Annotated in this window: 59 protein-coding genes and 1 tRNA gene (1 of these 60 cut by a window edge); 31 read left to right on the top strand and 29 right to left on the bottom strand. The window is 61.5% G+C overall.

All coding sequences use genetic code 11. The annotated features are described in order from the left end of the window. From OS035_RS29920 to OS035_RS29895, 6 genes are all read left to right on the top strand, one after another. Nucleotides 1–709, top strand: the 3' portion of a protein-coding gene (locus OS035_RS29920) for a LacI family DNA-binding transcriptional regulator (protein ID WP_183778554.1). It extends 284 nt beyond the left edge of the window; only the last 709 of its 993 coding nucleotides appear in the window; its start codon lies beyond the left edge, outside the window; it ends in the stop codon at nt 707–709. Between the two features lie 47 nt (nt 710–756). Further along, nucleotides 757–1,995, top strand: a complete 1,239-nt coding sequence (locus tag OS035_RS29915) for an ABC transporter substrate-binding protein (RefSeq protein WP_097629612.1) — start codon at nt 757–759, stop codon at nt 1,993–1,995. A gap of 74 nt (nt 1,996–2,069) precedes the next feature. Beyond that, nucleotides 2,070–2,987 carry a carbohydrate ABC transporter permease gene (locus tag OS035_RS29910; RefSeq protein WP_183778361.1) on the top strand — a complete coding sequence of 306 codons (918 nt, stop codon included), beginning with the start codon at nt 2,070–2,072 and terminating at the stop codon, nt 2,985–2,987. Beyond that, on the top strand, nt 2,984–3,847 hold the full coding sequence (locus OS035_RS29905; RefSeq protein WP_183778359.1) for a carbohydrate ABC transporter permease: 864 nt from the start codon (nt 2,984–2,986) through the stop codon (nt 3,845–3,847). Before OS035_RS29910 ends, OS035_RS29905 begins: the two co-directional genes overlap by 4 nt. 20 nt (nt 3,848–3,867) lie before the next feature. Further along, nucleotides 3,868–5,790 (top strand): glycoside hydrolase family 127 protein, encoded by a 1,923-nt coding sequence (locus OS035_RS29900; RefSeq protein ID WP_331814604.1) that lies wholly within the window; start codon nt 3,868–3,870, stop codon nt 5,788–5,790. A gap of 11 nt (nt 5,791–5,801) precedes the next feature. Next, entirely contained in the window at nt 5,802–6,887 is a 1,086-nt protein-coding gene (locus OS035_RS29895) for an ABC transporter ATP-binding protein (protein WP_183778356.1), read from the top strand. 3 nt (nt 6,888–6,890) lie between these two features. Here the strand turns inward: OS035_RS29895 and dxr are convergent, their stop codons facing one another. Further along, complete coding sequence (gene dxr / locus OS035_RS29890) at nt 6,891–8,081, bottom strand: 1-deoxy-D-xylulose-5-phosphate reductoisomerase (RefSeq protein WP_183778552.1); 1,191 nt, start codon at nt 8,079–8,081, stop codon at nt 6,891–6,893. A gap of 352 nt (nt 8,082–8,433) precedes the next feature. Here dxr and OS035_RS29885 point away from each other — a divergent pair, with 352 nt between their 5' ends. Further along, a complete protein-coding gene (locus OS035_RS29885) occupies nt 8,434–9,084 on the top strand; it encodes a hypothetical protein (RefSeq protein ID WP_331814602.1) in 651 nt (216 codons plus the stop codon). Nucleotides 9,085–9,160: 76 nt separating this feature from the next. Beyond that, nucleotides 9,161–9,451, top strand: coding sequence for a BON domain-containing protein (locus tag OS035_RS29880; RefSeq protein ID WP_183778353.1), 291 nt, complete (start codon nt 9,161–9,163; stop codon nt 9,449–9,451). Between the two features lie 33 nt (nt 9,452–9,484). On the opposite strand, the gene OS035_RS29875 is transcribed toward OS035_RS29880, so the two are convergent. Both OS035_RS29875 and OS035_RS29870 read right to left on the bottom strand, forming a co-directional pair. Continuing rightward, entirely contained in the window at nt 9,485–9,637 is a 153-nt protein-coding gene (locus OS035_RS29875) for a hypothetical protein (protein WP_165503973.1), read from the bottom strand. Between the two features lie 105 nt (nt 9,638–9,742). Further along, entirely contained in the window at nt 9,743–10,003 is a 261-nt protein-coding gene (locus tag OS035_RS29870; protein ID WP_003589897.1) for a hypothetical protein, read from the bottom strand. Nucleotides 10,004–10,147: 144 nt separating this feature from the next. Between OS035_RS29870 and OS035_RS29865 the strand changes: the two genes are divergently transcribed. Continuing rightward, nucleotides 10,148–10,666 (top strand): DUF2937 family protein, encoded by a 519-nt coding sequence (locus OS035_RS29865; protein ID WP_183778352.1) that lies wholly within the window; start codon nt 10,148–10,150, stop codon nt 10,664–10,666. A 294-nt stretch (nt 10,667–10,960) separates the two neighbouring features. Here the strand turns inward: OS035_RS29865 and OS035_RS29860 are convergent, their stop codons facing one another. The 5 genes from OS035_RS29860 to OS035_RS29840 all read right to left on the bottom strand — a co-directional run bounded on the left by OS035_RS29860 (nt 10,961) and on the right by OS035_RS29840 (nt 16,820). Then, nucleotides 10,961–12,640, bottom strand: coding sequence for an RNA-directed DNA polymerase (locus OS035_RS29860; protein WP_183778351.1), 1,680 nt, complete (start codon nt 12,638–12,640; stop codon nt 10,961–10,963). A gap of 339 nt (nt 12,641–12,979) precedes the next feature. After that, entirely contained in the window at nt 12,980–14,293 is a 1,314-nt protein-coding gene (locus OS035_RS29855; protein WP_331814597.1) for an RNA-directed DNA polymerase, read from the bottom strand. Then, on the bottom strand, nt 14,293–15,036 hold the full coding sequence (locus OS035_RS29850) for an SLATT domain-containing protein (RefSeq protein WP_331814595.1): 744 nt from the start codon (nt 15,034–15,036) through the stop codon (nt 14,293–14,295). The genes OS035_RS29855 and OS035_RS29850 overlap by 1 nt, the downstream gene beginning before the upstream one ends. 490 nt (nt 15,037–15,526) lie before the next feature. After that, nucleotides 15,527–15,603: transfer RNA gene (locus tag OS035_RS29845), tRNA-Arg, on the bottom strand. 53 nt (nt 15,604–15,656) lie between these two features. Beyond that, complete coding sequence (locus OS035_RS29840) at nt 15,657–16,820, bottom strand: M20 aminoacylase family protein (protein ID WP_183778349.1); 1,164 nt, start codon at nt 16,818–16,820, stop codon at nt 15,657–15,659. A gap of 187 nt (nt 16,821–17,007) precedes the next feature. On the opposite strand from OS035_RS29840, the gene OS035_RS29835 reads away from it, so the two are divergent. Both OS035_RS29835 and OS035_RS29830 read left to right on the top strand, forming a co-directional pair. After that, the gene (locus tag OS035_RS29835) at nt 17,008–18,141 is read left to right on the top strand and encodes a D-alanyl-D-alanine carboxypeptidase family protein (protein ID WP_183778347.1); all 1,134 of its coding nucleotides are present in this window, start codon (nt 17,008–17,010) and stop codon (nt 18,139–18,141) included. Between the two features lie 23 nt (nt 18,142–18,164). Further along, nucleotides 18,165–19,331 (top strand): CobW family GTP-binding protein, encoded by a 1,167-nt coding sequence (locus tag OS035_RS29830; RefSeq protein ID WP_331814592.1) that lies wholly within the window; start codon nt 18,165–18,167, stop codon nt 19,329–19,331. Here OS035_RS29830 and OS035_RS29825 read toward each other — a convergent pair. The 5 genes from OS035_RS29825 to OS035_RS29805 form a co-directional block, all read right to left on the bottom strand. Continuing rightward, nucleotides 19,328–19,552, bottom strand: coding sequence for a sulfurtransferase TusA family protein (locus tag OS035_RS29825; RefSeq protein WP_003589912.1), 225 nt, complete (start codon nt 19,550–19,552; stop codon nt 19,328–19,330). The genes OS035_RS29830 and OS035_RS29825 overlap by 4 nt on opposite strands. A gap of 5 nt (nt 19,553–19,557) precedes the next feature. Beyond that, nucleotides 19,558–20,790, bottom strand: a complete 1,233-nt coding sequence (locus OS035_RS29820; protein ID WP_183778343.1) for a L,D-transpeptidase family protein — start codon at nt 20,788–20,790, stop codon at nt 19,558–19,560. A 332-nt stretch (nt 20,791–21,122) separates the two neighbouring features. Continuing rightward, nucleotides 21,123–22,076 carry an acetyl-CoA carboxylase carboxyltransferase subunit alpha gene (locus OS035_RS29815; protein ID WP_097629628.1) on the bottom strand — a complete coding sequence of 318 codons (954 nt, stop codon included), beginning with the start codon at nt 22,074–22,076 and terminating at the stop codon, nt 21,123–21,125. Nucleotides 22,077–22,138: 62 nt separating this feature from the next. Then, nucleotides 22,139–23,092 (bottom strand): site-specific tyrosine recombinase XerD, encoded by a 954-nt coding sequence (gene xerD / locus OS035_RS29810; RefSeq protein ID WP_131711803.1) that lies wholly within the window; start codon nt 23,090–23,092, stop codon nt 22,139–22,141. A gap of 7 nt (nt 23,093–23,099) precedes the next feature. Beyond that, nucleotides 23,100–23,276: a hypothetical protein gene (locus OS035_RS29805; protein WP_003589926.1), complete on the bottom strand. Its 177-nt coding sequence runs from the start codon at nt 23,274–23,276 to the stop codon at nt 23,100–23,102. 148 nt (nt 23,277–23,424) lie between these two features. On the opposite strand from OS035_RS29805, the gene OS035_RS29800 reads away from it, so the two are divergent. Genes OS035_RS29800 through OS035_RS29790 form a run of 3 tightly spaced genes read left to right on the top strand, consistent with a single transcriptional unit; the run spans nt 23,425 to nt 26,452 of the window. Continuing rightward, complete coding sequence (locus OS035_RS29800; protein ID WP_183778341.1) at nt 23,425–24,015, top strand: shikimate kinase; 591 nt, start codon at nt 23,425–23,427, stop codon at nt 24,013–24,015. Next, complete coding sequence (gene aroB, locus OS035_RS29795) at nt 24,012–25,142, top strand: 3-dehydroquinate synthase (protein WP_183778339.1); 1,131 nt, start codon at nt 24,012–24,014, stop codon at nt 25,140–25,142. Before OS035_RS29800 ends, aroB begins: the two co-directional genes overlap by 4 nt. Beyond that, on the top strand, nt 25,142–26,452 hold the full coding sequence (locus OS035_RS29790; protein WP_097629632.1) for an HlyC/CorC family transporter: 1,311 nt from the start codon (nt 25,142–25,144) through the stop codon (nt 26,450–26,452). Before aroB ends, OS035_RS29790 begins: the two co-directional genes overlap by 1 nt. Nucleotides 26,453–26,494: 42 nt before the next feature. On the opposite strand, the gene OS035_RS29785 is transcribed toward OS035_RS29790, so the two are convergent. Next, complete coding sequence (locus tag OS035_RS29785) at nt 26,495–26,776, bottom strand: BolA family protein (RefSeq protein ID WP_097629633.1); 282 nt, start codon at nt 26,774–26,776, stop codon at nt 26,495–26,497. 102 nt (nt 26,777–26,878) lie between these two features. Between OS035_RS29785 and OS035_RS29780 the strand changes: the two genes are divergently transcribed. The 5 genes from OS035_RS29780 (at nt 26,879) to OS035_RS29760 (ending at nt 32,383) form a co-directional block, all read left to right on the top strand. After that, nucleotides 26,879–27,496 (top strand): J domain-containing protein, encoded by a 618-nt coding sequence (locus tag OS035_RS29780; protein ID WP_097629634.1) that lies wholly within the window; start codon nt 26,879–26,881, stop codon nt 27,494–27,496. 309 nt (nt 27,497–27,805) lie between these two features. Further along, nucleotides 27,806–28,798, top strand: a complete 993-nt coding sequence (gene cobS / locus OS035_RS29775) for a cobaltochelatase subunit CobS (RefSeq protein WP_003589933.1) — start codon at nt 27,806–27,808, stop codon at nt 28,796–28,798. A 12-nt stretch (nt 28,799–28,810) separates the two neighbouring features. After that, nucleotides 28,811–30,712: a cobaltochelatase subunit CobT gene (gene cobT / locus OS035_RS29770; RefSeq protein WP_183778337.1), complete on the top strand. Its 1,902-nt coding sequence runs from the start codon at nt 28,811–28,813 to the stop codon at nt 30,710–30,712. A 24-nt stretch (nt 30,713–30,736) separates the two neighbouring features. After that, nucleotides 30,737–31,759 carry an esterase-like activity of phytase family protein gene (locus OS035_RS29765; protein ID WP_183778330.1) on the top strand — a complete coding sequence of 341 codons (1,023 nt, stop codon included), beginning with the start codon at nt 30,737–30,739 and terminating at the stop codon, nt 31,757–31,759. Between the two features lie 57 nt (nt 31,760–31,816). Continuing rightward, entirely contained in the window at nt 31,817–32,383 is a 567-nt protein-coding gene (locus tag OS035_RS29760; protein ID WP_097629637.1) for an ATP-binding protein, read from the top strand. A gap of 6 nt (nt 32,384–32,389) precedes the next feature. Here OS035_RS29760 and OS035_RS29755 read toward each other — a convergent pair whose 3' ends face one another. From OS035_RS29755 to OS035_RS29745, 3 genes are all read right to left on the bottom strand, one after another. Beyond that, nucleotides 32,390–33,025, bottom strand: a complete 636-nt coding sequence (locus OS035_RS29755) for a VUT family protein (protein ID WP_012559138.1) — start codon at nt 33,023–33,025, stop codon at nt 32,390–32,392. A gap of 112 nt (nt 33,026–33,137) precedes the next feature. Continuing rightward, entirely contained in the window at nt 33,138–33,437 is a 300-nt protein-coding gene (gene rpmB, locus OS035_RS29750) for a 50S ribosomal protein L28 (protein WP_003589938.1), read from the bottom strand. Nucleotides 33,438–33,444: 7 nt separating this feature from the next. Beyond that, the gene (locus tag OS035_RS29745) at nt 33,445–33,681 is read right to left on the bottom strand and encodes a hypothetical protein (RefSeq protein ID WP_131711804.1); all 237 of its coding nucleotides are present in this window, start codon (nt 33,679–33,681) and stop codon (nt 33,445–33,447) included. Here OS035_RS29745 and OS035_RS29740 point away from each other — a divergent pair. Beyond that, nucleotides 33,680–34,456, top strand: coding sequence for a DUF3108 domain-containing protein (locus OS035_RS29740; protein WP_097629638.1), 777 nt, complete (start codon nt 33,680–33,682; stop codon nt 34,454–34,456). The genes OS035_RS29745 and OS035_RS29740 overlap by 2 nt on opposite strands. A gap of 31 nt (nt 34,457–34,487) precedes the next feature. Further along, nucleotides 34,488–35,378 carry an aromatic amino acid exporter YddG gene (yddG, locus tag OS035_RS29735; RefSeq protein ID WP_183778328.1) on the top strand — a complete coding sequence of 297 codons (891 nt, stop codon included), beginning with the start codon at nt 34,488–34,490 and terminating at the stop codon, nt 35,376–35,378. A 2-nt stretch (nt 35,379–35,380) separates the two neighbouring features. On the opposite strand, the gene OS035_RS29730 is transcribed toward yddG, so the two are convergent. Both OS035_RS29730 and gloB read right to left on the bottom strand, forming a co-directional pair. Continuing rightward, nucleotides 35,381–35,803: a cupin domain-containing protein gene (locus OS035_RS29730; RefSeq protein ID WP_097629640.1), complete on the bottom strand. Its 423-nt coding sequence runs from the start codon at nt 35,801–35,803 to the stop codon at nt 35,381–35,383. After that, a complete protein-coding gene (gloB, locus tag OS035_RS29725; RefSeq protein ID WP_097629655.1) occupies nt 35,803–36,573 on the bottom strand; it encodes a hydroxyacylglutathione hydrolase in 771 nt (256 codons plus the stop codon). Before gloB ends, OS035_RS29730 begins: the two co-directional genes overlap by 1 nt. 53 nt (nt 36,574–36,626) lie before the next feature. Between gloB and OS035_RS29720 the strand changes: the two genes are divergently transcribed. From OS035_RS29720 to OS035_RS29705, 4 genes are all read left to right on the top strand, one after another. Next, nucleotides 36,627–37,403 carry a class I SAM-dependent methyltransferase gene (locus tag OS035_RS29720; RefSeq protein ID WP_003589943.1) on the top strand — a complete coding sequence of 259 codons (777 nt, stop codon included), beginning with the start codon at nt 36,627–36,629 and terminating at the stop codon, nt 37,401–37,403. Nucleotides 37,404–37,493: 90 nt separating this feature from the next. After that, nucleotides 37,494–38,591 (top strand): histidinol-phosphate transaminase, encoded by a 1,098-nt coding sequence (gene hisC, locus OS035_RS29715; protein ID WP_179867196.1) that lies wholly within the window; start codon nt 37,494–37,496, stop codon nt 38,589–38,591. Then, nucleotides 38,588–39,514, top strand: coding sequence for a prephenate/arogenate dehydrogenase family protein (locus OS035_RS29710; RefSeq protein WP_097629642.1), 927 nt, complete (start codon nt 38,588–38,590; stop codon nt 39,512–39,514). Before hisC ends, OS035_RS29710 begins: the two co-directional genes overlap by 4 nt. Nucleotides 39,515–39,516: 2 nt before the next feature. After that, a complete protein-coding gene (locus tag OS035_RS29705; protein WP_097629643.1) occupies nt 39,517–39,936 on the top strand; it encodes a GNAT family N-acetyltransferase in 420 nt (139 codons plus the stop codon). A gap of 96 nt (nt 39,937–40,032) precedes the next feature. On the opposite strand, the gene OS035_RS29700 is transcribed toward OS035_RS29705, so the two are convergent. Further along, a complete protein-coding gene (locus tag OS035_RS29700; protein WP_097629644.1) occupies nt 40,033–41,049 on the bottom strand; it encodes a DUF2125 domain-containing protein in 1,017 nt (338 codons plus the stop codon). Between the two features lie 50 nt (nt 41,050–41,099). On the opposite strand from OS035_RS29700, the gene OS035_RS29695 reads away from it, so the two are divergent. Continuing rightward, nucleotides 41,100–41,630 carry a gamma-glutamylcyclotransferase gene (locus OS035_RS29695; protein WP_097629645.1) on the top strand — a complete coding sequence of 177 codons (531 nt, stop codon included), beginning with the start codon at nt 41,100–41,102 and terminating at the stop codon, nt 41,628–41,630. Nucleotides 41,631–41,632: 2 nt separating this feature from the next. On the opposite strand, the gene OS035_RS29690 is transcribed toward OS035_RS29695, so the two are convergent. The 4 genes from OS035_RS29690 to ftsE form a co-directional block, all read right to left on the bottom strand. Further along, nucleotides 41,633–42,430, bottom strand: a complete 798-nt coding sequence (locus OS035_RS29690) for a lysophospholipid acyltransferase family protein (protein ID WP_097629646.1) — start codon at nt 42,428–42,430, stop codon at nt 41,633–41,635. 111 nt (nt 42,431–42,541) lie between these two features. Beyond that, on the bottom strand, nt 42,542–43,258 hold the full coding sequence (locus tag OS035_RS29685) for a YdcF family protein (RefSeq protein WP_097629647.1): 717 nt from the start codon (nt 43,256–43,258) through the stop codon (nt 42,542–42,544). A 67-nt stretch (nt 43,259–43,325) separates the two neighbouring features. Then, nucleotides 43,326–44,339: a cell division protein FtsX gene (locus OS035_RS29680; protein ID WP_097629648.1), complete on the bottom strand. Its 1,014-nt coding sequence runs from the start codon at nt 44,337–44,339 to the stop codon at nt 43,326–43,328. Beyond that, entirely contained in the window at nt 44,332–44,991 is a 660-nt protein-coding gene (gene ftsE, locus OS035_RS29675) for a cell division ATP-binding protein FtsE (protein ID WP_003567051.1), read from the bottom strand. The genes OS035_RS29680 and ftsE overlap by 8 nt, the downstream gene beginning before the upstream one ends. 206 nt (nt 44,992–45,197) lie before the next feature. Between ftsE and OS035_RS29670 the strand changes: the two genes are divergently transcribed. The 3 genes from OS035_RS29670 (at nt 45,198) to OS035_RS29660 (ending at nt 47,001) form a co-directional block, all read left to right on the top strand. Next, nucleotides 45,198–45,848 carry a hypothetical protein gene (locus OS035_RS29670; RefSeq protein ID WP_131711806.1) on the top strand — a complete coding sequence of 217 codons (651 nt, stop codon included), beginning with the start codon at nt 45,198–45,200 and terminating at the stop codon, nt 45,846–45,848. A gap of 134 nt (nt 45,849–45,982) precedes the next feature. Further along, entirely contained in the window at nt 45,983–46,525 is a 543-nt protein-coding gene (gene hpt / locus OS035_RS29665; RefSeq protein WP_003567049.1) for a hypoxanthine phosphoribosyltransferase, read from the top strand. A gap of 116 nt (nt 46,526–46,641) precedes the next feature. Beyond that, nucleotides 46,642–47,001: a response regulator gene (locus tag OS035_RS29660; RefSeq protein ID WP_003567048.1), complete on the top strand. Its 360-nt coding sequence runs from the start codon at nt 46,642–46,644 to the stop codon at nt 46,999–47,001. A 107-nt stretch (nt 47,002–47,108) separates the two neighbouring features. Here the strand turns inward: OS035_RS29660 and OS035_RS29655 are convergent, their stop codons facing one another. The 4 genes from OS035_RS29655 to argH form a co-directional block, all read right to left on the bottom strand. Beyond that, a complete protein-coding gene (locus tag OS035_RS29655; RefSeq protein WP_097629649.1) occupies nt 47,109–49,772 on the bottom strand; it encodes a TIGR02302 family protein in 2,664 nt (887 codons plus the stop codon). Between the two features lie 166 nt (nt 49,773–49,938). Beyond that, nucleotides 49,939–51,207 (bottom strand): diaminopimelate decarboxylase, encoded by a 1,269-nt coding sequence (gene lysA, locus OS035_RS29650; RefSeq protein ID WP_097629650.1) that lies wholly within the window; start codon nt 51,205–51,207, stop codon nt 49,939–49,941. An 11-nt stretch (nt 51,208–51,218) separates the two neighbouring features. Next, on the bottom strand, nt 51,219–51,413 hold the full coding sequence (gene lptM, locus OS035_RS29645) for an LPS translocon maturation chaperone LptM (RefSeq protein WP_003582619.1): 195 nt from the start codon (nt 51,411–51,413) through the stop codon (nt 51,219–51,221). Between the two features lie 131 nt (nt 51,414–51,544). Continuing rightward, nucleotides 51,545–52,945 (bottom strand): argininosuccinate lyase, encoded by a 1,401-nt coding sequence (gene argH, locus OS035_RS29640; protein WP_097629651.1) that lies wholly within the window; start codon nt 52,943–52,945, stop codon nt 51,545–51,547. A gap of 38 nt (nt 52,946–52,983) precedes the next feature. Between argH and tlpA the strand changes: the two genes are divergently transcribed. Further along, nucleotides 52,984–53,646, top strand: a complete 663-nt coding sequence (tlpA, locus tag OS035_RS29635) for a thiol:disulfide interchange protein TlpA (protein WP_097629652.1) — start codon at nt 52,984–52,986, stop codon at nt 53,644–53,646. Between the two features lie 182 nt (nt 53,647–53,828). Here tlpA and OS035_RS29630 read toward each other — a convergent pair whose 3' ends face one another. Next, nucleotides 53,829–54,710 carry a 3-hydroxybutyryl-CoA dehydrogenase gene (locus OS035_RS29630; RefSeq protein ID WP_003589968.1) on the bottom strand — a complete coding sequence of 294 codons (882 nt, stop codon included), beginning with the start codon at nt 54,708–54,710 and terminating at the stop codon, nt 53,829–53,831. Between the two features lie 50 nt (nt 54,711–54,760). Here OS035_RS29630 and OS035_RS29625 point away from each other — a divergent pair. Then, nucleotides 54,761–54,988, top strand: a 228-nt coding sequence (locus OS035_RS29625) for a hypothetical protein (RefSeq protein WP_331814564.1), incomplete at its 3' end; no start/stop codon positions are given.

The following is a 54,988-nucleotide window of genomic DNA, read 5'->3' as shown; positions in this document are numbered from 1 at the left end:
GGCGCTCGCCCAGATCCATGTCGATGCGATGCTCGACAAGCAGGTCGACGGCATCATCGCCACGGGAAAGCGGCTGGACCGGCGCCTGCCCGTCGATCTGTCGAATTTGCATGTGCCTGTCGTCTACGCCTTCACCGAGGGGACGCAGAACAGCGTTACCTTCCGTTCGGACGACGAGCAGGGTGCGAGGCTGGCGGTGGAGTGGCTCGCCAAGATCGGACGGCGGCGGATTGCCCATATCACCGGGCCGGAGGATTTCTTCTCGGTGCGGGAACGCGCCGGCGCCTATCACGAGGTGGCAGGTCATCGCGAGCCGGTGCTTTACGGCGTCTGGTCGGAAAGCTGGGGCCATGAGGCGGTCGAGAAGCTTTGGAAGAGGCCGGGAGAAAAGCCCGACGCGCTGTTCTGCGGCAACGACCAGATCGCCCGCGGTGCCGCCGATGCCTTGCGCGAGCGCGGCGTCAAGGTGCCGCAGGATGTCTCGGTGATTGGCTTCGATAATTGGGAGATTGTCGCGGCCCAGACGCGGCCGCCGCTGACGACGGTGGATATGGAGTTGAAGGAGCTCGGGCGGCAGGCCGGATTGACGGTGCTGGCGCTTGCGGAAGGACGGCCCGTCGAGCCGGGAGTGAGGAAATTGCCGTGCCGGCTGATCGTCCGGCAGTCATGCGGGGGCAGAACCTCGGATGATCAAGGGAATGAGATCTAGGGAATGAGCAAAGGCGCAGGGAGATGCGCCATATCGGGAGGAGTGTCATGATCAAGCGTCTTTTGGCGGCGACCAGCATCGCTACCTTATGCCTGTTTTCGGCTGCGTCGGCGGCTGAAAATGTCGAAATGTGGGTTCGCTCGGGCATCGGCGACGCCTTCAAGAAGGTCGTCGAAGCCTATAATGCCGGCCATGAGAACAAGGTCGTGATGACCGAGGTGCCGTTCTCCGAGCTGGTGCAGAAATATGCAACGGCGATCGCCGGCGGACAGGCGCCCGACGCCTTGTCGATGGATCTGATCTATAACCCCGCCTTTGCCGCGGCCGGCCAGCTTGAGGATCTGACGGACTGGGCGAAATCGCTGCCCTATTTCAACTCGCTGTCGCCTTCGCATGTCCGTCTCGGCACCTATCAGGACAAGATTTACGGCCTGCCGCTGTCGGTGGAGACATCGGTCTTCGCCTGGAACAAGGATCTCTACAAGAAGGCCGGGCTCGACCCGGAAAAGGCACCGGCGAATTGGGACGAAATTACTGCCAATGCCGAGAAGATCCGGGCGCTGGGTGACGATACCTACGGCTTTTATTTCTCCGGCGGCGGCTGTGGCGGCTGCATGATCTTCACCTTCACGCCGCTCACCTGGGGTGCCGGCGCCGATATCCTGTCGGCCGACAGCAAAAAGGCGACGCTCGATACGCCTGAGATGCGCAAGGCCGTCGACATCTACCGCAACATGGTCAAGAAGGACCTGGTGCCGGCGGGTGCGGCCAGCGATACCGGCGCCAACTTCCTGACCTTCACCAATGGCAAGATCGGCCAGCAGAGCCTCGGCGCCTTTGCCATCGGCACGCTGGTGACCGAGCATCCCGACATCAATTTCGGCGTGACCCTCATTCCGGGCGTCGACGGCAAGCCGTCGTCCTTTGCCGGCGGCGATAATTTTGTCATCACCAAGGGCACGAAGAAGATCGACGCGGTGAAGGGCTTCCTCGAATATGTCTATTCGGAAGACGGCCAGAAGATCATGGCGAAATACGGCAGCCTGCCGACGCGCGGCGATATTGCCGACAAGGTGCTGGAAGGTCTCGACCCGCGCATGCAGGTCGGCCTCAAGGCGATCAGTGTCGCCAAGACGCCCTATACGCTGCAGTTCAACGACCTGATCAACAGCGCCAACGGCCCGTGGGCAAGCTTTACCAACGCCGCGATCTTCGGCGACGATGTCGACGGCGCGTTTTCGAGCGCCCAGTCGGAAATGCAGTCGATTATCGATAGCGGCCAGTAACTCTCCCCCGGCCGCGGCCGGGGAGCGGTGGCAGCTTCCCGGCCAATCCCAACCGACAGATGCGGAGCGTTTCGATGACCGGTTCCGGTTCAGAGACCCTATTGCCTCGGCGCAGGCGACGGCGCCAATCGAATTGGCGCGGCCTTGCCTATATCGCCCCGGCCATGGCGCTGGTCATCGTCTTCTTCATCATGCCGGTGCTGTTCACCGGATGGATGAGCCTGCACAACTGGCCGCTGATGGGGGCGTCGCGCTGGATCGGCCTCAACAATTATTATCGCATGGTCAACGACACGCGCTTCGTGACGGCGCTGAATTTCACCGCCTATTATACGGTGATCGTCACCATCGCGATCTTCGCCGTCGCCTTTCCGCTCGCCATCTTCGTCGAGAAGGAACGGCAGTTCGTCAGCGCCTATCGCACCGTCATCTTTCTGCCCGTCGTCGTCGGCCTCGCCACCGCCTCGCTGCTCTGGGTCTGGCTTGCGAATGTCGATAGCGGCTTCATCGGCCCGGCCCTGAAGGCGCTCGGTCTTGTCGAAAAGAGCCCCAATCTGCTGGCGACTTTCGACACCGCCTTCCTGACTGTTGTGGTGATGGTCGTCTGGAAGATCGCCGGTTTCACGATGATCATTCTTCTCACCGGCCTGCAGGCCATTCCCTCCGAACTGACGGAGGCGGCCCGCATCGATGGCGCCGGCCGCTGGCAGCGTTTCCGGCATCTGACGCTGCCGCTGATGCGCAAGACGATCGCGCTGGCACTGATCGTCTCGGTCACCGGCTCGATCCTTGCCTTCGACCAGTTCTACATCATGACCTCGGGCGGGCCGCAGAACAAGATGATCTCGGTCGTCTACTACATCTTCAACCAGTCCTTCGTGTCGTTCAATCTCGGTTATGGCGCGGCACTGTCGATCGTGCTTCTCGCCATCCTGGTGGCGATCAGCATCGTGCAGCTCTGGCTGCTGCGGGTCGGGGAGGAGCGTCCATGAGCACCTCGAGGGAACGCCGTGCCCGCAAGGCCTTCCGCGTGAAATCGGCCTATCATCTCACCGGCATCGCCATCTCGATCTTCTTCCTGGCGCCGTTTGCGATCACGCTGCTCGCCTCCTTCCGCCAGGGGACCGAAGCCAGCCTGCCGCCGCTGCCGCCATGGCCGACCTCGGGCGTCAGCTTCGATGCCTATGCGCTGCTCGATACGTTCGGCGCCGGCATCTGGCGGCACATGATCAATTCGCTGTTCGTCTCGGTCGCCACCGTGGTGCTGACCGTCGCCGTCAGCCTGCTCGCCGGCTACGGCTTCTCGCGCTATCGCTTCCCGATGAAGAATGCGCTCTTCGTGCTGATCATCGCCACGCTGATGATCCCGTTCCAGTCGATCCTGACGCCGCTCTTCATCATCCTGGCAAAGCTCGGCCTCAACAATTCGCTCATCGGGCTGACGCTCGTCTATGTGACGCTGCAGTTGCCCTTCTCCGTCTTCATGATGCGCAATGCCTTCGATGCGGTGCCGAAGGAAATCGAAGAGGCCGCCCGCATCGACGGCGCCCGCGATCTCAGGCTTCTCGCCCGCGTTCTGCTGCCGCTGGTGCTGCCGGGCGTGGCGACGGTCGCGATCTTTGCCTTCCTCAATGCCTGGAACGAGTTTCTCGCCGCCCTGGTACTGCTCTCCAGCAATGAGAAATACACCCTGCCGGTGCTGATGACGGCGGTTCGCGCCGGTCGGCTCGGCGCCATCAACTGGGGAGCGGTGCAGGCCGGTGTTGTCGTCATGACGATCCCTTGCCTGATCGTCTTCCTGCTCCTGCAACGCTACTACATGCGCGGGCTGATGGCCGGCGCGGTGAAATAACCACAGGGAAAGTCGAACCCATGACCAAATCAAGCAACGACCGCCAGTTTCGTCCCGTCGCCGTTCCCGATGTGGAGCTCGGCGGCTTCTGGGGCAAATGGCAGGACGCCGTCTGCAATTCCACCGCCGAGACCCTGCTCGACCGCTGCGTCGAGGCCGGCATGCTGAAGGCGATCGATGTTTCCCAGCCGAGCCCCGGCGTCGTCATTCCCATTCAGCCATGGGGCGGGACGACGCAGATGTTCTGGGATTCCGATCTCGGCAAATCGATCGAGACCATCGCCTATTCGCTCTATCGCCGGCCGAACCCGAAGCTGGAGGCGCGCGCCGATGAGATCATCGACATGTATGAGAGGCTGCAGGATAAGGACGGCTATCTCAACGCCTGGTTCCAGCGCGTCGAGCCCGCCCGCCGCTGGACCAACCTGCGCGACCATCACGAGCTCTATTGCGCCGGCCATCTGATGGAAGCCGCGGTCGCCTATTACCAGGCGACCGGCAAGCGCAAGCTGCTCGATATCATGTGCCGTTTTGCCGATTACATGATCACCATGTTCGGCCATGGCGAAGGCCAGCTCCCCGGCTATTGCGGCCATGAGGAGGTCGAGCTGGCGCTGGTCAAGCTCGCCCGCGTCACCGGCGAAAAGAAATATCTCGAACTGTCGAAATTCTTCATCGACGAGCGCGGCACCGAGCCGCACTTCTTCACGGCGGAAGCCGCTCGCGACGGCCGGAGCGCCGCTGACTTCCATCAGAAGACCTATGAGTATGGCCAGGCACATCAGCCGGTGCGCGAGCAGACCAAGGTCGTCGGCCATGCCGTGCGCGCCATGTATCTCTATTCCGGCATGGCCGATATCGCTACCGAATATAAGGACGACAGCCTGACGGCGGCGCTGGAAACGCTATGGGACGATCTGACCACCAAGCAGATGTACATCACCGGCGGCATCGGCCCGGCCGCCTCCAACGAGGGCTTCACCGATTATTACGACCTGCCCAATGCCACGGCCTACGCCGAGACCTGCGCCTCGGTCGGCCTGGTCTTCTGGGCAAGCCGCATGCTCGGGCGCGGCCCGGACCGGCGTTATGCCGACGTCATGGAGCAGGCGCTTTATAACGGCGCGCTGCCCGGCCTTTCCACCGACGGCAAGACCTTCTTCTACGACAATCCGCTCGAAAGTGCGGGCAAGCATCATCGCTGGAAATGGCATCATTGCCCCTGCTGCCCGCCCAACATCGCCCGGCTGGTGACCTCGATCGGCTCCTATATGTATGCCGTTGCCGACGATGAGATCGCCGTGCATCTCTACGGCGAAAGCACCGCCCGGCTGAAGCTCGCCAACGGCGCCGAAGTCGAACTCGAGCAGACCACCAACTACCCGTGGGATGGCGCGGTCGCCTTTACCACCAGGCTGAAGACGCCGGCCAAATTCGCGCTGTCGCTGCGCATTCCCGATTGGGCCGAGGGGGCCACCCTCAGCGTCAATGGGGAAATGCTCGATCTCGCTGCCAATATCCGCGATGGATATGCCAGGATCGATCGTGAGTGGACCGATGGCGATCGTGTCGCCCTCCACCTGCCGCTGGCATTGCGGCCGCAATATGCCAATCCGAAGGTGCGCCAGGATGCCGGCCGCGTCGCACTGATGCGCGGGCCCCTGGTCTATTGCGTCGAGACGACCGACAATGGCGAGGATCTCAACGCCATCGTCCTGCCCCGTAAACTTCCGGCCGCCGAAACCGTCGTGCTGAAGGATCTCAACGATGCCGTCGCCCTCGATCTCAAGGTCGAGCGCGAGGAGACGTCGAACTGGGGAACACCGCTCTACCGCAATGCGCCGGCCGAAAGGCAGGTCGCCACCGCGCGTTTCGTGCCCTATCATCTCTGGGACAACCGCGCGCCCGGAGAGATGCTCGTCTGGGTCCAGTCGGACAAGTAGGTCGTTTGGGGATGACGAACGGTATGGTTAACAAGAGCGTCGTGCTCCAGGACGTGCGCAAAAGCTATGGCAATCTGCAGGTGGTCCACGGGATCGACCTGACGATCGAAGAGGGTGAATTCGTCGTCTTCGTCGGCCCGTCCGGCTGCGGAAAATCGACGCTGCTTCGCATGATTGCCGGCCTCGAGGATGTGACCGACGGCGAGGTCGAGATCAAGGGACGCATGGTCACCGATCTCGATCCCTCCGAGCGCGGCATCGCCATGGTCTTCCAGTCCTATGCGCTCTATCCGCATATGAGCGTGCGTGACAATCTGGCCTTCGGGCTGAAGATGGCGCGCACCCATGCCGCCGAGATCGAGACGCGGGTGAAGGCCGCCTCCGCCATCCTGAAGATCGATCATCTTCTCGACCGGCGGCCGGGGCAGCTTTCGGGCGGCCAGCGCCAGCGTGTGGCGATCGGCCGGGCGATCGTGCGCAAGCCCGATGTCTTCCTGTTCGACGAGCCGCTGTCCAATCTCGATGCGGAACTCAGGGTGTCGATGCGCATCGAGATCGCCCGCCTGCACCGCGAACTCGGCAATACGATGATCTACGTCACCCACGACCAGACCGAGGCGATGACGCTCGCCGACAAGATCGTCGTGCTGCGCGACGGCCGTGTCGAGCAGGCCGGAACGCCAAGGCAGATCTACGAAGACCCCGCCAATACCTTCGTGGCGGGCTTTATCGGCTCGCCGAGGATGAACCTCTTGATTGCCCGCTGGGGCGAGGCGGGACTGGTCGAAGTCGCCGGCTCCCGCATCGAAACCGCCTTGGTCGGCACGGGCCGGCCGGCCGGAGGCGCGGTGACGCTCGGTCTGCGGCCGGAGCATTTGAAGGTGGCGCCCGATCGGTCGGGCAAGCTGACGGCCACCGTCGATTTCTCGGAATATCTCGGGGGAACGCAATATCTCTACTGCCAGCTTGCCGACGGCCAGTCGCTGACCGTCGAGCACCGCTCACCGATCAGCATCGCGGCAGGCGAGCAGGTCGGCCTGCTGTTCGAACCGTCGGATTGCCGCTTGTTCGACGAGGCAGGCAACCGGCTGCGGTAAGCTTCAGCCGGCGATCTCCAGTTTCATAAGGTCTGCAGCCCTCTGCCGGGCCTGCCGGTCGGCGGCGAAGACATCGTCCATCTCGGCGGCTGGCGGCAGGCCGGCCAGATCGTCCATGACCCTCTCGGTGATCTCGGCCATGGCGAGGAAGGGCAGCCGCCCTTCGATGAAGGCTTCTAGCGCCACTTCCTTGGCGCCGTTCAGCACTGCGCCCTGCACACCGCCGCGCGTCATCGCCAGACGCGCCAGCCGCAAGGCCGGAAACCGCAGCTCGTCCGGCGCCTCGAAATCCAGCCGGGCGAGTTTGGCGAAATCCAGCCGCTCGATCGGCAGGTTCGGCCGGAGCGGAAAAGACAGCGCATAACCGATGGCGGTGCGCATATCGGGGGCGCCGAGCTGGGCCAGCACCGAACCGTCGGTATAGCCGACCATCGAATGGATGATCGATTGCGGATGGATGATGACCTCGATCTGTTCGGGCGTCAGGCCGAACAGATGGCGGGCTTCGATCATTTCAAGCGCCTTGTTGAACATCGAGGCGCTGTCGATCGAGATCTTCAGGCCCATCGACCAGTTCGGGTGGGCGCGCGCGGTTTCCGCCGTCACACCGGCCATCTCCTTCAGCGAGGCGGTGCGGAAGGGGCCGCCCGAAGCCGTCAGCACGACCCGTTCGATGGCATGGCGCTGGTTTTCCTCAAGCACCTGGAAAATCGCATTGTGCTCGCTGTCGACGGGAAGCAGCCTGCCGCCGCCCTTGCGGATGGCGCCGATGAACAGATCGCCGGCCGAGACCAGGCATTCCTTGTTGGCAAGGGCGATATCGGCGCCGCGCCATGCTGCGGCCAGCGTCGGCGCCAGGCCCGCGGTGCCGACGATTGCCGCCATCACCCAGTCGGCCTCGCGGTCGGCCGCTTCCATCAGGCCGGATTTTCCGGATGCGACTTCGATGCCGCTGCCGGAAAGCGCGCTTTTCAGCGCTTCGTAATGCCGGTCGCTTGCCGTCACCGCCATCCCAGCGCCTGAGGCTTTCGCCTGCCGGGCCAGCAATTCGACATTACCGTTGCCGGTCAGCACGGAGATTTCGAAATTCTCCCGTCCGCCCAGGTGATCGACGACATTGAGGGTGTTCTGGCCGATCGAGCCGGTCGAGCCGAAGATGCTGAGGCGCCGCGGCGCGGTTTTGCCGGTCATTATCTGCAATTTCGCGAAAATTTCTCTCGTAGGCTCAGGCTCTACTAGGCTTTGCAGGGGGCGGCAAGTGTGCGGTGCAGCAGATTTCGACCTTGAAGGGGTTTACAGTGCGACGGTTGGATGTGATCCTTGCACCGTTGCTGGCGGATTCGAAATTCGTCGCGCCGTTCACGGTCGCATGGCAATTCAGGACGCCGCGGCGTCCTTCGGAAACGGGCACTGAAGTGTCGTTAGCTTTCCGGCAAACAAATCGAGGATGAACCGGGATGGGCGGCTTGGCCGCAATCCCTCATCGCGTCGCTGCGGGCGCATTGACAGGCGCCGCAGCCCTGTGTCCGTGGAAATGTTGGATTTCATGACGATATTCAAAACAGCCTGCCTTCTCTTCGCCATCCTCTTCTCGCTCGCCTCGGCGGCGAGGGCCGATGACCTGCTGATCTGGGCGCCGGCCAAACTCTCCGACCGGTCCTACAAGGCGACGATGGGTTTCCGCCTGCCGGCGGAATGGGAAACCAGCGCCGGCGCCGATATCGCGCTCGCCTCGACCAAAGGCGGGGCGCCGCTGCCCAATTCCGAGCAGGCAATGCTCTGGGGCAGGATCGTCAGGACAAACGTCACGCCATCAGGCCAATCGCAGCGGGGCGCAAGGATCAGTGTCGATACGCTGCGCGGCAGCGGCGCGCTGACGCTCAGCCGCTCCCGCAGCTGGATCCTGTCGGATTCGCTCGATATGCAGTCGAGCCGGTCCATCAGCGTCCAATACGACGCGGTCGATATCAAACAGGCCTCGGTGACGGCGTCGCAGGCGCTGAAGCTGATCCATCCCTGGACAGGCACTTCCCTTTCGGCAGGCGCCGGCATCAGCAATGCCAGCGGCGATTTTTCGAGTTCGGTTGCCGTCAACCAGGCAATCCTGCCCAACCTCAATCTCGATGCATCGGTCAGCAATCCGTTTTCGGCAGATGAGGCCGGCAGCGTCAATCTGCGCTATCGCCTCAACTGGTAGCCGCCCTGCAACCAAAACCGGCCGACGGGCGTTTCCTCCGCAGGTTTGACGCTCGGATATTGAGGAGAAACGGATCATGGTTTTCAAGGAGCAGACATTCCACGGGCTCGAGCCCGAGATGGAAGCGGAAATTGCCAATCGCGCATCGGTCGAAGCGGCCGTCGCCAACGCGCTGGCGATTGCCGGCGGCATCGATGCATCAGATGTCGAAGTGACGATGGAAAACGAGCACATCGTGCTGACCGGTACGGTCGGCACCGTCGGCGAGATCGAACGGGCGACCGCGGTTGCCAGGGCCGTCGAAGGCGTACATTCGGTGCAGAACCGGATCCTGCTCGGCGGGCCTCCGATCAATGAGCGGCATTGATGCGTCGTCGTCTCTCACTCAGCGCTCAGCCGATCAACCGGCGAAGCGCTCGACGAGGAAGGACGAACCGGCCATGCGATCCGTCTTCTGCAGGGCCACCGGCCCGTGCGGCTGATAGGCGATGGCAAGCAGCACGGCGCTGACGGCGACATAAGCGATTGCCAGAAGAGTCATCTTGATACGCATGACGCTTACTCCTTTCGCGAATAACGCGGCCGATATGGCGAAGTTCCGCGTGACGAAATCGGATGAAAAGCCCGGCCGATCAGCCGGGCTTCGTGCGTGGATCGCCTATCGGCAGACCCTGGTTTCCTTGATGACCGTATGGCCGTGGCGGCGGATTTTTTCCGTCTTGGTAAAGCAGTCGCGGGAAACGTAACGCCGCATATCGTGGCGGTAATAGGGGCTGTGATGCCGGTAATAGGGACGTTCCGAATCACGGTAATACGGGCGCTCATCACCCGTGGTGATCGTCACACTGGCCGCCTGGGACGGCATTGCGGAAAAGATCGATGCGGCAGCAAGCGTGCAGGCAAGAATAATCTGTTTCATGACAAGGCTCTCTTTCTCAGTTGGTCAGGGGAGCAACTCGCTGGAAGCGTTGTCGGTTCAATCACATAGCGTTACCGATTGTGTCGAAGAGAAACCTTTGCGGCCGCGGATCGTTACCGCAGAGAAGCGCCGGAGGCATCGAGAATGGGACCGATTGCAAGGATCATCGCCATCGTTGCCGGGCTTGCCGGCGGCACGGTTTTTTCGCAGGCGCCGGAATTTGCCCAGCAATACCGCCAGCGGATCGGCGGCGCGATCGACGAATTGCGCGCCATCGTCGAGGATTTCAACAGACAGGCCGCCGACCACCACCTCGATCGCCAGCAGGCGCTGAACACCTACGCGCAATCCTCCGACGATTTCCTCCGCGACCGCGGCGTCTCGATGCAAAGCACGATCACGCGCTACGAAACCCTGCAGTCGCAGCAACTGAAACTCGCCACTGCGGACCCGGTCGCCAAGCCTTTCGTGTTGATGGGGGAGCCGGATGATGTGGTTTTTGCCAATACTTGGCGGGACTTTGTCCCGGGTGTGCCCGTCAGTTTTGCGGGTCTTGTCTGGGGTGCGATTGGTTTTGTCGGTGGGTGGGTGGTGGCGGCGCTCGCGGGGTTGGGAGCACGGCGGGTTGCGCGGAGACGAAAAGGTGTTCGTCCGGCGATTTGACCGCACGGCGAAGGCTGCTGCGTTCGCATAGGCTCGCCCATCACGGCACAGTCACTTGTTCAGTCGGGTCTTATGGCCGGCTAGCGAGCAGGGTGACCGAGAACTAGATCATGGAAGAACTGATCGAGTCGATAACCTGGCTCGCTCTTTGCGGATCAAAAGCCGTGCCGCCGTGAACTCACGCCTTTATTCCGGCGATCACGAGCTCAGTCAGGTGCCGGTGACACTCGAGCGTTTTGGTAGCGGGCATGGGCGCGTTTGAAATGGTATTTGATGGATAATTCATCGTCTGTACTAGTAAGAATCGACGTCAGTTTGCAACGCGTCGAGGTCACCAAAATCGATGTCGTCAAAGTCGTTGTCTGGGCCCGGGGTAAAGTCGTCCTGTGCTGCTATCAATTTCGATACGCGATTTTCTCTTTGCCGCTCCTTCAGAACTTGTGACAAATCTCTCTTGGCGCTCGTCATGTTAAAGAAGCTCATTTTCTCGTGAAGGAACAGACCATAGAAAGGATCGCTCTCGCAATATGAGACGTCGTTCTGCCATTCATTTCTTGCAGCCTCGTATGCGAATAGGAACATGTTGGAGCGGAGCCCCTCGGAATTCGCATAGGACTGCCAGTATGACGTATCAATCGCCCCATTTATCAGCCCTTGAGCCTCGGCGAAGGTGGCGAGCATAGCGATCATTGGATTCGGAATCCGCACGCACATTGACAATGCCTCTCCATCGATCTTGATATCCAGCGCGCAGGCCAGATAAAGGAGCCAGATGATCTCCCCGGTGCGCTGATTTGCGCCCAGCACCGGCAGGCGTGCCGCGATGAAATCCGACAATGCTGACATGTCGAGATCATTTCGGGCTGCCTGGCGCAAGAGAAGCGCTTCGACAAGCGTGTCGATCAGCGTGGAATTCTTACGGTAGGATGAGACTAAGTGTTCCTGAAGAAAACTCCAGTCGGCGCTCTCCACGAACGCCTTTCGACAAATTGACATCGCGAATTTCTCGACGTTCAGGTTCATGTGACGTTTTGACATGTCGTGAACAATGTAAAAGAAGCGCTCGAATGCAGCTTTGTCCGGCTTTTCCGGAAGATAAGACCTCATATAGTCTTGCCATCCTACATAGGCCAAATGGTTTGTAGGCTCGATGTTGGTTTTGTCTTTGCCGATGTCGAGTTCGAATTCGGATGCGGCGCGTCTGACTTCTGCGATTATCCTATGGCCGTCTTCGATGGAGTTGCAGCCGAACGTGAAGTCGTCGACGAACCTCGAAGCGTCACCTTTGTTCATTCGCAGGATGTCATCGATCTTTGCGTCTATTTTGGAAGCGATCACTTCCGCAAGGATACGCGAAGTGTCAGGGCCAACCGGCAGCCCGGTCGTTTGACCCCCTTGAGCATTTCGAACTAGCAAACTGAGTTCATTTCCATAAAGCAAAGGGCTGACACCCGTCTTCGTGCCTTTTCCATGTATCGCCCATGGAATCGAGCCGGTGTACACCGAATGATAAAAGGCACGCACGTCCGTAGTGACTGTGTACTCAAATCGCGGTGACAACTGGGAAGTAAACTCATCTCGCTTGGTAAACGCGGGCCTTCGCAGCGCCCTTTGTCCTCCCCAGTCGAAGGTCGACGCCGACAGCGAATAGTGGGATTGCCGTTCGACCAGTCGGAGTTTCGAATAATGTTTGGCGATCAGTGCCGAGGTGACCAGATGAGAAATCGGATTAACTACGGAGTGGAGGCGATCCGTATTGTTGAACCGCGGATGATAGAAGGTCGCCTTTTCCGAAACGAAGCTCTGATAGGCTGGCTTGCCCTTGAGTTTTGGTAGTGCCTTTATTTGTTTGAAAAGCAAGGCTCCCTTTGCACCGAAGCCGCGTGATGAAAAACATGGCGGAAGTTCCGGCGCGAAGTAGCCGTAGTCGAGAAACTTTTGATGCCGCGCCGCTTTGGACCAAATTTTTACCACAACCGGTTTCCTGAACATAAGTTACGACTAGGGGACACTTCTAAAGCCACTTCAGGTTGATGAAGCAAGGGCAATTTTAGGACGGCCACCACTGCCACAGGCCTGCCTGCAAAGTCCTGTCATGCTAATTATCTCGGCGGTAACCTGGGATTCAATGAGAAGCGAGATATTTGGCAGCGAGGCGAATCGTACATAGGCCAATCTGCCACTGACGGTGTGGGCTCCGAGGCGCAGCCTTGCGTAAAGGTCGATGACAGGCTGACATCGTATTCGAAAGGGGGTGCGATATTGCCAGATGGCCGTGCGCACTTTCAGGTCGGCACCCTTTGTGCCCAACCGTCAACTAACGGGCGTGATGTCCTTTTCCAGCTCGGTGACCTCTTTTTTGATCAGCCGCTTGAAAGTCTTCGTAATCTCATCCTGGGTCCAGTTCTGAACGGCGAGAGGGTCGATATTCAGGATGTCGCCGATGAACTGCATTTTCTGCTCCATCGTGTAGTCATCAAATTTTGGAATGTATTTGGTGGCCGCCACATTAAATTTTATTTCGTGATAGGCTTTGACAAATGTCTTCGGCTTTCCGTATTTTTCCATGCCGTACTTCTTCCAGAGAAGGGTGACGAAACGATCCAACCGGCTGAGTTGCTTGATGTCCTCCGACATGGAAAAGAAGAACATCCATCCGTATCTTTTGCCATTTACAATGCAGCCGGTGATCTTCAAATTGAGTTTTAGGAGTGCTTTTCGATTGGTGGGCTTGTGTTTGGCAGACGTCATCACAGCCATGATCTTTTCCATCATCCTGTGATACGAACTCCGCCGGACCGAAATCATGCTCGGCGTGATATGGTAGCCAAGGTACTCGACCCCATATGAGAGGGGCGCAATTTTCGTCTTGCCGCCCGGCACATTAGGATGGACTTTCAGTCCAATCCGCGCCAGCTTGCGGCTCATTTTGACTAGGTTTTTCCCCGCGTTCGCAGTCTTGCAGATGATAAGAATGTCATCGACATAACGAAAATATCCGAACTGGTCTTGCGCTTCGGAATCGATCTTACTCATGTAGATCGACGAGAGCACGTTTGATATGCTGAGGCCTTGCGGTACGCCACGTTCATTTATAGTCGCGCCGCCGGTGGGCGTGCGAACCGCGCCAAGGACAAGCGCGAGAAAGTCCTTATCCCGTATGCGCACCCTCAGGCGCGTTAGAAGTTCGTCGTGAACAAGGCTTGGGTAAAAATCCTGGACATCCAGTTGCACGAAAGAATAGTCGTCCCCAAGTGATCCGATGTAGTCCTTGATTTTGGAGATAAATTGATGTGGGAGCGGTTGTTTCGCCTGGACGAATACGGCGGACAGGCAGTTGTTCAACGCCCGCAACGTCACTCGATCTCGGACGCCCGCGATCGAGATTTCTCTTGGGGGCTTTCCCGCGCCCTTCAAGATCAACCGTTGCTTAAACGATGTGAACTTGTAGCTTCGCGAGAAGACATTTTTCCGGATGAGGGCAAGCTCGGTATCGATATTCTGCTGAAACGCGTACGGATGGATCCCATCCTTCCCTACCGTATGGCTCTGGGAAATTCGCTCGTCGAAGATTGATTTGAGGTTGCCAAGCGAGAAGTGCTCAGCGAACAAATCCTTGGTTGACATTACTGGGCCCGGAGCGTCAGGAACGGCCACAATAGGAAGACGATCGGGCTTACGAACAGTACGATCAGTAATCCATAATAAAATGCTCCCCTTGCTAGCCAGGAACACATCATAGGGTAGGTGTGGGTGAGATCTTTTCCATCAATGCTGAGGCTTTTTCCCTCGAGGACAGTATGATTGACAATCAAGTCCTTGTAATCGTGTGGAGAATGGTTGGGGAAGTCCATAAGGATGTCGCGATACTTCAGCTTTTTTTCGTCATCCGCAAGTACCTCGTCGTACAAACGTTGGAGCTTCAGATAGCATTCGCGAAATGAGGCAGCTCGAGCTTCCAGACGGAAGCCTGCGGCAACCAACGACGCCACGAGCACTATGACAGATGCGGCGAGGTTAATTTGGTCCAGTGCAGGGTATGGGGCTTTGTAGTAGTTCGCAAAGATAGACAGGATCACGGTGAATAGCGAATAGTAAGTGACGGCAAGGTACGAAACATTTTGGTTTCGTATTGCCTTTCTTTCAGCAATCATTCGCACGCGTGAGGTAATCCAAATCGTATCGTTAATGTGACTCACTATCGTTATACCATTCCAATTGAGGCGAAGGTGGTGCGGGCGCAAAACCTCATAATCATAACACTCGCGATATGCGAATGCAGCCAAAGCCGAGGCATAGCCCCATTGTATAACCGTGACCCAACGAAAGCTGAGCCAGCGAACTAACGCTCCGCCCGCACCGCGTTGCACTTAACTTTAAATAGAATAAAATTCAACTGTGTCGTGCGTAATTTAAAGAGTCATGGAGGGTGGCACACGGTGGATGGCATAAAAGGATGGAAATATCGGCTGTCGACCCTAGTAAGAAGCAGATGGCGGTTCGTTGCGAACCGATGGCTCCGGTGGCGGTGCCCACAGGAGGTCGCAATTCTTCAACGGGCGATGAAACTAGGCAGCCTCGATTTCAGTGCACTTTGCCTACTGTGGTCGCCGAATCCAGCGTCGACTTGCGCGGCCTTGCAGAAGAATTGGTGAAAAGTCGGCTTTTGGCGGAACACATCGCGCAGCCTATAGGGTTGACCATACAAACTGCGATCTCACCAAACAAAAGGATGTGGCTTGCGACGAAGGCAGGCCTACTTGACCTTTCGGTGAAATAAACGAATTCCGGATCGAATTAAAACAGGTCCCCATCTTTCAGATTCGCCTGACTTTAAGTCGTTAATTGTCATTGAAACAATGGTGATCCCGACGCGATTCGAACGCGTGACCCCCAGATTAGGAATCTGGTGCTCTATCCTGCTGAGCTACGGGACCACTGGATGCCATGCATACAAAAGGCTTGGCGGGAAGCCAAGCCTTAATTGTTGTCAAAGACCGAGGCGCTGCTCGGCCAGGCGGACCCAGTAGGAGATGCCGTGGGCGATGGCTTCGTCGTTGAAGTCGTAGGCCGGGTTGTGCAGGCCGGCGCTGTCGCCGTTGCCGATGAAGATGAAGGCGCCGGGGCGGGCGTTCAGCATGTAGGAGAAATCCTCGCCACCCATCATCGGGTCGATCTCGGGATTGACGTTGCCTTCGCCGGCAATGGCGCTGGCGGTGGCGACCGCATGCTCGGTCTCGTCGGGGTGGTTGATGGTGACGGGGTAGTTGCGGTTGAAGCCGATCTCGGCCTCGGCGCCGTGGGCGGCGGAGATGCCCTCGACGATCTGGCGGAACCGGGTCTCGGCCAGCGTGCGCACCTCCGGGTCGAGGGTGCGCACCGTGCCGGCGAAGGTCGCATCGTTCGGGATGACGTTATGGGCGAAACCGGCATTGAACTTGGTCACCGAGACGACGACCGAGCTGATCGGATCGGCGGTGCGCGAGGCGATCATCTGCAGGTTGGCGACGATCTGGGCGCCGATGGCGATCGGGTCGATCGTCCGGTGCGGCTGGGCGGCGTGGCCGCCGCGGCCCTTGATGGTGACGGTGAATTCGTCGGTCGCCGCCATGATCGCGCCCTTGCGGGTAGCGAACTGTCCCACCGGCAGGCCCGGCAGATTGTGCATGCCGTAGACCTCTTCGATGCCGAAGCGCTCCATCATGCCGTCCTTGACCATCAGGTTGCCGCCGCCGCCGCCCTCTTCGGCGGGCTGGAAGATGACGGCGATATTGCCGTTGAAGTTGCGCGTTTCGGCCAGGTATTTCGCCGCGCCGAGCAGCATGGCGGTGTGGCCGTCATGGCCGCAGGCATGCATCTTGCCCGGCGTCTTCGAGGCCCAGGGCTTGCCTGATATTTCGGTCAGCGGCAGGGCGTCCATGTCGGCGCGTAGGCCGACGGTGCGGCGGCCTTCGCCCTTGCCCTTGATCAGGCCGACGACGCCGGTGCGGCCGATGCCGGTGACGATCTCGTCGACGCCGAATTCCTTGAGCTTTTCAGCGACGAAGGCGGCCGTATTCTCAACCGCGAAGAGGAGCTCGGGCCGGGCGTGGATATGACGGCGCCATTCGGCGACCTCGTCCTGCAATTCGGCGGCTCTGTTCAAAATCGGCATGTTGGCGTTCCTGTTATGAAATCCCGGCAATCGTTCATCGCATCACAAGGACGTGAGGCGGGGGGCGTGAGGCGGCTGAGGCGTGAGCCTGTGGAAATTACTTAGTCAATGACCTTTGCCATGTCATAGCCATATAGGCTAAATAGGGGAAGGTTTCGAGATTTTCCTGATATCCGAAGGACAAAGCGTGTCGACGAGCCACTTCCGTTTGTTTGCCGCCTTGCGGCCGCTGAGTTTCGCGGTCGCCGCGACGGCTGGTTTTCTTGCCTCCGTTCCGCTCGCCGCCGCCAATCCGCATATTCTCGTCGATGTGCAGACCGGCCGCGTGCTCGAGCATGAAGAAGCTTTCCGCAAATGGTATCCGGCCTCGCTCACCAAGCTGATGACCGTCTATACCGTGTTCGATGCGATCCGGGCCGGGCAGATCAGCCTCGATACGCCTGTCGTCATGAGCAAGCGCGCCGCCGCGCAACCGGCCGCCAAGATGTATTTCAAGCCGGGCCAGAAGCTGACGCTCGACAGCGCGCTGAAGATCCTGATGGTGAAATCGGCCAACGACATCGCCGTTGCGGTCGCCGAAGCCATCGGCGGCACGCAGGAAGGCTTCGTGACGCGGATGAACGGCGAGGCGCTGAAGCTCGGCATGACGGATTCGCATTTCGTCAATCCGAACGGCCTGCCGGGCAAGGGGCAATATACGACGGCGCGCGATCTTGCGGTGCTGACCGTGGCGCTGCGCCGCGATTTTCCGCAATATGCCAGCTATTTCGCGCTTGAGGGTTTCACCAACGGCCAGCAGAACGTGCCGAGCCTCAACATGCTGATCGGCCGCTTCGCCGGCGCCGACGGCATGAAGACCGGCTTCATCTGCGCCTCGGGCTTCAACCAGATCGGTTCGGCGACCCGCAACGGCCGCACCATCGTCTCGGTCGTGCTCGGCACCGACAGCCTGGCGGCGCGCGCCGATGCAACGGCGAACCTGTTGCAGAAGGGCTTCACCGCGCAGTTTCCCGGCAATGAAACGCTCGGTTCGCTGCGGCCCTACGGGCAGGGACAGGACCAGGTAACCGATATCTCCGCCGACATCTGCAGCGCCAAGGGCGCCAAGATACGCAGCGAAACGCGCGACGAAGTCGGCCGCATGCGGGTGCAGTCGCCTTATATCCAGGAAATGGACCACGATCCGCGCTTCGTCTTTGCCGGCCTCATTCCCGGTCAGGACCCGCAGCCGGCGGCACAGCCGGAAAAGGTTGCGACCGGCGATACGGCTGGCGGCATCGCCAACGTGCCGGTGCCGATGCCGCGCCCGACATCTTTCTAAGATAAGCTTTAAGGTCGAACGACATGAGCGCGCTCAACGACAGGATTCCGGTCACCATCCTGACCGGCTTTCTCGGTGCCGGCAAATCGACGCTGCTCAACCGCATCCTCAAAGATAGCGAGATGAAGGATGCGGCCGTCATCATCAATGAATTCGGCGATGTCGGGATCGATCATCTCTTGGTCGAAAGCTCTGGAGATTCGATCATCGAGCTCGCGGATGGCTGCCTCTGCTGCACCGTGCGCGGCGAGTTGGTCGACACGCTGGCAAACTTGATGGATGCCGTGCAGACGGGCCGGGTCAAGCCGGTGAAGCGTGTCGTCATCGAGACGACGGGCCTTGCCGATCCCGCTCCGGTCATGCAGGCGATCATGGGCAATCCGATCATCGCCCAAAATTTCGAACTCGACGGCGTCGTGACCGTGGTGGATGCAGTGAACGGGCTGCAGACGCTCGACAATCACGAGGAAGCACGCAAGCAGGCGGCGGTCGCCGACCGGCTGATCGTCTCGAAGAAGGCGATGGCTGAGGCAACGGACGAGCTGGAACAGCGCCTGCGCGCGCTCAATCCGCGCGCCGCGATGATGGATGCCGACAGCACTGAGGCCGGCAGCGCCGCAGTGCTCGTCAACGGGCTCTACGATCCGGCGACGAAGATCGCCGATGTCGGCCGCTGGCTGCAGGACGAGGATGCGCACGAGGCGCACCACAATCACGCTCACGATCATCATCATGCGGATCATCACGGCCACCACCATCATGATCATGATGGCGATCACGCGCATCAGGACCCGCATGACGTCAACCGTCACGATGCTTCGATCCGCTCTTTCTCGATCATCGAGGAAAAGCCGATCGATCCGATGGCGCTCGACATGTTCATCGATCTGCTGCGCTCGGCCCATGGCGAGAAGCTGCTCAGAATGAAGGCGATCGTTTCCGTCTCCGACCGGCCGGGACGGCCATTGGTGCTGCACGGCGTGCAGAGCATCTTCCATCCGCCGGTGCGGCTTGCCGCCTGGCCGGATCCCGGCGACCGGCGCACGCGCATGGTTCTGATCACCAAGGATCTGCCCGAGGCCTTCGTCAAGGATCTGTTCGACGCCTTCCTCGGCAAGCCGCGCATCGACATGCCGGATCGGGCGGCGCTGTCCGACAATCCGCTCGCCATTCCCGGCATGCGAATCTAGCCCTTTCGGATCAGGAAGCGGTGGCCGGTTTCGGTCTTTTCGGTCTCGACCAGCTCGTGGCCGTCCTCATTGCAGAAATGCGGCATGTCGATCACCGCCAGCGGATCGGTGGTGTCGACGCGGATGAGCGTGCCGCTTGCCATGGCGGCAAGCTTCTTGCGTGTCTTGATCACGGGGAAGGGGCATTTCAGGCCGCGCAGATCGTAGAGAACGGGGTTCAAGCCGTTCAGTTCCGCGCCCAGAATTTCCAGAACGGCTTCTTTGCCGCAGCTTCCGCGGTTTCCTGCGGTTCGGGCGCCGTAAAGGCCAGCGGGTTCTGCGTCGGCACCGGCACGACCGCAGGGGTGGCGGCGGCGACGGCCATTGGCTGCGCCTGCGGCTGGGCAGGGGCAACAGGCGTGGCGCCCGGCGCGGATTTGGCGGCGAGGCCCTGGGCGGTGCGCTTGGCCATCATGTCTTCGAGTTCGGCGACCTTGACCATGCGGCCGGCCTCCAGCGAGGTGCCGGTCGGGGCATAAGCGAGTTCGCGGCCCTTGCGCGTCTTGGCGACCACGGCCTTGCGCTCGGCTTCGGAGGGGTCGTACCAGGCCATGCCGTCGAATTTGCTCATCGCCTTGGCATAATCGGCATCATAGGTCTTGCCGTAGGAGGCAAGGGCGGCCGTCAAGGCCGGCGGCGTCGACATGGCAGGGCATTTGCCGGCGGCATTGAAGGCGCCGCCATCGGTTGCCTGCTGGTTGAAGACATATTTCTTCTCGCAGACGGCCACCTCGGGCGGGCGCTTCGTCACTTCGAAATTGTCGTAGCCGACCTTCAGCATCTTCCAGAAGTCGTAGCTTGGGTCGAGGCGATGCTTGACCATGTTTTCCGCCGTCATGCGGAAGGGGAAGGCCTGCAGTTGTACGGTCGCCTGGCCGCCCTTGAAGGCGTCGCGGGCAAAGGCGTAAATTTCCAGCACCTGCTGGTCGGTCATCGAATAGCAGCCGGAGGACGAGCAGGCGCCATGGATCATCAGATCGGAGCCGGTGCGGCCGTTCGCCGCGTCGTAGCGGTTCGGGAAGCCGGTGTTGATCGCCAGATAATATTTCGAGTTGGGGTTCAGGTTGGCGCGCGTCAGATCGTAAAAACCTTCCGGCGCCTGCCGGTCGCCGGTCTTTACCTTCGGGCCGAGACGGCCCGACCAGGCGCAGATCTTGTAGTCGGCGATCTTGTCGAAACGGTTGTCGGTCTTCGCCTTCCAGATCTCCATGGCACCTTCTTCCTTGAAGATGCGAATCATGATCGGCGAATTGCGGTCCATGCCCTTGGCCGACATGGCGGTAAGGATATGTGGCGGAAGCGGTTGCTCGACCTTGTTCTTGACCTTGGAGAGATCGACCTGCGCGGTTTCCAACGCGTCATTGCAGCCGGTCAGAGCCAGCGCCATGAGGGAAACATAGGCAAAATAACGTATGCGCATCCAAACTAGCCCATAAAGATAATGCGACCCGGTCCGCCTATGGAGTTCGGGCATCAGACGGAATCATAGGCGGCTTATACTTTACAAATCCTTACCAGCCTATGACGTGCCCTGAACATCCCCGCAAGCGCGATTGCTACAGATAATATCAATGTGGCCAAGATTTGGCCCCAATCGGTGAAAGCAAAACTTGTCTCGGACATGATGCCGAAAAGTCTCAGCGATTTCCGAAAGCGCGTCGCGATCTTTCAGATTCGCTTCCCGCGCTTCAGCTCTTTGTTTTTGCGCATGTCGTTGCCGCAAAACCGCTGCACACTTTTGCGCGACAGGCTTTAGAGATTGCGGCCGATATTGAGGAATTTCTGGCGGCGCTCGTTGCGTAGCTGTTCGCCGGAACGGGACGCCATTTCGCCGAGCGCATTGGCGATCATGTCGCCGGTTGCGGCGATGACGCTGTCGGGATCGCGATGCGCGCCGCCGAGCGGCTCGGAAATGATGCCGTCGATGACGCCGAGCGATTTCAGGTCTTCGGCGGTAATCTTCATATTGGTCGCCGCTTCCCGAGCGCGGGTGGAATCGCGCCAGAGGATGGAGGCGGCGCCTTCCGGCGAGATGACGCTGTAGATCGAATGCTCTAGCATATAGACCTTGTTGCCGGTGGCAATCGCGATGGCGCCGCCCGAGCCGCCTTCGCCGATGACGACGGAAACGAGCGGAACCTTGACGCCGAGACACATTTCCGTCGAGCGGGCGATCGCCTCGGCCTGGCCGCGCTCTTCGGCGCCGACACCGGGATAGGCGCCTGCCGTATCCACCAGCGAAATCACCGGCAGGCCGAAACGATCGGCCATTTCGAGGATGCGGATCGCCTTGCGGTAGCCTTCCGGCCGCGGGCTGCCGAAATTATGCTTCAGGCGGGTCTTGGTGTCGTTGCCCTTTTCCTGGCCGACGACGGCGACCGGCTGGCCGCGGAAGCGGGCAAGACCCGCCTGGATCGCGGCATCCTCGGAAAATTTGCGGTCCCCGGCGAGCGGCGTGAATTCCTGGAACAGCGTCTTGGCGTAGTCGACGAAATGCGGGCGCTGCGGATGGCGGGCGACCTGGGTCTTCTGCCAGGGATTGAGCTTGGAATAGATTTCGACGATCGCCTCGCGGACGCGAACCTCCAGCCTGCCGATTTCATCGGTGGTGTCGATGCTCTCGTCTTCCGTTGCGAGCTTCTTCAGCTCGATGATCTTGCCTTCGAGGTCGGAGATCGGCTTTTCGAAGTCGAGATAATTGTGCATGAGGTGCGTTTCCGTTCCTTGTGCCCGGGGCGTTTTCCTGGCTCCGCCCCTTGTCGCCGGTCCTATTCGTGCTTTTTCGCCTGTTTGGCAAGGGGGTGATGCGTCTGGACGAGCTGCTGCAGCCTCTCTTCGAGGACATGCGTGTAAATCTGTGTGGTCGAAATGTCCGAATGGCCGAGGAGTTCCTGCACGACGCGCAGGTCGGCGCCGTTGGCAAGCAGGTGGCTGGCAAAGGCGTGTCGCATCACATGTGGCGAGATCATCGACGGTGTCAGGCCGGCGCGGATCGCCAGGTTTTTCAGGTCGCGGGCGAAAACCTGGCGGGGCAGATAGCCCTCCCTCGAGGCGGCGGGAAACAGCCAGGGGCTTTCCTGCGGATCCTTGGCCGCGGCATTTTCCACCGCCAGCAGGCGGCCGTAGGATTTCAGCGCCGATATCGCCGATTGCGACAGCGGCACCAGCCGTTCCTTGTTGCCCTTGCCGCGGATCATCAGGAAACGCCCTTCCTGATCGAGCACGCGGGCAGGAAGCGAAACCAGTTCACTGACGCGCATGCCGGTGGCATAGAGCAGCTCCAGCAGCGCCAGCATGCGCAGGCGCTGCAACTGGCCAGGCGCTGCATCGCCTGCCTCGGCCTCAGCTTGGGAAAGCAGCTTGCCGACCTCCTCGACACCCATCGTCTTCGGCAGCGGACGGCCTTTCTTCGGCGCGTCGAGAATGCCGGTGGGGTCGTCGGTCCTCAGCCCCTCGGCATAAAGGAACTTGTAGAACTGCCGCATGGCGGCAAGCCGGCGCGCCTGGGAAGAGGCTTTGAAGCCCTTTCGGGCGAGCGAGGCGAGATAGGCGGCCAGATCGGCGGAAGCGGCTTCGGTCAGCCGCACGCTGCGGCCGTTCAAGAAGGCGTGGACGTCGTCGAGGTCGCGCTCATAGGATTGCAGCGTGTTGACGGCAGCACCGCGCTCGGCGCTCATCATCTCCAGGAAGGATTCCACATGGACGCGGCTCAGATCCACCATATGCCGGTCACTTCCTGGTCGTGTTGATCGTGCCCGTCGCTGGCGGATTGACCCGCTCGGACGGAATACGGATGGTCACGTCGCGCGGCTCGGGCTCGACAAAGGTCACAAGCGCCCACATCGCTCCGTAGACCGTCCCGGCGAGGATCGCGCAGACGAACAGAAAACGGAACAGGGTCGGCATCCGGCAACTCCTTCATGCTCTGCTTCTGTTATAAGAAGCGTATCTGCAAGTGCAAGAAGCGCTATTCAAGCCATGATTCCCTTGTCCGCGACTTGACGCTCCAGCTGCATTTGTCGATACGGTTTGCAAACAAAGTGTGAATGGACCGATGAGTGAACCACTGCTGACCGTTGCTGACAGCTTGAAAGGCAGAGCTCGCGCCGCGCTCGGTTCACGCAATCTGATCCTCGTCGGGCTGATGGGTGCGGGGAAATCCGCCGTCGGCCGCATCGTCGCCAGCCAGCTCGGCATTCCCTTCATCGACAGCGACCACGAAATAGAGCGCGTGTCGCGCATGACGATCGCCGAACTTTTCGCGGCCTATGGCGAGGATGAATTCCGGGCGCTGGAAACGCGGGTGATGAAGCGGCTGTTAAAGGGCGGGCCGCGGGTCGTCTCCACCGGCGGCGGCGCCTTCATCAACGAGCGGACGCGCAGGCATATCATGAAAGGTGGCGTCTCCGTCTGGCTGAAGGCCGATCTCGACGTACTCTGGGAGCGGGTCAATAAACGCGACAACCGTCCCCTGCTCAAGACCGAAAACCCCAAGCAGACGCTCGAAGGCCTGATGAATGCGCGCTACCCGATCTATGCGCAGGCCGACCTCACCGTGCTCTCGCGCGACGTGCGCAAGGAAATCATGGCCGACGAGGTGCTGAAGGCGATGATCGAAGCTCAAAAGGAAAATGCAGCGTCATGAATGCGATACCCTCCGCCTCCGCCATCCAGACGGTGCACGTGCCGCTCGGCGAGCGCGCCTACGACATCCTGATCGGGCCGGGGCTGATCGCGCGGGCCGGCGCCGAGATCGCCTCTCGCCTCAAGGGCCGCAAGGCGGCTGTCGTCACCGACGAAAATGTCGCGCCGCTCTATCTCAAGGCGCTCGTCGCCAGTCTCGATGAAGCGGGCATCGCCTCGGCTGCGGTCGTCCTGCCGGCCGGCGAGAAGACCAAAAGCTTCGAGCATCTGATGACCGCCTGCGACAAGGTGCTCGAAGCCCGCGTCGAGCGTAACGATTGCGTCATCGCGCTCGGTGGCGGCGTCATCGGCGATCTCTCGGGATTTGCGGCCGGCATCGTGCGGCGCGGCGTGCGCTTCGTGCAGCTGCCGACCTCGCTTCTGGCGCAGGTCGATTCCTCCGTCGGCGGCAAGACCGGCATCAATTCCCGCCACGGCAAGAACCTGATCGGCGTCTTCCATCAGCCGGATCTGGTTCTGGCCGATACCGATGTACTGAATACGCTGAGCGAGCGCGAATTCCGCGCCGGTTACGCCGAGGTTGCCAAATACGGGCTGATCGACAAGCCGGATTTCTTCGCCTGGCTGGAAGCCAACTGGAAGGCGGTTTTTGCAGGCGGCTCCGCCCGCATCGAGGCGATTGCCGCCAGCTGCCAGGCGAAGGCCGATGTCGTCGTTGCCGACGAGCGCGAGAACGGCCAGCGGGCGCTGCTCAATCTCGGCCATACGTTCGGCCATGCGCTGGAGGCGGCGACCGCCTATGACAGTTCCCGTCTCGTGCATGGCGAGGGCGTCTCGATCGGCATGGTGCTGGCGCATGAATTCTCCGCGCGGATGAACCTTGCAAGCCCCGACGATGCGCGTCGCGTCGAGCGGCATCTGCAAGAGGTCGGCCTTCCGACCCGGATGTCCGACATTCCGGGCGCGCTGCCGCCGGCTGAAACGCTGATGGATGCAATCGCCCAGGACAAGAAGGTCAAGAGCGGCAGGCTCACCTTCATCCTGACGCGCGGCATCGGCCAATCCTTCGTTGCCGACGACGTTCCCGCCTCCGAGGTGATCAGCTTTCTCAGGGAAAAACACCCCTAATGACCGTCGAAGGCGCTCTGGCATTTCTTGCGACATATTGGCCGGAGATCCTTTCGATCACGGCGCTCGTGCTGATGTCCGCCTTCTTTTCCGGCTCGGAAACCGCGCTGACCGCGGTTTCGCGCAGCCGTATCCATACGCTTGAAGTCAACGGCGACGAACGCGCCGGCATCGTCCGGCAGCTGATCGAGCGGCGCGACCGGCTGATCGGCGCGCTGCTGATCGGCAACAATCTCGCCAATATCCTCTCCTCCTCGATTGCCACCAGCCTGTTCCTCGGGCTGTTCGGCAGTTCCGGCGTGGCGCTGGCGACGCTCGCCATGACCGTCATCCTGGTCATCTTCGCCGAAGTGCTGCCGAAGAGCTGGGCGATTTCGACACCCGACCGTTTCGCGCTTGCCATCGCCGTACCGGCCAGGCTCTTCGTTCTCGTCGTCGGTCCGATCTCTTCCTTCGTCAATGCGATCGTCCGGCGGATCCTGGCGCTGTTCGGCATCAACCTCTCGCGGGAGGTATCGATGCTGACGGCGCATGAGGAGCTGCGCGGTGCCGTCGACCTCCTGCACCGCGAGGGATCGGTGGTGAAGGCCGACCGCGACCGGCTGGGCGGCGTGCTCGATCTCGGCGAGCTCGAACTCTCCGACATCATGGTCCACCGCACGGCGATGCGGGCGATCAACGCCGACGATCCGCCTGAGGCGGTGGTGCGCGCCATTCTCGAAAGTCCCTATACGCGCATGCCTTTGTGGCGGGGCACGATCGACAACATCATCGGCGTCGTTCATGCCAAGGATCTGCTGCGGGCGCTGGCCGAACCGAACATGGAACCGCAGAACCTCGATATCGTGAAGATCGCGCAGAAGCCATGGTTCGTGCCCGACAGCACCAACCTCGAAGACCAGCTCAACGCCTTCCTGCGCCGCAAGCAGCATTTCGCCGTCGTCGTCGACGAATATGGCGAGGTGCAGGGCATCGTCACGCTCGAGGATATTCTCGAAGAAATCGTCGGTGACATTTCCGACGAGCACGATATCGAGATCCAGGGTGTGCGCCAGGAGGCCGACGGTTCGGTCGTCGTCGACGGCGGCGTGCCGATCCGCGACTTGAACCGCGCGCTCGACTGGAACCTGCCCGACGAGGAGGCGACGACGATTGCCGGCCTGGTCATCCATGAATCGATGACCATTCCGGAAGAGCGCCAAGCCTTCACCTTTTACGGCAAGCGTTTCATCGTCATGAAGCGTGAGAAGAACCGCATCACCAAGCTGCGCATCCGCCCCGCCGGGGAAGACGGCGCAAAACCGGTCTGACCCGGCTTGGACTATCGGCGATCAGTCTCCATATAGGCTTTGTTACCAGCGGGTCGGCTCATTCGGTGCTGCCGGTTCGACGGCCAGCGCATGCAGGCCGGCATCGAGTTCCGGTTTCAAGAGGTCGGTGATCGCCCGGTGACGCGCCAGTCGCGACATGCCGGCGAATTTGGCAGAGACGATCCTCACCCGCATATGGGTTTCGCCGGTGCCGGTGATGTCGGGCTGATGGCCGGCATGCAGATGGCTTTCGTCGACGACGCTCAGGCGCTCCGGCGCGAAGGCTTCGACTAGTTTTTCTTCGATGCGGGTTCGCAGGGTCATCGTCCGGTCTTGCTTCGCGAAAAAGGTTCCCACCAAGCCAGCAACAAACCCGTTTGTCAATTCTTGTTGTCGCCTCGCGACAGCCTCATAATTAGCACCACCATGAGACTTGATTCCAAATATTTCGATCGCATCCGAACACGCCGCAAACGCGAGCAGGAGACAGAGCAGGCGCCGCCTACCTGTCAATGGGATGGCTGCGACAAAAAAGGCTCGCATCGCGCTCCTGTCGGACGCAATGCGGAAGGCCAGTTCTTTTTGTTCTGCTTCGAGCACGTCAAGGACTACAACAAGGGCTACAATTATTTCTCCGGTCTGTCGGACGGCGAGATCGCCCGCTACCAGAAAGAAGCGATCACCGGCCACCGGCCGACCTGGACCGTCGGCGTCAACAAGTCGGCGAAGGACAGTCCGCTGCATTCGGAGGTCCGCTCCGGCGCCTATAGCCGCGTTCGCGATCCCTTCGGCTTCGTCAAGGAAGGCGGCAAGGGCAGCGGGCCGCGGTTTCCCCAGGCGCGCAAGCTGAAATCGCTGGAAACCAAGGCCTTCGATACGATGGGTCTCGATGGCAATGCGACCTCGGCGGAGATCAAGAGCCGCTACAAGGAGCTGGTCAAGAAGCACCATCCTGACGCCAATGGCGGCGACCGCGGCTCGGAGGAGCGTTTCCGCGCCGTCATCCAGGCCTATCAATTGTTGAAGCAGAACGGTTTTTGTTAGTTCCCGTCCTTGCTCTTGGGCTTCAATCGGGTATGGTCCAAATCGGCTGAGGCCGCAGGCAAACGCGGCTCATATTTGTGCGTTTTCCCGACATCGCCTCCGCCGACCTTCCGGACGCGGCGTTTCTTGTCCGGGACTCTTTCAAGAATGCTCGCACGCGGTCATTATCCCGCCGAGGTTTCGTTTCAGTCCCGGAGAAGCATCGCCGACGTTCCGACCTGGACGGGCGCGGAATAAAATCGCGGCGTCACGGTTGCGACATGGCCTGAGACAGTATGGCCGGGTGGCATCACCCGCCTTGGAGACATGATGAGCAAGATCGACCTCGATATATCTGAACTGCCCGATACCACCGTTTCGGTCCGCGAGGCCTTCGGCATCGATTCCGACATCCGCGTTCCCGCCTACAGCAAGGGCGACGCCTATGTGCCGGACCTCGACACCGATTACCTCTTCGACCGCGACACGACGCTCGCCATTCTTGCAGGCTTCGCCCATAACCGCCGCGTGATGATCTCCGGCTATCACGGCACCGGCAAGTCCTCGCATATCGAGCAGGTCGCGGCGCGGCTCAACTGGCCCTGCGTGCGCATCAACCTCGATAGCCATGTCAGCCGTATCGATCTCGTCGGCAAGGATGCCATCGTCGTCAAGGATGGGCTGCAGGTCACCGAATTCAAGGACGGCATCCTGCCTTGGGCCTATCAGCACAATGTGGCGCTGGTCTTCGACGAATATGATGCCGGCCGCCCCGATGTGATGTTCGTTATCCAGCGGGTGCTGGAATCCTCCGGCCGCCTGACATTGCTCGACCAGAGCCGCGTCATCCGGCCGCACCCGGCCTTCCGCCTGTTTGCGACCGCCAATACGATCGGTCTCGGCGACACCACGGGCCTCTATCACGGCACGCAGCAGATCAACCAGGCGCAGATGGACCGCTGGTCGATCGTGACGACGCTGAACTATCTGCCGCATGATCACGAAGTGAATATCGTCGCCGCCAAGGTGAAGAGCTTCGGCAAGGACAGGGAAGGCCGCGACACCGTTTCGAAGATGGTTCGTGTCGCCGATCTGACGCGCGCTGCCTTCATGAACGGTGATCTCTCCACCGTCATGAGCCCGCGTACCGTCATCACCTGGGCCGAGAATGCCGAGATCTTCGGCGATCTCGCCTTCGCCTTCCGCGTCACCTTCCTCAACAAGTGCGACGAATTGGAGCGCCCTCTGGTCGCCGAGCACTATCAGCGGGCCTTCGGCGTCGAGCTGAAGGAAAGTGCCGCCAATATCGTTCTCGGAGCCTGAGACCGACCGATCATGGCAGCTCGCGGTGACAATTCGAAAGCAAAGCCCGGCGCGCCCGTCGACGTCGAGCCATTGCGCCGGGCGATATCCGGCTGCGTGCGCTCGGTCGCCGGCGACGGCGATGTCGAGGTGACCTTCGCCAACGAACGGCCTGGAATGACCGGCGAGCGCATCCGGCTGCCGGAGCTTTCCAAGCGGCCGACGGCGCATGAGCTGGCGGTCACCCGCGGGCTCGGCGATTCCATGGCGCTCCGCCTTGCCTGCCATGACGAGAAGATGCATGCGACGATGGCGCCGCAGGGCTCGGATGCCCGGGCGATCTTCGATGTCGTCGAGCAGGCGCGCGTCGAATCGATCGGCGCGCTGCGCATGGAGGGCATGGCGACCAACCTGCGCTCCATGACCGAAGAGAAATATTCCAAGGCGAACTTCACCGGCATCGAGCGTCAGGAAGACGCACCGGTCGGCGAAGCTGTTGCGATGATGGTGCGCGAGAAGCTGACCGGCCAGCGTCCGCCGGCCTCCGCCGGCAAGGTGCTCGACCTCTGGCGCGGCTTCATCGAGGAAAAGGCGGGGGCCGAACTCGACAATCTGTCGGGCGCGATCAATGACCAGCAGGCCTTCGCCAAGGTCATCCGCAACATGCTGTCGGCCATGGAAATGGCCGAGGAATACGGCGACGATGACAAAGACGCCGACAATGACGACCAGTCGGATCAGGAAGACCAGCCGAGCGGCGACGAGCAGGATCAGGACGAGGTCGACGAGGATGCCGGCACCGATGCCGCCCCGGTCGAAGACAGCGAAGTCGCCGACGAGCAGATGGAAGACGGCGAGACCGAAGGCGCCGAAATCTCCGACGACGACATGATGGAAGAGGGCGAGGACGATTCGGAAACGCCGGGCGAGACCCGCCGTCCGAACACGCCCTTTGCCGATTTCAACGAGAAGGTCGATTATCACGTCTTTACCGAAGAGTTCGACGAGATCATCACCGCCGAGGAACTCTGCGACGCCGCCGAACTCGAGCGCCTGCGCGCCTTCCTCGACAAGCAACTGGCGCATCTGCAAGGCGCGGTCGGCCGTCTCGCCAACCGGCTGCAGCGCCGGCTGATGGCGCAGCAGAACCGCTCCTGGGATTTCGACCTGGAAGAGGGTTATCTCGATCCGGCCCGGCTGCAGCGCATCATCATCGATCCGATGCAGGCGCTGTCCTTCAAGATGGAGCGCGACACCCAGTTCCGTGACACGGTCGTCACCCTGCTGATCGACAATTCCGGCTCGATGCGCGGCCGGCCGATCACGGTTGCCGCCACCTGCGCCGACATTCTCGCCCGCACGCTGGAGCGCTGCGGCGTCAAGGTCGAGATCCTCGGCTTCACCACCAAGGCCTGGAAGGGCGGGCAGGCGCGGGAAAGCTGGCTTGCCGGCGGCAAACCCCAGACGCCAGGCCGTCTCAACGACCTGCGCCACATCATCTACAAATCGGCCGATGCGCCGTGGCGGCGGGCACGCGCCAATCTCGGGCTGATGATGCGCGAGGGGCTACTCAAGGAAAATATCGACGGTGAAGCGTTGATCTGGGCGCATAACCGCCTGCTCGCACGCCGCGAACAGCGCCGCATCCTGATGATGATCTCGGACGGGGCGCCGGTCGACGATTCGACGCTGTCGGTCAATCCGGGCAATTATCTTGAGCGGCACCTGCGCGCCGTCATCGAACAGATCGAGACACGCTCGCCGGTAGAATTGCTGGCCATCGGCATCGGTCACGACGTGACGCGCTACTATCGCCGCGCCGTGACGATCGTCGATGCCGACGAACTTGCCGGCGCGATGACCGAACAGCTCGCCTCGCTGTTCGAAGATCAATCCACCCAGCCGCGTGGCGGCCGGCTCCGTCGTGCCGGCTGACGCCGCTGGAAGGAATCGCCCGGAATGACCGCCAGGCGCCTCGGCCGCCTGGCGGCGATCGTCCTCAGCATCGCCGCCGCAGGCGCTTACCCCGCATGGGCGGGTGACGTGCCGGTCATTAGCCGGCAAATCTCCGATTTCAGGATCGGCTCTTCGGAGACGCGCTTCGGTCCGCTGGAATTTCTCGGCGGGCTGGAGATGGTGTCCAGCAAAGCGCTGTTCGGCTCGCTCTCCTCCATCCGCTTCCGGCCGGACCAGAAACATTTCGTCGTGGTCCTCGATACCGGCCAATGGCTGACGGGCAGCATCGAGCGCGACATCAAGGGCAGGCTTTCCGGCCTTGCCGATGTCGAGATCACCGCGATGAAAAACAGCGCCGGGCGCAGCTTCGAGGGCAAGGGACATATGGATGCCGAGGGCCTGGCCTTTGATGGCGGCAGGGTCCTGGTCTCCTTCGAACAGGATCACCGCGTCGATGTCTATCCCGATCCGGGTTTTGCCCAATCCGGCGCAATCGCCACTTTGCCGATTCTCATTCCGCGCAAGATGCTGAGCGACAACCGCGGTATCGAGACCATCACGGTAGCGCCGGCATCGAGCCCGCTCAAGGGCGGCGTGGTCATCGTCTCCGAACGTGGTCTCGACAGCGACGGCAACCGGCTGGCGGCCATTCTGAGCGGGCCGCTGAAGGGGCGGTTTGCGGTCGCGCGCGACGGCAGCTTCGACGTCACCGATGGTGTCTTCCTGCCGAACGGCGACCTGTTGCTGCTGGAGCGCCGCTTCAACATGGCCGAAGGCATCGGCATGCGCCTTCGACGCGTCAAGGGCGCCGATATCAAGCCCGGGGCCGTCGTCGACGGCGAACTTTTGCTCGAAGGCAATTTCAACTCGCAGATCGACAATATGGAAGGGCTCGACGCCTTCCAGGCCGCCGACGGCACGACCCATATCATCCTGGTGTCGGACGACAATCATTCGATCCTGCAGCGCAATCTGATGCTGGAGTTCCGGCTTTCCGAACCGGCCGAACACAAAGCGTCAAACTGATGTCACAGGTCTCGGCTATTCCGCCCGCGGCATCGGAGCTGGCTTGCGGAGGAAATCATGGTGCATATTCACGTCATGGGCGCGTCCGGTTCCGGCACGACATCGCTCGGCCTTGTGCTCGCCGAGAGGCTCGATATCGCCCATCTCGACACCGACGATTTCTTCTGGCTGCCGACCGATCCGCCGTTCACGACGCCGAGGGATGCCGACCAGCGCATCCGGCTGCTGCTTGAGGAGACGGGCCGGCCGGGTGGCTGGGTGCTTTCCGGATCGGCGCTGAAATGGGGCGTGCCGCTCGAGCCGCTCTACGATCTGATCGTCTTCCTCAGGATCGCGCCGGAGCTTCGGATGGCGCGGATTCGCGCCCGGGAGGTCGCCCGGTACGGAGACAGAATCGGGCCGGGCGGCGACATGGAGGTAAAAAGCGGGCAATTCCTCGAATGGGCGGCAAGTTACGACACGGCCGGGCCCGAACGCCGCAGTCTTTGCGCGCATGAGCAATGGCTGGAAACGCAGACGGCGCCGGTGCTGCGGCTCGATTCATCGCATGAGGTCGACAACCTGGCTGCGCAGGTTCTTCTGCATCCGGCCATCGCCGCCGGAGCGGTCCGGCGGCGTTCGTGAGTTGAATCAGCTGGCGCGGGCAGCCTGCATCGGCCGCAGCACGTTCATCAGCGCGCCATAGGGCAGGAGCATGACGAGGCCGACGATCATCTTGACGGCGAAATCGCCGATCGCCCAGGAGATCCAGCGCGGCGCTTCGGTGGCGAAGACGCCGAGGACGGGAGCTGCCTCAAGCGCGAAGGGCTCGTTCGGGCCGAGGAAGACGAAAAACGCGGCGAAGGACAGCGAGAAGAACATCACCGTATCGAGCGCCGAACCGATCAGCGAGCCGACGAGCGGCGCGCGCCACCAGGCTTGGCGGCGGAGGCGGTTGAAGACGGCGATATCGAGTAGCTGGCCGGCGAGATAGGCCGAACCGGAGGCAATGGCGATACGCGGCGCCGAGGTGAAGAAGGACAGCGTCACGCCGACGACGAAGCCGGCAAAGACGACCTTGCGGGCTGCTTGCGGGCCGAACTGGCGGTTGGTCAGATCGGTGATCAGGAAGGCGACCGGATAGGAAAAGGCGCCCCAGGTCAGGATATCGGCAAGGTTGATGCCGGCGACTTCGGCGTTCAGCGGAAACTGGACGAGGAAGTTGGAGGCGACGACGACGAGCGTCATCAGCGCGACATAGGCGATGGTATAGCGGGTCTTCAGCATTTTTTTATCCTGGGTGATGCCACCAGTTGGAGAGATGGACCAGCAAAACAAAAGGCTTGAGCGGAGGTCATCCGTGCAAGCCTTTCGAAGCCGTATGAAAGAAGGCGGAAGCTTAGGCAGCAACAGCCGCTTCGGCGGTCTTCTTGACGATCTGGCGGCGCAGCAGGCGTGCGCGCATCGACAGCTCGGTTTCGCTGGCCTTCAGCAGGAAGGCATCGAGGCCGCCACGATGCTCGACCGAACGAAGGGCAGCAGCCGAAACGCGAAGACGGTAACGCTGGTTGAGAGCGTCGGAAATCAGCGTGACCTGGCACAGGTTCGGCAGGAACCGGCGCTTGGTCTTGTTGTTGGCATGGCTGACATTGTTACCAGTCAGGACGGCCTTGCCGGTCAATTCGCACACGCGGGACATGGAACACCTATTCTTGTTTTTCTCGGGCCATCGAATTGCCATTCCCGGCAAAACCAGGCGCGCAATCCAACGGGCATGATTGGAAAGTTGCGGTTCTATAGTCAGACAGGCTGGCCGCGTCAAGCCAAACCTTGGGCTTTCCCGCAATTCTGTCAAAAAGCTGCTGTTTTCTTCCCATCAAGGCAGGAGTATAGAGCGCTCTGGCAAAGGCTGCTGGCGCGCGGCAAGACAAGGCTTCACTCATGGCTCATTCGGGCAGACGGATTTTCATTTCGGCCATCGCAGCGCTGCTTGCCATACCGGCATCGGCGGCCGAAATCCAGCATCGGACGGAATACCGGGTGACGCTTGCCGGCCTGCCGATCGCGCGCGCCGCGTTTCTGACGAAGATCGAGGACGATCACAGCTATAACATCGCCGGCAGCATCAACTCGGCCGGTCTTGCCGATCTGGTAACGACGATTTCGGCCAAAACCAGCGTCACCGGCGTCGTGCGCAACGACAGGCTGCAGGCGCAAAATTATTCGCTCTACTACAAGAGCGGTAAAAAAGCCCGCGTCTACGAGGTCAGCTACCGCGACGGCAACATCGTCTCGGCGACGACGACACCGCCGCCGAAGCGTCCGAAGAACTGGATCGACGTGACGCCGCGCGATATGCGCTCGGTGCTCGATCCGATCTCCGGCCTGGTCTTCACCGGCGACACCAAGGTCTGCTCGCAGACGCTGCCGATCTTCGACGGCGAGACGCGCATGGATCTGGTGCTGTCGCCGAAGGGCGACGAGGACTTTTCGACCAACGGCTTCAAGGGCAAGGCGGTCGTCTGCGGCGTACGCTTCGTGCCGCGCTCGGGCTACAAGAAGGGCCGCAAGGACATCGTCTATCTCAGCAAGAGCGACCGGATGGAAATCTGGTTTGCCAAGTCGGACGCGGCAAATGTATACGCTCCCGTCTATGTGCGCATTCCCACCGAATATGGGATGGTGACGATCACGGCCGTCAAATACGGCAGCAGCTGACGGAGTTCATGCCTCCGTCAAAGGGGGACGGGTGAAACTTCGCGCGACATTGATCGGTTTTACCGCGATCCTGATGTGGTCGTTCCTGGCGCTGTTTACGGCCGCTTCCGGTAAGATGCCGCCGTTCCAGCTTTCGGCCGTCTGCTTTGCGATCGGCAGCCTTCCCGGCCTCGCCGTGCTTGTCGCCAACCCGGCGCGGCTGGCACTGCTGAAGCAGCCGGCCAAGGTCTGGATCATCGGCATCTCAGGGTTGTTCGGCTATCATTTCCTCTATTTTACCGCGCTCAGGAACGCACCGGCGGTGGAGGCGGGGCTGATCGCCTATCTCTGGCCGCTGCTGATCGTCGTCGGCTCGGCGCTGCTGCCGGGCGAGCGGCTGCGCTGGTATCATGTAGCCGGCGCCCTTGCCGGGCTTTGCGGCACCTTCCTGATCGTCGGCCGCAACGGCATCGATTTCAACGGCGCCTATTCCGTCGGTTACGCCGCCGCTTTCCTCTGCGCCTTCACCTGGTCCGGTTATTCGCTGCTGACCCGGCGCTTCGACGCCGTCTCCACCGATGTCGTCACCGGCTTCTGCCTGGCAACCTCGATCCTGTCGCTCATCTGCCATCTCGGCCTGGAGACGACCGTCTGGCCGGCCACGCCTTTTGAATGGCTCGCCGTCGCCGAGCTCGGGCTCCTACCGGTCGGTGCCGCCTTCTACGCCTGGGACCACGGCGTCAAGAACGGTGATATCCAGATCCTCGGCGCGGCCAGTTATGCCGCACCGCTGCTGTCGACGCTGATCCTGACGCTGTTCGGCTTTGCCGAGCCGAGCTGGCGCATCGCGCTTGCCTGCCTGCTCGTCACCGGCGGCGCGGCGCTGGCTGCTCGGGATATGTTCCGCCGCAAAACTCAAGTGCAGCCTGCGGCGGCGGAATGAGCTCAGCCGCCGGGCGTCCAGCCTGCTGGCGCCATCTCGAAGCTCGAAAATTCGAAGCCGGGTGAGACGGTGCATCCCACCAGGGTAAAATCGCCGAGGCTTTCGGCCGCTTGCCACCAATTAGCGGGAACGATCGCCTGCGGCCGTTCGCCGGCCGCCAGGTTTGTTCCGAGCGTCAGGGTCTCGCTTGTCGTTCCGTCTGCAGAGCGGTGCAGCGAGAGCGGCGCGCCGGCGTAATAATGCCAGACCTCCACCGCGTCGTGGACGCGATGCCAGTGCGAGCGCTGCCCTTCGGTCAGGAGGTAATAGATCGCCGTCGAATGGCCGCGTTCTCCGCCCGCCGTATCGCGGAAGGTCTCAGCGTACCAGCCGCCTTCCGGATGCGGCTGCATGCCGAGTTCGCGGATGATGTCGTCAGGCGACATCAGAAATTGTCCTTGCGCTTGCGAATTTCGGCAAAGACTTCCTCATTGGTCTTGCCTTCCATCAGCAGATTGCGGCGGATCGCCGGATCGGCGGCGCGCAGGAACGGGTTGGTTTCCTTTTCCAGGCCCAGCGTCGTCGGAATGGTGAATTTGCCGTCGGCGCGCAAGGCCTCGATCTCGGCGGCACGGCCCTTCAGCCGTTCGTTGCTGGGGTCGACTGTCAGTGCGAAGCGGGCGTTGGACAAAGTGTATTCGTGGCCGAAATAGATGGCGGTCTCATCGGGCAGCACGGCAAGCTTCTGCAGCGAATGCCACATGTCGGCGGCGGGACGTTCGAACAGCCGGCCGCAGCCGAGGGCAAACAGCGTGTCGGCGGCAAAGAGCAGCTTGTCGTCGACGAAGTGATAGCAGATATGGCCGGCGGTGTGGCCGGGTGTCTCGATGACGTTGATCGTGTGATCGCCGAAAAGGAAGCTGTCGCCATCGGCCATCGTCCGGTCGAGGCCGGGAATGGCAATGGCTTCGTTGATCGGGCCGATAATCTCGCAGCCGAACTGCTCCTTCAGCGCCAGATTGGCAGCGACATGGTCGGTGTGGTGGTGGGTGGTGAAGATATGGGTAATCTTCCAGCCGCGGCGTGTCGCCGCTTCCAGCATCGGCGCCTCCTCCGGCGCGTCGATCGCTGCGGTAAATCCTGTTTCCGGGTCGTGGACGAGAACGCCGAAATTGTCGGTGCGGCAGAGAAAAACGTCCAATTCCAAAGGTTTCATCGTGCAATAGTCCCTTGTCATGCGAGTCTCGCGGAAATGTAGAGGGTCCGGCCTTGAAGTCCAACCGCCCGCTGATAACATTTGTCGCAATGCACGCCGATATCGTCGACCTACGCCAGTTCTACCACTCCGAGCTCGGGCGTCTTGCCGAGCAGTCGATCGCCATGGCGTTGTCGTCGCTCTGGGTGCGGCTGCCGCAGGAGCGGCTGGTCGGCCTCGGCTACGCCGTGCCCTTCCTCGACCGCTTCCAGGCCGACACCGAGCGGACCTTCGCCTTCATGCCGGCCGGGCAGGGCGCGGTAAACTGGCCGATGGGCTCGCTCTCGTCGACAACACTGGTCTTCGACGAGGAATTGCCGCTGCCGGATTCCTCGATCGATCGGGTGCTGATGGTGCATTCGCTGGAATTTGCCGAAAGCCCGCGCGAGACGCTGAAGGAACTCTGGCGGGTGCTGGCGCCGGGCGGACGGCTTGTCATCGTCGTGCCGAACCGGCGCGGCGTCTGGGCGCGGATGGAACATACGCCGTTTGGCTCGGGCCGGCCCTATTCCCGCGGGCAGTTGACGGCTCTGCTGCGCGAGACGAATTTCACCCCCGGCGCGACGGCCGAAGCGCTGTTCTTCCCGCCCTCGAAGCTCAGGACCATCCTGCGGCTTCGACGCGCCTTCGAGCGGATCGGGCGGACCCTGTGGCCGGCCTTCTCGGGCGTCATCATCGTCGAGGCGCAGAAGCGGCTCTATCAGGGGCTGCCGGTTGCCGCACGCGCCTCACGCCGCGTCTTCGTGCCGGTTCTGGCACCCCATGGCGTGCCGACCACACGCAATCGCTGACGCCCTCCCGGCTCTCGACAAGAACGGCATTCCGCTTTAATGCCACGTGGTCATTTCCGGCAATTCCAAGGTCGACCCATGAGCGTTGAGATGAGCAAGCCCGTTCCGCGTCCCGGTATTCTCGATATCGCATCCTATGTGCCGGGCAAGGAACATGCGCCGGGAGTTGCCCGGGTCTACAAGCTTTCGTCCAACGAAACGCCGCTCGGCGCCAGCCCGAAGGCGATCGAAGCCTGCAAGGCGGCTGCCAACCATCTGGGGCGTTATCCCGACGGGCAGGCGGTGGAATTGCGCGAGGCGATCGCCGCCGTGCACGGCCTCAACCCGGCAAACATCCTCTGCGGCAACGGTTCCGACGAGCTGCTCGGCCTGCTCTGCCATGTCTATCTCGGCGCTGGCGACGAGGGCATCATCACCGAGCACGGTTTCCTCGTCTACAAGATCCAGATCCAGGGCGCCGGGGCCACGCCTGTCGTCGTCAGGGAAAAGGATCACACCGTCGATGTCGATGCGATCCTTGCCGCGGTGACGGGGAAGACGAAGATCGTCTTCATCGCCAATCCCGGCAATCCGACAGGCACCTATGTTCCGGTCAGCGAGATCCGCCGCCTGCAGGCCGGGCTGCCGAAACATGTCGTCCTGGTGCTCGATGCGGCTTACGCCGAATATGTGCGCCGCAACGATTATGAAGCCGGCATCGAGGTCGTGTCTTCCAATGCCAACGTGGTGATGACCCGCACCTTCTCGAAGGCCTACGGACTGGCGGCGCTGCGCGTCGGCTGGATGTATGCGCCGGCCGAGATCGTCGACGCGGTGAACCGCGTGCGCGGGCCCTTCAATCTGAACGCGCCGGCAATCGCCGCCGGGGCCGCGGCCATCCGCGACCAGGCCTTCGTCCAGCAGGCCATCTCTTTCAACCAGATGTGGGTGGAAACGCTTACCCAGGCACTCGAAAAGATCGGTCTGAAGGTGACGCCGTCGGTCGCCAATTTCGTCCTCATTCATTTCCCCGAGATCGAAGGCAAGCGCGCCGCCGATGCCGACGATCTGCTGACTAGCCGCGGTTACATTCTGCGCGCCGTGCGCAGCTACGGCTTTTCCAATGCGCTGCGCATGAGCATCGGCCCCGAAGAGGCCAACCGCGGCGTCATCGCCGCACTCACCGAATTCATGGGACACAAGGCATGAACGTGCAGTTCGATCGTATCGCGCTGATCGGCATCGGCCTGATCGGCTCTTCGCTCGCCCACGATATCCGGCGGCTCGGCCTCGCCAGAGAGATCGTCGTCGCCACTCGCAGCCCCGAAACGCTGAAGCGTGCCGAAGAGCTTGGCCTCGGTGACCGCTACACGACCTCTTCGGCGGATGCGGTCGAGGGTGCCGATCTGGTGATTGTCTCGGTGCCGGTCGGCGCTTCGGAAAGTGTGGCGAAAGAGATCGCGGCAAGCTTGAAGCCCGGAGCGATCGTCACCGATGTCGGCTCCACCAAGGCCTCGGTCATCGCGCAGATGCAGCCGCATATTCCGGCCGGTGTGCATTTCATTCCCGGCCATCCACTGGCCGGCACCGAAAAATCCGGCCCGGATGCCGGCTTTCCCGGTCTTTTCGAAAGCCGCTGGTGCATCTTCACGCCGGTCGCAGGCACCGATGAAACAGCACTGAAACGGCTGCGTGGCTTCTGGGAGACGCTCGGCTCCAAAGTCGATGAAATGGATGCGCAGCATCACGACAAGGTGCTGGCGATCGTCTCTCATCTGCCGCATCTGATAGCCTACAATATCGTCGGCACGGCCGACGATCTGGAGACCGTGACGGAATCGGAAGTCATCAAGTATTCTGCGTCCGGATTTCGCGATTTCACCCGCCTTGCGGCCTCCGACCCGACCATGTGGCGCGATGTCTGCCTGCACAATCGCGATGCGATCCTGGAAATGCTGGCGCGTTTCTCGGAAGATCTCGCCTATTTGCAGCGCGCGATCCGCTGGGGCGAAGGCGACAAGATTTTCGAACTCTTCACCCGTACCCGCGCCATCCGTCGCTCGATCGTTCAGGCAGGCCAGGATGTGGATGCACCCGATTTCGGCCGGCCGCATCCACTGGAAAAGAAATAGCGATGGTGGAAATCGCGAAGCCCGGCCTAACCGACAAGGACTGGCTGTTTCGCGAGGACGATCATGTGGGCAAACAGTGGGTCTTGCGCTGTATCGATCTCGGCGAATACTTCGTCGCCCGCGAACAAGGTGAGATTGTCGGCTTCCTGCGGTTTTCCCGCTTCTGGGGCAGGATTCCCTATCTGGAAATGATCCGTGTGCAGGAAGGCCATCGCCGGTCCGGTGTCGGTACGGCGCTTTATCGCGCCTGGGAAGGTGAGATGCGTGAGAGCGGCGCGCGTCTGCTGATGACATCGAGTGAATGCGACGAAAGCCGTCCACAGGACTGGCATCGCCGCAACGGTTTTTCCGAAACCGGATCGATCGAGCTGCCCGGCATCCAGACGGTGCCGGAAATCTTCTTCCTCAAGAAACTTGACTAAAGAGCGTCGCATCAAATTTGATTCATGCGATGCGCTTTAGCCCTTTGTATTGCATGTCGTTGTCCGGGACCGCTGCACGCTTCCGGGCGACATGCATTAGATCGGCGGAATCCGGCCGAGCGGGATGAAGCCGCTGACGGTGGCGTTGCCGCGATCGACAACGAGATCGACGGAGACCTTGTCCTTGCCGCCGGCCAGCGACTGCAGTAGCTTCGTCGCCGTCTTGACCGTCGGGGCGATATCCGGGAAGGCCTGTTTCAGGCTGTCGCCCCAGGGGCCGAGCTGTTCGATCTCCAGCTTGAATTTTCCCGAGAGCAGACCGTGCTCGTCGACGGAGAAGGGACCGGTAAGCGTCATCACCTTGCCGTCGCCGATGTCGGCGACGATGCGGCGCAGTTCGCCGGCGGCACCATTGAGGCCGCTCGGGTCGCTGCCGTCGATCAGGCCGGCCTTGCCGGCGATGGTCAGATCGACGCTGGCAGAGAATTTCGGGAAGATCTGCGGCCAGTCCTTGATCGCCGTATTCGCATCCTGCACGGAGATTGCGCCGTCCAGATCGGCCCCGTTCTGGCGCAGATGGATCTCGGTGCGAGCCGCATCGAAGCTGATGGTCTGGCCAGTATAGGAGGAAACCGCGGTCGCCTTCAGGCCCTCGATCACGGTCGAGCTGCGATTGATGCCCTGCAGTTTGGTCGCCAGACTCGCCTGCAGATTTGCCCATTGGGCCGAGATCGAAAGGCCGTTGCTGGTGCGGATTTCAGCCGGCGAATCGAGCTCCCAGACGATATTGCCGGGCGCATAGACCTGGGCTGCCGAACGCAACGCGCCAAAGGTGGCGGAGACGCCGTTGGCAGTGTCGTCGACATCGATCTTCGAGCAGAACAGCCCAATACGGAAAGGATAGCCGCGGAATTCGATATCGGAGCATTCGCCGCTGACGCCTGCCTGATCGCGCGGCGCGATCGCCTTCAGCACCGTGGTCTTCAACGCCGAGGCCGCATAGAACCAGCCGCCGGTATAAAGCGCGATCACCAGGAGGATGCCGCCGCCCAGCAGCCAGAATTTCTTACCGCTGCCGGATTGGCTGCTACCGGATTGGCTTGACGCTGCCATGATGTTCTCCAATGGTGAATCGCAAATGTGATTCCGGTCTGGCGTGCGATATGGACGAATTTTGGGTATTTGGCTACGGTTCGCTGATGTGGAATCCGGGCTTCGAATTCACGGAGCGGGCAGAGGCTCTGATCTACGGCTACAGGCGCTCGCTCTGCGTCCGCTCCTTCGTCCATCGCGGCACGCGCGACAATCCGGGCCTGGTTCTCGGCCTCGACAGGGGCGGCGCCTGCCGCGGCATGGCGTTCCGCATTTCCCCGGAAAAATGGGATGAGGTGATCGATTATCTCCGCGCCCGCGAGCTGGTGACCAATGTCTACCTGGAGCGCCGGGTGCAGCTGCAGCTTGCCGGCCGGCGCCGGATGGAGGCGGTGACTTACATCGCTGATCGCGACCACGAGCAATATGCCGGCACGCTCGACGCGCTTGCGGCGGCGCGGGTGGTGAACGAGGCCAAGGGTCAGTCAGGCCCCAACGACGCCTATGTCTTCAACACGCTGGCGCATCTGCGGCAGATGGGCATTCGCGACCATTGGCTTGAACAGGTCGTCGGCGAAGTGGAGCGGCTGCGCGCCGTGTGACTTCAGGCGGTCGCCGCCTTCAGCTTACGAAGCTCCGCTACCCTTTCGACCGCAGTCGGCGGCAGCGGCACATGCGGGTTAGCCTCGACGGTTTCGAGCAGAAGCTCGTCGCTTGCCCGCTCCGATACCTCGATCAGATGGGCGAAAAACGCGTCCGGATCCATTCCCGGCATGATCGGCGGCAGGATTCTCACCTTGAAATGGCCGGGATAACGACGAATGCTCCGGCGCGGCCAGAACAGTCCGGGATGCATGACGATCGGCACCACGGGGATGGCGAGATCGCGATACATGCGAGCGATGCCGTATTTATAGACCGGCTCGGCGCCCGGCGGACGGCGGGTGCCCTCGGGATAGATGATCAGCTGGCGGCCGGTCGAAAGCTCTTCCTTCGTGCGCTTCAGCACCTCCACCATCACCTTGCCGCGGGCTCCGCGATCGACCGGGATTACCCGCTGCTTCTTGGCATACCAGCCGAACAGCGGAATCCACATCAGTTCGCGCTTGAGAATGTAGACCGGGTCTTTCAGCCAGGGCAGCAGGGCATAGGTATCCCAGAAGGACTGGTGCTTCGGCGCCAGGATATAGCTGCCTTCCGGCAGGTTCTCCAAGCCTTCGATCTCGAAGGTGGTGCCGACGATCACCCGCATCAGCCAATGGTTGGAGCGCGCCCAGTTTTTCGGGATCGCATAGGCGGTCAGGCGCGGCGCCAGGAAATAATAGGGCGAGAGCACGATCATCCTGATGATGAGGTTGGCGTAGAAGATCATGTTGAAGAGGACGGAACGCAGGGCGATCATGAAACTTTCCCGAGGCATGCTCACGCGACCGGCCTACACGATATTGCCCGTCATAAAAAGCGTTTGATTCCGCCTTGATGCAAAAGCCGGAAGTGAGTCGGACGCGGCGCTCTATTGCTGGGCGGTAGCGCTGGCCGAGCGCAGCCCTGTGTGGCGGCCGAAGCCGGTGATGTTGCGGGCGCCGGTCAACAGCACTTTGGCATATTCGGCCAGCATGACGCGCATTGCATTCGGGTCGGTGAACCAGTTTCGGCTCTTCAAATCCGAATTGACCACAGGGTAAGCGATGAACTCGATATCGGGGTCGACATAGGAGAGTTCGGCAAGGCTGCGCGGCATGTGGTAGTTGTTGGTGACGATCAGAACGCTGCGATATCCCTTGGCGTGGATCCAGTTCGAAGCTTCTTCGGCATTGCCAATCGTGTCGATCGCATCGTAGCCGATATCGACACAGCAGGAGAAAAGATCGGCCGAACCCTGCGTCATCCTGCGGATTTGCGCCGGGGTCGTCGTCGGGTGGACGCCGGAGATGAGCAAGCGCTTGCCGGCGCCTTTCTGCAGCAGTTCCACGGCCTGGTCGATGCGCTGGTAGCCGCCCGTCAGCACGACGATCGCATCGGCCTTCGGCTCGGCCGGCGGCTTCAGCGTCGTGACCGAATCGGCAAAACGCAGGAAACCGCCGAACACCAGCGCGATCGCCAGCACGCAGGCAAAACCGCCCCAGCGCAACAGGCGCCGGATCAGCCCGCGCCGCGGCGGCAACGCCACCGGGCGGTCAAGCCCCGGGTCCTGATGAATCGGGTTGGGTGTCGTATCTCCCATCGTCATGAATCGTGACTATACGCTGATTGCGGCGCGGAACAGACGCTTTCATCACAAAACGGCATGGTCACGATCAACTCGCAATGCCGTCGGTGCGTGTCGGGTCCGAGCGCAATGTATCGATTTCATAGATCGTCCGCATGACGGTCAGGCGCGCGGTGAAGGTCGTCAGAAGGGCAATGACGATCATCGTTGCGAAGATGCCGGCATAACCGAGCACGCCGACGGAGAAGGTGCCGAACAGTGCCGTCGCCTGATCGGTTTCCGGGGTGGCCAGCGTGCGGCTCTGCCAAAAGCCGGCGGTGGCGAAGAAGAGAGCGGCAAGGGCGCTGCCGATCGCCGAGCCCTTGAGGCTGATCTTCAGGAAATGCTTCTGAAATTCGGTGGCGACGAAGGAGCTTTCGGCGCCGACGAAGTGCAGAACTTCGACGATGTGGCGGTTGCCCGACAGCGCGCCGCGCGTGGCGAAGACGACGGTCAGCACCATCGCCGAGAAGACCAGGAGCAGGATGCCGGTGCCGATCATCACGGTCGTATGGGCCATGGACACCAGCCGGTCGACCCAGGTGCGGTGATCGTCGAGGGTGGCCTGCGGAATACTGTCTTTCAGCAGCGCCCGCATGGAATCGAAATCCGGCGGATTGCTCTCGTCGATGGTGATGATGACGAGGCGGGGAACGGGCAGGTCCTTGAGATCGAGACCGGGGCCGAGCCAGGGTTCGAGCAGGCGGGCGGTGGCCGCCTCGTCGACGATCTGGCCGCTCTTGGTGCCGACGAAGGTCAGCGCCAGGTCACGCGCCTGAGTCAGCGCCTTTTCCATGTCGAGATTGTCGTCCGGCTTGATCTGGATGGTGATCTCGCGGGAGATCTGGCTCTCCCAGCTCGCCGCCGTCGAGCGGACCATGCTGACGCCGCCGAGCGTCAGGCAGGCGAGAAAGGCCATGATCGATATCACCACCATCAAGGCGCTGCCCTGGATGTTGGACGGCGGCAGGATCGGCGCCGTCGGGCGCACGCGCATTTCCGGCCGCTTCTGCTCAGTCTTGGCCGGCGCCTTGTCCGGGTTTCTGGATGGAGGCTCAGTCATAGATATCGAGATGCCCCCCCGAGAGGATCATACGGCGGGCTTCCACCTGTTCCATCAGCGCCAGGTCATGCGTGGCGATCACAACGGCTGTGCCGAGGCGGTTCAGCTCAAGGAAAAGATTGAGCAGGCGCTTGGCCATCGGCGGGTCGACATTGCCTGTGGGTTCGTCGGCAAGCAGCACTTCCGGCCGGTCCATCAGCGCCCGGGCGATTGCGGCGCGCTGTTTCTCGCCGCCGGAGAGCACCGGCGGCAGCACGTTGATGCGTTCGCCGAGGCCCACCCATTTCAACAGTTCCAGGACGTCGGTCTTGTAGGAACTCTCATCCTTGCCGCGCACCCGTAAGGGCAAAGCCACATTCTCATAGGTGGTGAGATGATCGAGCAGACGGAAATCCTGGAAGACGATGCCGACGCGGCGGCGCAGCAGTGGCAGTTCGGGGCGGGGGATTTCGGAAATGTCGCGCCCGAACATGCGGATCAGGCCGCGCGTCGGCTGCAGCGACATGAAGAGCAGCCGCAGCAGCGACGTCTTGCCGGCGCCCGATGGGCCCGTCAGGAACTGAAAGGATTTCTTCGGAATGTCGAAGGTCAGGTCCCGGAGGATTTCCGGGCCCATGCCATAGCGCAAACCGACATTCTCGAAGTGGATCAACGGGCAGCTCAGTCTGTTGTGGGTTTCACCGCGTGACTTGTTAACCAACACCGTTAACAGCCGGTAAATTTTGCCGGAAAGACGCCCGTTTGATGGCGATCTTTGCGAAGCATTAACCATTAAAATTTACGACTGAGCAGGATTCGTTTCAATGCCAAGATTGTCCCCGGCAGCGAAACCATGTGGACATCTGCGAGGCAGCCACCATGGAAGCATCCTCCTTCAGCCGCCGGGCGCCAGGCCAGGCCTATGATTTCCTGCCGCCGGAACCTGCAGCCCGAAAGTACCGGGCCGCGCGTCCCGCCGATATTTCCGACGCGGAATTCGTCACGCTCGGCAAAGTCCGCCCGAAGGAATTCACTGCGAGGACCTATAACGACAACCGCCGGCGCGCGGCGCAAGCACAGGCAGCACAGCCGCCGCAGACACCGGCGATGGCAACTGTTCTGCGCGACGTGGAAGTTTTCCTGCAGCGGGCGTCGATTCGGAGCTTCGCAGGCTTGGTGCTGGCGCTCGCCGTACTCGTCTTCGGGCTTGCGGGCGGCTTCTCCGGCTTTTCCGCCGAGCCGGCCTATTCCGGAGCGCCGCTACACTTCACCCATGTGACGGTGGCGCCGCGTGACGCGAACGGCATGCGGGTGCTCGTGATCAACGGCATCATCGAAAACGACAGCGGCACGACGCAGACGGTGCATCCGATCCGCGCCGATCTTGTGACCGACGAGCGACTGACCGCAAGCATTGTCATCAATCCGCCCTCCGATGTCATCTATGGCGGCCAGAGCCGGGGCTTCTCGGCACGCGTCCAGCATGCCGGTGGAAAACTGCCGGAAGTCAGGCTGTCGTTCCTGCCGTAGAGAGCGACTTGACACGGAATGGCTGGCTTTCCCCCGCAAGTCACGCCAATACCGTTAATTTCATGGCTGACGAGGCTGTTTCAAGCTCGCATATGTGCTAACGGCTTACCCTTCTTTTCATGGAGCAAGCCCTTATGCCTGTCGTGCGCGGAAAAAATATCGAGCCGCTCTTCACTGCCGAGCAGATCGCCGAGCGCAATCATTCGATGGCGCGGGAGATCGCCAACGGGCCGACCAAGGACCTGCTCGTCATCGCCGTGCTCAAGGGTTCGTTCATCTTCGCCGCCGACCTGATCCGCGCCCTGCATGATAGCGGGCTTGCCCCGGAGGTCGAGTTCATCACCCTGTCGAGCTATGGCATTGGCACGGTCTCGCAGGGCGTGCGCATCGTCAAGGATATCGACAGCGACGTCCATGGCCGCGACGTCCTGCTGATCGACGATATCCTCGAATCCGGCCGCACCCTACTTTTTGCCAAGGAACTGCTGTTCGAGCGCGGTGCGCGCAACGTCACCATTGCCGTGCTGCTCGACAAGCGTGTCAAGCGCAAGGAAAAGCTGGAGGCCGATTATGTCGGCTTCGAATGCCCCGACTATTTCGTCGTCGGCTACGGCATGGATGTGGCTTACGCCTTTCGCGAACTGCCCTTCGTCGGCGTGGTCACCGGCGACGCCTGAGCTGGCGCTGTCGAGACGGGTTGTTAACCATTCCGTCCATCGCTTCGACATCTTTACCGATCGAAAAGGAAAGTCTGGTGATTTCCGTCGTGGGCTGAAGACGGAGCAATGCACATATGGCAAGAATTCTGATTACGGAAGACGAGGACTCCCTGCGGTCTTTCGTAGCCCGGGCGCTCAGGCTCGACGGTCACGAGACCGATGAAGCGGCTGATGGCGCCGAGGGACTGGAGAAGCTGAGGGACGGGGCCTACGATCTGCTGCTTTCAGATATCCGCATGCCCGTAATGGACGGCATCGAACTCGCCCACCAGGCAAAAGACGCCTTTCCCGGCCTGAAGATCCTGTTGATGACCGGCTATGCCGAGCAGCGCGAACGGGCCGACGATCTTGCCGAAAAGATCATCGACGTCGTCGCGAAACCTTTCGCGCTTCCCGATATTCGCAAAGCAGTCGCCCGGGCGCTCGTCGCCTGAGAAGCATACCGCCGAAACGCCTGAATGGGTTTCGGGCGGCGTCATGCATATTTTTTACGTGACACAGGTTTAACACGCCGCCGATCGATTATACGGCGGCGTAAGGCCTACTGAATATCCAGCAACCGTTCGAGATACCGCCGTTCCATTTCCTGCGGCGGATTATTGCCGAGCTTTTCGCGGATCGCGTCGAGGATTTCCCGGGCGCGCTGAACGTCGATCTCGTCGGGCACCTTCACGTCGTCGCCGAAATCCGGCCCCTGGACGCGACGCGGACGGCCGAGCGGATCACGGCCGTTCTGATCCCCCTGACCGACCTGACCGTTCGGACCTTGGCCCTGCTGGCCCTGCTGGGCCTGCATCATCTGGTTCATCATGTCGCGGGCGCCCTGGCGAAGCGCTTCGAGCGCGCGGCCCTGGCCCTCGATGGCCGGCTGGCCGCGGCCCTGGCCAAGCTCACGGCCTGCACCCTCCATCTCGCGTTGCGCCTGGCCGAAACCGGGGCCGGGCTTCATGCCCAACTCGCCGAGGCTCTTCTGCAATTCGCCGAGCTGCTTGCCGAGCGCATCCTGCTGGGCGCGCAGCTGTTTCAGCGCCTCACGCAACTGCTCGGCGGTCATCTGGTCGGAGGGCTGCTGGCCGTCCTTGCCTTGCTGGCCCTGTTGCTGATCCTGCGGCTCGCCGTTCTCGCCAGGGTTCATCTCATCGAGCAGCGGATCGTTTTCGCCCATGTCGGGTTCGCCGCGCTGCATGCGGTCCCGGAGCTGCTGATCGAGACGGAAGGTCTGTTCCATCAGCTTCTGCTGGTCGCGCAGGATCTCGCCGAGCTTGTCGATCTGCTTGCGGGCTTCGCTGTTTTCCTGGCTCTGCTGGCCGCGCTGCGGCCTGCCGGCCTGCAGATTGTTCATCATGCGCTGCAATTCCGACAGCATCTGCTGGGCTGCGTCGCGATTGCCAGAGCGGGCGAGATTTTCGATCTGGTCCATCATCCGTTCCAGATCCTGCTGGCGCAGGATGTTCTGGGCGTTCTGGTTCGGCTGCATCGGCGCGTTCTGCATGCGTTGGGCAAGCTCGGTCATGTAGTCCTGCATTGCCTTGCGCAGCTCATCCATCAGCTTCTTGATTTCCTCGTCCGGCGCGTTGCGGTCCAATGCGTCGGCAAGTTTCTGTTGGGCCTCGCGCAGCTTGCGCTCGGCAAGCGAAAGATCGCCGTCCTCCATGCCGAGAGCGATCTCCCAGAGATACTGAGCCGTATCCTTCAGCGCCTCCTCGCCCCTTGCAAGCTTCATGCGCGTCAAGGCGGATTCCAGCAGCAGATAATTGGTGAGCTTGGGGATGGTCTCCTCGGGACGGATGGTCAGCGCCTCGTTCAGCGCGATTGCCTGCGGCATCTTGCGGGTGTCGAGCGCGAAAACCTGCCGCTCCTCGGCGACGGCCGCAGCAAGCGGCTCGTTGAAGGGCCGCGACGGCAGGACCATCTCATGCGGCGGGCTGCGGCCGGTCTGACCGGCGCCATCCTTGGCGACGAGCGTCACGCGCACGCGCTTGCCGGCGAGCGGATGTTCGGTCAGGTTGCGGCTGGTCACGCCCTTGGCGTCGCGGGCGTTGCGGCGGGGAATATCCAGCCGGTATTCCGGCAAAGGATAGAGCGGCGTCGCAGTCGGATCGGTGTCGACCGGGACGATCTCCGCATGCGCTTCCTGAACGCCGTAATCGTCCTTGACGGTAAAGCCGATTTCAAGCGCGCCGTTGACGCTGGGCTTCGGCAGCCCGTCGAAGGCGATCTCCGGCGCCTTGTCGGGGAGGACATCGAAGCTCCAGCGGCGGCCGTTGACTTCGAGGGCGCCATTTTCTTCCAGCTTCATCACATGCGTCTGAGCGACCAGTGCCTGGCTGGTGGGCGCTTCACCGGCCGGCGTCGTCTTCGGCGGTTCGCTGCCTGCCGCCGCCTGCCGCGGCTTGGTATCCGCCTGCACGGCGATATCCTGCGCCTGGCCGTTCGCCTTGCGGAACACGACCTTTTCGGTGGTCTTTCCGCCGCTGACACGAACGGTGAGGCCTGAGAACTGCGGAATGCCAATCGGCGCCTGCTCGCTGCCGTCAGCGGTCAAGTAGACCGGGGCGCGGCCGGTATAGGAGGGCGGGGTCACCCAGGCGTCGATGCGCACCGCCGGATCGACGACCACCTGTTCGGGCGCGGCCTGAAACGCGTCGCCGAGCGAGCCGCCGTTGATCGACAGCGAATAGGCGAAAGCGGTGACCAGCAGCAGCGCAGGCACGGCGCGCAGGGCAAAACGGTCATGCGCGGCGATATCCGGCCGCGGCAGTCCAGCATCGAGGGCTGCGATCTTTTCGGCCATGCGGGTCTGGTGCTCGCGCCAGAGCGCGCGGGCGAAGGGCGTATCGAAGGCCGGCTCGTCTTCCTGGACGGTCACCGGCTGGTGCGGCAGGCCGTTGCGCTCTTCCAGCATGCGGTCGGCTTCGGCGACCCCCGGCCAGCGCAGATTGCGCAAGGGCAGCAGTGAGACGAGAAAAGCAGCGGCAAAGGCGATCAGCAGCAGGATGCGCAGCCAGTCCGGCACACTGCGGAAGAGGCCGAACCAAGAGGCTGCGAGGTAAAAGGCGATGACTGCCAGGACCGACATCAAGGGCGGAAGCAACTGCTCGAAAAACAGCACCACGCGCGCCAGCAGGCGTTTTGTCGTCACCAGCCGGGCAAGCGAGGGGCGGAGCGCAAACGCACCTTTCCTCTGCCTTGAGGGGCTTGTCATCGGTCCGGTCTCCGCGATCTGGCGTTCTGGAACAGAGGGCGCTTCCGGCGATTGCAGGGCAATACGCTCATGACTGACAAGGATAACACTCTTTGTGGCGAAGGCGAGGGCGAGCGGCCGGCAATACCGGCTTTTCACGTTTATTCGCCAAAAAGTGATGGCTGCTTCAGTCGAGCCAGGCAGGAACGGAGTCGAGGCCGATCAGTTCGGCATAGGTTCTGCGCGGGCGAATCGTATGGAAATCGCTGCCTTTGACCAGAACCTCGGGCACCAGCAGCCGGCTGTTATAGGTGCCGGCCTGCACCGCGCCATAGGCGCCGGCCGTGCTGACGGCGATCAGGTCGCCGGGCTTCGGCGTCGCCATCTCGCGGTCGAGTGCCAGGTAATCGCCGGTCTCGCAGACGGGGCCGACCACGTCGGCGCGGATGCGCGGGGCGTTCGCCGCCGAAATCGTCACCGGGCGGATCTCATGATAGGCCTCGTAGAGGGTCGGGCGGATCAGATCGTTCATCGCGCCGTCGACGATGACGAAGGTCTTCTCGCCGCCATCCTTCACATAGAGGACTTCGGTCACCAGGATGCCGGCATTGCCGACGATCAGGCGGCCGGGCTCGGTGATGATCTTGCAGTTGAGGCCGCGCAGCTGGTTCTTGACGATCGCCGCATAAGCGTCCGGCAGCGGCGGCGGATTGTTGTCGTCCTTATAGGGAATTCCGAGGCCGCCGCCGATATCGACATGGTCGATCGTGTGGCCGTCGGCGCGCAGCGTCGCGACAAGGTCGTGCAGCAGCTTGAAGGCGTCGTCGAAGGGCTGCAGCTCGGTGATCTGGCTGCCGATATGCATGTCGATGCCGGTGACCTCGATGCCCGGCAGCTTGGCGGCATGGGCATAGATGGCGCGGGCACGCTCCCAGGAGATGCCGAACTTGTTTTCCTTCTTGCCGGTCGAGATCTTCGAATGTGTTTTTGCATCGACATCGGGATTGATGCGGAAGGAGACCGGCGCTTTCTTGCCCGCGCTGACGGCACGCTGGTTGAGGATTTCGAGCTCAGGCTCGGATTCGACATTGAAGCAGTAGATGCCTGCCTCGAGAGCGAAATCCATTTCCTGCGGCGTCTTGCCGACACCTGAAAACATGATGCGGCTGGCCGAGATGCCGGCGGCGAGCGCGCGGCGCAGCTCGCCTTCGGAGACGACGTCGATGCCGGCGCCGAGGCGGCCAAGTGTCTTCAGCACGGCCTGGTTCGAATTCGCCTTCATCGCGTAACAGACCATGGAGTCCATATCGGCGAAGGCCTCGGAGAAGACCCGGTAATGGCGCTCCAGCGTCGCGGTGGAATAGACGTAGAAGGGCGTGCCGACCGCCTTGGCGATCTCGGGAACGGGGACGTTTTCGGCATGCAGGACGCCGTCGCGGTACTCGAAATGGTTCACGGGCTTATGCCTTAAAGAAGGGGATCGAGAAGGAAGGGCTTATCGACGGTTCCCGGCTGTTTTGTCGGCTTGGAAACGTCACCTTCCTTGGTTGCCGCAGCACTCGGCGGATCGAGATCGCCCTTGCGCCCGCATCCGGCAACGGCAAGGCCGATGACGGCGAGAACCGCCGTCAGGCGGATGAGATGCGGCAAGCTCTTCTGCATGGATATCCTCTTCGGCGGCATTCTGATGGACATTGTCATAGCGAAGTTTATCCGCCTTGTGCACCCTGATTGTTGGACGGTCTTTCCGCCTGTGCGCCAAGGCCGCGGCGGCTTGCGCCGCGTGATATTCCTCAGTTGCGGGCGCGCCAGAAAGCGATCTGCTTGCGCACCTCAGAGGGTGCGGTACCGCCGAAGCTCTTGCGGCTGGCGACCGAGGCTTCGACAGTCAGCACGTCGTAGACCTTGTCGGTGATCGCGGAATGGATCGCCTGCAGGTCGGCGAGCGGCAGTTCGGCAAGATCGCAGCCCTTGCTTTCGGCAAGCGCCACGGCCCGGCCGGTGACGTGATGGGCATCGCGGAAGGGTAGGCCCGCTTCGCGCACCAGCCAGTCGGCAAGGTCGGTTGCCGTCGAGAAGCCTGAGCCGGCCGCAGCCTTCATGCGCGCGGTGTTGACGGTCATGTCGCGCACCATACCGGTCATGGCGGCGATCGCCAGTTCCAAGCTCTCGGCCGCGTCGAAGACCTGTTCCTTGTCTTCCTGCATGTCCTTGGAATAGGCGAGCGGCAGGCCCTTCATGATCGTCAGCAGCGCCACCAGCGAACCGTTGATGCGGCCGGTCTTGGCGCGCACCAGCTCAGCCGCATCCGGGTTCTTCTTCTGCGGCATGATCGAGGAGCCAGTCGAGAAGGCATCGGAGAGGCGCACGAAACCGAATTGCGGGGTCGACCAGATGACGATCTCTTCGGCGAGACGCGACAGGTGCATGCCGGATATCGCGGCGATCGACAGGAACTCGATGGCGAAGTCGCGGTCGGAGACCGTATCGATGGAGTTGCGGGTCGGCTCGCGGAAGCCCAGCGCCTTGGCAGTCATATGGCGGTCGATCGGATAACCGGTGCCTGCAAGGGCCGCCGCGCCGATCGGGCTTTCGTCCAGATGCTCGATGGCGTGGCGCACGCGTGAGCGGTCGCGGCCGAACATTTCGACGTAGGCCATGCAGTGATGGCCGAAGGTCACGGGCTGGGCGGCCTGCAGATGGGTGAAGCCCGGCATGACGCTTTCGGCATGCTCTTCGGCGCGGTCGAGAAAGGCGGCGATCAGGCCGGTCAGCATCTTCTCGGTCTTCTCGAGTTCTTCCTTCACCCAGAGGCGGAAGTCGAGCGCGACCTGGTCGTTGCGCGAGCGGGCGGTATGCAGCCGGCCGGCTGGCGGTCCGATCAGCGTCGCCAGACGCGCTTCGATATTCATATGGATGTCTTCGAGCCGGCGCGAAAATTCGAAATTGCCGCTCTCGATTTCTGACAGGATCGTGTTTAGCCCGTGAACGATCTTGTCCTTATCCTCGGCCGATATGATCCCCTGATGGGCGAGCATGGTCGCGTGGGCGATCGAACCGCGGATGTCCTGCGCGAAAAGCTTCTTGTCGAAACCGATCGAGGCATTTATCTCCTCCATGATCGCGTCCGGGCCGGAGGCGAAACGCCCGCCCCACATCTGGTTTGAAGATTTGGTATCCGTGGTGTCGGCCATGAAGGTGCCCGCCTTGAATGCATGTCCTGGAGAATGAAATGACGACAAAGAAATCCCTCGGGCTGCCATCCGTGAAATGGATCGCGATAGCCGCCGTCGCGGGCGTCGTTGCCGGTGCGGCTGCGGTATACGTGAAGGAGACGGGGATTGGCAATGGCGGCGGTGAGACGGCGTCTGTCGAATGCAAGCTGGCCCGGGATCGCATCGCCAGCGTTACACCGCTGATGAAGGGGCAGGTGGCCGCCATGGTCGCCGCCTATGAGCCGCGCAAGCTGACGGCGGTCTCCTTCAACGGGCCGGACGGCAAGCCGCTGACGCTCGATCATTTTGCCGGCAAGACCGTGCTCCTCAATCTCTGGGCGACATGGTGCGTTCCCTGCCGCGAGGAGATGCCGGCGCTGAACGCGCTCGAAAAGGAGATGGGCAGCGACAAGTTCCAGGTCGTGCCCGTCAATATCGACAGCGGCGACGACGACAAGCCGAAGACCTTCCTGGCCGAGACCGGCGTCGATGCGCTGCAGCTCTATCGCGACAAAACGATTGCGGTGTTCAACAGCCTGAAGAAAGAGGGGCTCGCCATGGGGCTGCCGGTGACGCTGCTGATCGACGACAAGGGCTGCCTGATCTCCGCCATGAACGGACCCGCCGCCTGGGACAGCGAGGACGCCAAGACTCTCATCAAGGGTGCGATCGGATCGTAAGGATATCAGTCAGGAGTCGCCATCGCCTCTGATCAGGAAAACGCCGGCAATTCCGATAAGGACGCAGCATTGCAGCAGGAACATCGGTGTTTCGGTCGACATGGCGTTTCCTCCCATTCACGGCAAGGAAAGCATTTCACGGGCGTCCGGTCTATTCGCCCGTTCTGATAATGCCTGCTTACTTACCGTGTCGGGACCGGCACTTCGCCGCGATAGTCGTAGAAGCCGCGGCCGGACTTGCGCCCGAGCCAGCCGGCCTCGACATATTTCACCAGTAGCGGGCAGGGGCGGTATTTCGAGTCCGCCAGGCCGTCATGCAGCACCTGCATAATCGAAAGGCAGGTGTCGAGGCCGATGAAATCGGCAAGCTGCAGCGGTCCCATCGGATGGTTGGCGCCGAGTTTCATCGCCGTGTCGATGGCGTCGACCGTGCCGACGCCTTCATAGAGCGTGTAGATCGCCTCGTTGATCATCGGCAGCAGGATGCGGTTGACGATGAAGGCCGGGAAATCCTCGGCGACAGTGATGGTCTTTTCCAGCGTGCCGACGAATTCCTTGGCGGCCGAGAAGGTCTTCTCATCGGTGGCGATGCCGCGCACCAGTTCGACCAGCTTCATCACCGGCACCGGGTTCATGAAATGAATGCCCATGAAGCGTTCGGGGCGGTCGGTGGCGGCAGCAAGCCGGGTGATTGAAAGGGAAGAGGTGTTGGTGGCAAGCAGCGCTTCCGGCTTCAGGACTGGACAAACCTGCGCATAGATCTTGCGCTTGACCGTTTCATCCTCGGTGGCGGCCTCGATGACGAGATCGGAGGGTGCGAGATCATTGACATCGGACGAGCCCGTGATGAGCGACAGGGTCGACTTGCGCTCCTCTTCGGTCATCTTGCTGTTCGTCACCAGACGAGCCAGGTTGCCGTTGATGGTGGCAAGGCCAGACTCGATGCGATCCTGTGAGAGATCGTAGATGTGAACCCTGTAACCTGCGGCGGCCGAAACATGCGCGATGCCGCAGCCCATCTGGCCGGCACCGATAATACCAATATTCTTCAACACCGCATTCATCTCCAAACCCCCGCACGGCATCTGCCCCCGCGCTGCCGCATTTTTTAGCAATGCTGCCGGACGAAGGATCGCCCGGCAGCAGTAGTAGCCCGATAAAAGATAATTTTCCAGTCATTCGCAAGTGCGAAAGAAAAGCATTTGAGGCGTTTGAAGCGCGTCGTGATCTTTCGGATTCGCTTCTCGCGCTTTCGGTCTTTGCGCGACCTGCATTAGAGCGCCTTTTCCAGTTCCGGCAGGGCTTCGAACAGATCGGCGACGAGGCCGTAGTCGGCGACCTG

The sequence above is a fragment of the Rhizobium sp. 268 genome, from assembly GCF_036571585.1.
GTDB lineage: Bacteria > Pseudomonadota > Alphaproteobacteria > Rhizobiales > Rhizobiaceae > Rhizobium > Rhizobium redzepovicii.
Note: the sequence above shows the minus strand (reverse complement) of the source record. Positions and strands in the feature narration are given on the sequence as shown.

What these genes read in the sequence shown, in the direction of transcription:
- OS035_RS29700 (WP_097629644.1), bottom strand. Translation starts at nt 41,049, where the DNA reads ATGGCAGCGTCAAGCCAATCCGGTAGCAGCCAATCCGGCAGCGGTAAG.
- argH (WP_097629651.1), bottom strand. Translation starts at nt 52,945, where the DNA reads ATGGCCGACACCACGGATACCAAATCTTCAAACCAGATGTGGGGCGGG.
- OS035_RS29915 (WP_097629612.1), top strand. Translation starts at nt 757, where the DNA reads ATGATCAAGCGTCTTTTGGCGGCGACCAGCATCGCTACCTTATGCCTG.
- OS035_RS29780 (WP_097629634.1), top strand. Translation starts at nt 26,879, where the DNA reads ATGAGACTTGATTCCAAATATTTCGATCGCATCCGAACACGCCGCAAA.
- OS035_RS29815 (WP_097629628.1), bottom strand. Translation starts at nt 22,076, where the DNA reads ATGCACAATTATCTCGACTTCGAAAAGCCGATCTCCGACCTCGAAGGC.
- OS035_RS29800 (WP_183778341.1), top strand. Translation starts at nt 23,425, where the DNA reads ATGAGTGAACCACTGCTGACCGTTGCTGACAGCTTGAAAGGCAGAGCT.
- OS035_RS29880 (WP_183778353.1), top strand. Translation starts at nt 9,161, where the DNA reads ATGGTTTTCAAGGAGCAGACATTCCACGGGCTCGAGCCCGAGATGGAA.
- lptM (WP_003582619.1), bottom strand. Translation starts at nt 51,413, where the DNA reads ATGCAGAAGAGCTTGCCGCATCTCATCCGCCTGACGGCGGTTCTCGCC.
- OS035_RS29760 (WP_097629637.1), top strand. Translation starts at nt 31,817, where the DNA reads ATGGTGCATATTCACGTCATGGGCGCGTCCGGTTCCGGCACGACATCG.
- OS035_RS29785 (WP_097629633.1), bottom strand. Translation starts at nt 26,776, where the DNA reads ATGACCCTGCGAACCCGCATCGAAGAAAAACTAGTCGAAGCCTTCGCG.
- OS035_RS29670 (WP_131711806.1), top strand. Translation starts at nt 45,198, where the DNA reads ATGGAAGCATCCTCCTTCAGCCGCCGGGCGCCAGGCCAGGCCTATGAT.
- OS035_RS29910 (WP_183778361.1), top strand. Translation starts at nt 2,070, where the DNA reads ATGACCGGTTCCGGTTCAGAGACCCTATTGCCTCGGCGCAGGCGACGG.
- OS035_RS29755 (WP_012559138.1), bottom strand. Translation starts at nt 33,025, where the DNA reads ATGCTGAAGACCCGCTATACCATCGCCTATGTCGCGCTGATGACGCTC.
- OS035_RS29695 (WP_097629645.1), top strand. Translation starts at nt 41,100, where the DNA reads ATGGACGAATTTTGGGTATTTGGCTACGGTTCGCTGATGTGGAATCCG.
- OS035_RS29895 (WP_183778356.1), top strand. Translation starts at nt 5,802, where the DNA reads ATGACGAACGGTATGGTTAACAAGAGCGTCGTGCTCCAGGACGTGCGC.
- OS035_RS29855 (WP_331814597.1), bottom strand. Translation starts at nt 14,293, where the DNA reads ATGTCAACCAAGGATTTGTTCGCTGAGCACTTCTCGCTTGGCAACCTC.
- OS035_RS29820 (WP_183778343.1), bottom strand. Translation starts at nt 20,790, where the DNA reads ATGCGCATACGTTATTTTGCCTATGTTTCCCTCATGGCGCTGGCTCTG.
- OS035_RS29740 (WP_097629638.1), top strand. Translation starts at nt 33,680, where the DNA reads ATGGCTCATTCGGGCAGACGGATTTTCATTTCGGCCATCGCAGCGCTG.
- OS035_RS29710 (WP_097629642.1), top strand. Translation starts at nt 38,588, where the DNA reads ATGAACGTGCAGTTCGATCGTATCGCGCTGATCGGCATCGGCCTGATC.
- OS035_RS29840 (WP_183778349.1), bottom strand. Translation starts at nt 16,820, where the DNA reads ATGCCGATTTTGAACAGAGCCGCCGAATTGCAGGACGAGGTCGCCGAA.
- OS035_RS29660 (WP_003567048.1), top strand. Translation starts at nt 46,642, where the DNA reads ATGGCAAGAATTCTGATTACGGAAGACGAGGACTCCCTGCGGTCTTTC.
- OS035_RS29865 (WP_183778352.1), top strand. Translation starts at nt 10,148, where the DNA reads ATGGGACCGATTGCAAGGATCATCGCCATCGTTGCCGGGCTTGCCGGC.
- aroB (WP_183778339.1), top strand. Translation starts at nt 24,012, where the DNA reads ATGAATGCGATACCCTCCGCCTCCGCCATCCAGACGGTGCACGTGCCG.
- OS035_RS29765 (WP_183778330.1), top strand. Translation starts at nt 30,737, where the DNA reads ATGACCGCCAGGCGCCTCGGCCGCCTGGCGGCGATCGTCCTCAGCATC.
- cobS (WP_003589933.1), top strand. Translation starts at nt 27,806, where the DNA reads ATGAGCAAGATCGACCTCGATATATCTGAACTGCCCGATACCACCGTT.
- cobT (WP_183778337.1), top strand. Translation starts at nt 28,811, where the DNA reads ATGGCAGCTCGCGGTGACAATTCGAAAGCAAAGCCCGGCGCGCCCGTC.
- OS035_RS29655 (WP_097629649.1), bottom strand. Translation starts at nt 49,772, where the DNA reads ATGACAAGCCCCTCAAGGCAGAGGAAAGGTGCGTTTGCGCTCCGCCCC.
- tlpA (WP_097629652.1), top strand. Translation starts at nt 52,984, where the DNA reads ATGACGACAAAGAAATCCCTCGGGCTGCCATCCGTGAAATGGATCGCG.
- OS035_RS29705 (WP_097629643.1), top strand. Translation starts at nt 39,517, where the DNA reads ATGGTGGAAATCGCGAAGCCCGGCCTAACCGACAAGGACTGGCTGTTT.
- OS035_RS29790 (WP_097629632.1), top strand. Translation starts at nt 25,142, where the DNA reads ATGACCGTCGAAGGCGCTCTGGCATTTCTTGCGACATATTGGCCGGAG.
- OS035_RS29830 (WP_331814592.1), top strand. Translation starts at nt 18,165, where the DNA reads ATGAGCGCGCTCAACGACAGGATTCCGGTCACCATCCTGACCGGCTTT.
- hpt (WP_003567049.1), top strand. Translation starts at nt 45,983, where the DNA reads ATGCCTGTCGTGCGCGGAAAAAATATCGAGCCGCTCTTCACTGCCGAG.
- hisC (WP_179867196.1), top strand. Translation starts at nt 37,494, where the DNA reads ATGAGCAAGCCCGTTCCGCGTCCCGGTATTCTCGATATCGCATCCTAT.
- rpmB (WP_003589938.1), bottom strand. Translation starts at nt 33,437, where the DNA reads ATGTCCCGCGTGTGCGAATTGACCGGCAAGGCCGTCCTGACTGGTAAC.
- OS035_RS29900 (WP_331814604.1), top strand. Translation starts at nt 3,868, where the DNA reads ATGACCAAATCAAGCAACGACCGCCAGTTTCGTCCCGTCGCCGTTCCC.
- gloB (WP_097629655.1), bottom strand. Translation starts at nt 36,573, where the DNA reads ATGAAACCTTTGGAATTGGACGTTTTTCTCTGCCGCACCGACAATTTC.
- OS035_RS29685 (WP_097629647.1), bottom strand. Translation starts at nt 43,258, where the DNA reads ATGACGATGGGAGATACGACACCCAACCCGATTCATCAGGACCCGGGG.
- OS035_RS29805 (WP_003589926.1), bottom strand. Translation starts at nt 23,276, where the DNA reads ATGCCGACCCTGTTCCGTTTTCTGTTCGTCTGCGCGATCCTCGCCGGG.
- OS035_RS29680 (WP_097629648.1), bottom strand. Translation starts at nt 44,339, where the DNA reads ATGACTGAGCCTCCATCCAGAAACCCGGACAAGGCGCCGGCCAAGACT.
- OS035_RS29690 (WP_097629646.1), bottom strand. Translation starts at nt 42,430, where the DNA reads ATGATCGCCCTGCGTTCCGTCCTCTTCAACATGATCTTCTACGCCAAC.
- OS035_RS29885 (WP_331814602.1), top strand. Translation starts at nt 8,434, where the DNA reads ATGACGATATTCAAAACAGCCTGCCTTCTCTTCGCCATCCTCTTCTCG.
- xerD (WP_131711803.1), bottom strand. Translation starts at nt 23,092, where the DNA reads ATGGTGGATCTGAGCCGCGTCCATGTGGAATCCTTCCTGGAGATGATG.
- OS035_RS29870 (WP_003589897.1), bottom strand. Translation starts at nt 10,003, where the DNA reads ATGAAACAGATTATTCTTGCCTGCACGCTTGCTGCCGCATCGATCTTT.
- OS035_RS29630 (WP_003589968.1), bottom strand. Translation starts at nt 54,710, where the DNA reads ATGAATGCGGTGTTGAAGAATATTGGTATTATCGGTGCCGGCCAGATG.
- OS035_RS29730 (WP_097629640.1), bottom strand. Translation starts at nt 35,803, where the DNA reads ATGTCGCCTGACGACATCATCCGCGAACTCGGCATGCAGCCGCATCCG.
- OS035_RS29745 (WP_131711804.1), bottom strand. Translation starts at nt 33,681, where the DNA reads ATGAGTGAAGCCTTGTCTTGCCGCGCGCCAGCAGCCTTTGCCAGAGCG.
- OS035_RS29905 (WP_183778359.1), top strand. Translation starts at nt 2,984, where the DNA reads ATGAGCACCTCGAGGGAACGCCGTGCCCGCAAGGCCTTCCGCGTGAAA.
- OS035_RS29875 (WP_165503973.1), bottom strand. Translation starts at nt 9,637, where the DNA reads ATGCGTATCAAGATGACTCTTCTGGCAATCGCTTATGTCGCCGTCAGC.